The following is a 57,494-nucleotide window of genomic DNA, read 5'->3' as shown; positions in this document are numbered from 1 at the left end:
CTTCGAGCTGCTTGCGGGTGACCTTGCCCACCTTCTCGGTGTTCGGGCGCTTGGAGCCGGAGCTGATGCCCGCGGCCTTCTTCAGCAGCACCGAAGCCGGGGTCGACTTGGTCACGAAGGTGAAGGTACGGTCCGAGTAGGCCGTGATGATGACCGGGGTCGGCAGACCCGGCTCGAGCTTGGAGGTCGCGGCGTTGAACGCCTTGCAGAACTCCATGATGTTCAGGCCGCGCTGACCCAGCGCAGGACCGACCGGCGGCGAGGGGTTGGCCTGACCGGCCTTGACCTGCAGCTTGATGTAGCCGACTACTTTCTTTGCCATGGTGGTTTCTCTCCGGGTGCTAGCGCCTTGACCGCAGGCTCCCCATCGGGCCGGAAATCGCGCGTTCCGGCATCGCGTTTTCTGTTGCGCAGACAGCCGCCCCGGGGTGACGAAGGGGGCGGCTGAACGGGCGCAGCCCGCCGCACAAAGGCAGCGAGCCGCACACTATATCAGGTTTTTCGGACTTTGCAGCCCGCAGGCGCGGGGCCGGCCGGGCCGGGCCCGCAGGCTCAGGTGGCCTTTTCGACCTGCCCGAACTCCAGCTCGACCGGGGTCGAACGGCCGAAGATCAGCACGGCTACGCGCAGACGGCTCTTGTCGTAGTTGATTTCTTCGACCACGCCGTTGAAATCCACGAACGGACCATCGACCACGCGGACCATCTCGCCCGGCTCGAACAACACCTTCGGACGCGGCTTTTCGACGCCTTCCTGAACGCGCTGCAGGATCCGGTCGGCTTCGACGTCCTGGATCGGCAGCGGACGATCGGCGGTGCCGCCGATGAAACCCATGACCTTCGGGGTTTCCTTGATCAGATGCCAGCTCTCGCTGTCGATGCGCGGAATGCCGGCTTCGTCGTGCGTGGATATCTGAACCAGGACGTAGCCCGGGAAGAACTTGCGTTCGGAACGGCGCTTCTGGCCGGACCGCATTTCCACGACCTCTTCGGTCGGGACCAGGACTTCGCCGAAGCGGTCCTGCATTTCGAAACGGACGATGCGGTCGCGCAGCGCCTGGGCCACGGACTTCTCGAAACCGGAGTAGGCGTGGACTACGTACCAACGCTTGTTGTCTTGCGTGTTCAAGTCGGTCGTCTCCTCAGCGCGACAGCAGGAATTTGACCGCGAGCTGGATCACCCAGTCGAAACCGGACAGGATCAGGCTCAGGATGGCCACTGCAATCATGACCACCCATGTGGTCTTGAGTGCTTCTTCACGGGTCGGCCAGACCACCTTGCGCAGTTCGAATCGGGATTCGGACAGGAACTCGCGGGTCTGGACGCCTTTGGCCGAGAACATGAACACGGCCGCGCCGGCCAACAGGCCTGCCACGACCGCGCCCGAACGCGCCGGGCCGCTCCAATTCTCGAACCAGAGGTAGGCGAACACACCGCCAGCCGCGAGCAGCAATGCCAGCGCGTACTTGACGATGTCACCGGCGCCGGATTTGTGTTGTTCGGCCTTGCTGTTCATTCTCGGAGCGATTCCCTCGCGAAAGCCCGCCCATCCCTGCGCGGCCCTTTCAATGCATTCCAGTCGCCGCGTCGTCCGACACGGCTCGGTATCGAGTGGCACGCCAGGAGGGACTCGAACCCCCAACCTGCGGTTTTGGAGACCGCTGCTCTGCCAATTGAGCTACTGGCGTACGTCTTGAAATCTTGTGATCCGGCTCGACGCCCTGTCGGGCTGACGGCCGGCCGATCATTGTGTTCGAAAACACGATGCTTTGAAACAACGAAGGCGGACCGGGTTGCCGGCCCGCCGTTCGCTTGGGCTTGCATTCATCGCCGATGGGCTGGGATAAACTTTCTTGCGTCCGCCTGAGACTTCGGGGGTTAGGCCTCGTCTCTGGATCCCCGCTTTCACGGGGATGATGAACTGACAAAGCCGTGCGCGCCTGGGGGCGCACGGGTCAGTTCATCACTTGATGATCTTCGCCACCACGCCCGCGCCGACGGTACGGCCGCCTTCGCGAATCGCGAAACGCAGGCCTTCGTCCATCGCCACCGGGTTGATCAGCGACACCACCATCTTCACGTTGTCGCCCGGCATCACCATCTCCACGCCCTCCGGCAGCTCGCAAGCGCCGGTGATGTCGGTCGTGCGGAAGTAAAACTGCGGACGGTAGCCCTTGAAGAACGGGGTGTGACGGCCGCCTTCGTCCTTCGACAGCACATACACTTCGGCTTCGAAGTCGGTGTGCGGCTTGATCGAACCGGGCTTGCACAGCACCTGGCCACGCTCCACGTCGTCACGCTTGGTGCCGCGCAGCAGCAGACCGGCGTTGTCGCCCGCCTGGCCCTGATCCAGCAGCTTGCGGAACATCTCCACGCCAGTAACAGTGGTCTTCTGGGTCGGACGGATACCGACGATTTCGATTTCGTCGCCCACCTTCACGATGCCGCGCTCGATACGACCGGTCACCACGGTGCCGCGGCCCGAAATCGAGAACACGTCTTCCACCGGCATCAGGAACGGCTTGTCGATCGCACGTTCCGGCTGCGGAATGAAGGTGTCCAGCGCTTCGACCAGACGCAGGATCGACGGCACGCCGATTTCGCTCTGATCGCCTTCCAGCGCCAGACGCGCCGAACCGTGGATGATCGGGGTGTCGTCGCCCGGGAACTCGTACTTGGTCAGCAGCTCGCGCACTTCCATCTCGACCAGCTCAAGCAGCTCGGCGTCGTCCACCATGTCGGCCTTGTTCAGGAACACGACGATGTACGGCACGCCGACCTGACGCGACAGCAGAATGTGCTCGCGCGTCTGCGGCATCGGGCCGTCAGCGGCCGAGCACACCAGAATCGCGCCGTCCATCTGCGCCGCACCGGTGATCATGTTCTTCACATAGTCCGCGTGGCCCGGGCAATCGACGTGCGCGTAGTGGCGATTCTTCGATTCGTATTCCACGTGCGCGGTCGAGATCGTGATGCCGCGCGCCTTCTCTTCCGGCGCCGCGTCGATCGCGTCGTATGCCTTGAACTCACCACCGAAAAGCTCTGCGCCCACCTTGGTCAGCGCTGCGGTCAACGTGGTCTTGCCATGGTCAACGTGACCGATGGTGCCGACGTTTACGTGCGGCTTGGTGCGCTCGAATTTACCCTTAGCCATGGCTGTCGCTTCTCGTGTGTGGTCTGTGCGTTGCGGTGGCTGTTGGTAAAGCAGCCGATACTGCGGAAAGTGGTGCTCACGAAAGGAATCGAACCTTCGACCTCCTCCTTACCAAGGAGGTGCTCTACCGACTGAGCTACGTGAGCGTGAAACTTGGTTCGTACCAGCAATGGGGCCGTTGCGAGCCGGTTTCAACGCAGACTCAATGGAGCGGGAGACGGGAATCGAACCCGCACCATCAGCTTGGAAGGCTGAGGTTCTACCGTTGAACTACTCCCGCGCCGCGTGTTGCCGTTACAGCGTTGGAACTTGCATCGAAACCCGTTGCCGAAACCCGCGCCAACCGATACCGCCGATCGTCGCGTCTTGCGTGGAGGCGTGAATGATGCCGCCACTTTGAAACCGATGAAACCCTTGAATCTGGTCCACCTTGAAACTGGTGGAGGGAGGTGGATTCGAACCACCGAAGGCGTAAGCCAGCAGATTTACAGTCTGCCCCCGTTGGCCGCTTGGGTATCCCTCCGAAAGAGCCCGTAATTCTGGCGTGCGATCTTCAGGAAGTCAACGAACTTTCATGCACAAATTTCGAAATCCTTTCCTGGGCCGACCGCGGAGACCGCCGACGCCCGGGACGGGCCGCGTAGTCTACTCAGACATTGAACCGGAAGTGCAAGACATCGCCCTCTTGGACGCGATATTCCTTGCCTTCCAGGCGCAGACGGCCGGCATCGCGGGCGCCGGACTCGCCTTTGTACTTGATGAAATCGTCGTAGGCGATGGTTTCGGCGCGGATGAAGCCCTTCTCGAAGTCGGTATGGATCACCGCCGCGGCCTGCGGCGCGGTCGATCCGGCCTTGACTGTCCAGGCGCGCACTTCCTTCACCCCGGCCGTGAAATAGGTCTGCAGGCCCAGCAACTCGTAGCCGGCGCGGATCAGGCGGTTGAGGCCCGGCTCGGCCAGGCCCAGGTCGGCCAGGAAGGTGTCGCGGTCCTCGTCCTCGAGTTGGCTGAGCTCTTCTTCGATCGCGGCCGAGACCGGCACCACCTGCGCGCCCTCGGTCGCGGCGCGGGCGCGCACGACGTCCAGGTGCGGATTGTTCTCGAAACCGTCCTCGAGCACGTTGGCCACGTACATGACCGGCTTGAGCGTCAGCAGGAACAGATCGCGCAGGGCGATCTTGTCGTCCTCGGACAGGTTCAGTGCACGCGCCGCCTTGCCGGCGTCCAGGCCCTCGCGCACGCGGCCGAGGACTTCCTTGCGCACGATCGCTTCCTTGTCGCCGGTCTTGGCCGAACGCTCGGCGCGCTGATAGGCCTTCTCGACGCTTTCCAGGTCGGCCAGGGCCAGCTCGGTATCGATGGTCTCGATATCGGCGATCGGATCGACCTTGTTGTTGACATGGATCACGTCCGGGTTTTCGAAGCAGCGCACCACATGGGTGATCGCATCGACTTCGCGGATATGCGCCAGGAACTTGTTGCCCAGGCCCTGCCCGCTCGCCGCGCCGGCGACCAGGCCGGCGATGTCGACGAACTCGACCGCGGTCGGGATCAGCTTCTGCGGCTTGACGATCTCAGCCAGCGCATTCAGACGCGGATCGGGCACCGGCACCGCGCCGACGTTCGGCTCGATCGTGCAGAACGGAAAGTTGGCCGCGGCGATGCCCGCCTTGGTCAGCGCGTTGAAGAGGGTCGACTTGCCGACATTGGGCAGGCCGACGATGCCGCATTTGATGCCCATGGATTGGATCCGAGATTCGTGATTCGGGATTCGGGATTCGAAGAGCGCTCGCTCTCCAAATCCCGAATCCCCAATCCCTAATCCCGACTGGTGTGCAACTGCGTCATCGCGTCCATGAAGTTGCCTTGCACCGCCAGCGGCATGACGTCGATCGCGTTGTCGATCGCGCGCAGGATCACCGCCTCGTCGTCCTTACCGGGCCGTCCGAGCACCCAGGGCGTGACTTTGTCCTTGTGGCCGGGATGGCCGATGCCCACGCGCAGGCGGTGGAATTTGCCGTGGCCGAGCAATTGAATGGTGTCGCGCAAGCCGTTCTGGCCGCCGTGGCCGCCATCGAACTTGAGCCGGGCCGTGCCGGGCGTCAGATCGAGTTCGTCGTGCGCCAGCAGCGCCTCTTCCGGCTCGATCTTCCAGTAGCGCAGTGCGGCGCCGACCGATTTCCCGGACAGATTCATGAACGTGGCCGGCTTGAGCAGCCATACCGGGCGGCCGCCGATCTCGATCTTCGAGGTCTCGCCGAACAGCTTGGATTCCAGGCCGAAACGCCCGCCGAACTTCTGGTTCAAAGCGTCCACAAACCAGAACCCGGCATTGTGCCGGGTCCGGGTGTATTCGGCGCCGGGGTTGCCCAGGCCGACGATCAGGCGCAGTCCCGCCATGACTCACGACAATCCGCAAACGCAGGCCGGCGCGCCCGTGCGGGCGCGCCGACAGGCGATTACTTCTTGTCTTCGTCCTTCTTGGTGACCTTCGCGGCCGGCACTTCGGCGGCCGGCGCTTCGACGACCGGCTCGGCCTCTTCCTTGCCGTGCTTGGCACTCACGACAGCGACGTCGTGTTCCTTGCCCAGCTTCAGCTCGGGGATCTCGACGCCATTGGGCAGCTTGATCTCAGACAGGTGGACGACGTCGCCGACGGCCAGGGCCGACAGGTCGATCTCGAGGAACTCCGGCAGGTCCTTCGGCAAGCAGCTGATTTCGACTTCGTTGAGCTCGTGGGTGACCACGACGTCGGCAGCCTTGCCGGCCGGCGACTTGTCTTCGTTGAGGAAGTGCAGCGGCACGGCGACGCGGATCGCCTGGTTGGCGTCAACGCGCTGGAAGTCCAGGTGCATGATGATCTGCTTGAACGGATGGCGCTGCATATCGCGCAGCAGGACCTGCTGCACTTGGCCGTCGAGTTCCAGATTCAGGATCGAGGAATAGAACCACTCGTGCTGGCTGGCCAACCAGATCTTCTCGTGCTCGAGCTGGATCGGCTGCGGAGCGGCGGTGCCGCCGTAAACGATGGCCGGGATGGTCGCGGCACGACGCAGGCGGCGGCTCGCACCCTTCCCCTCGACGTTGCGGCCAGTGGCCTTGATGTTGTGTTCGGACATGTTGGTGTACTCGTTAGGTCTTGCGTTGTGACCCCGCCTCGCGGCGGGAAGAACGCTCACCCGCGACCAGGTGAGCGGTGCGCGAAAACCGGCCGGAGCCGGTTGCCGCAGATTCGGTTGTCAGTCGACGTAGAGCGAACTGACCGATTCGCCGAAAGCAATGCGGCGAATCGTTTCGGCCAGCAGCTCGGCGACGCTGAGCTGACGGATACGGCCGGTGGCGCGGGCCACAGCGGTCAGCGGAATGGTGTCGGTCACCACCAGCTCGTCCAACTGCGACTTCATTACATTGTCGATCGCCGCGCCCGACAGCACCGGATGGGTGCAGTAGGCGACGACTTTCTGCGCGCCCTGCGCCTTCAGCGCCGCCGCGGCGGCGCACAGGGTGCCGGCGGTGTCGACGATGTCGTCGACCAGCACGCAGGTCTTGCCCGACACGTCGCCGATGATGTTCATCACCGTGGCGACGTTGGCGCGCGGGCGGCGCTTGTCGATGATCGCCAGCTCCGCGTCGTCCAGCCGCTTGGCGATCGCGCGAGCGCGCACCACACCGCCGACGTCCGGAGACACGACGATCAGATTGTCCGTGCCGTGCGCGCGCCAGATGTCGGCGAGCAGCAGCGGCGAGGCGTAGACGTTGTCGACCGGGATGTCGAAAAAGCCCTGGATCTGATCCGCGTGCAGATCGACCGTGAGCACCCGATCGGCGCCGACCGCACTGAACATCTTGGCCGCGACCTTGGCGGTGATCGGCACGCGCGAGGAGCGCGGGCGACGATCCTGGCGGGCGTAGCCGAAGTAAGGCACCACCGCGGTCACGTTGGCCACCGAGGCGCGCTTGAGCGCATCGATCAGCACCAGCAATTCCATGAAATTCTCGGCCGTCGGCGCGTTCGTCGGCTGAATGACGAACACTTCCTGCCGACGCACGTTCTCTTCGATCTCGACCTGCACTTCGCCGTCGGAGAAGCGCCCGACGAGGGCCTTACCGAGCCGGATGCCGAGTTCCTTGCACACCGCCTCGGCGAGAGGACGGTTGGCGTTGCCGCTGAAAACCAGCAGATTGCGATCGTTTTGCACTTTAGTTTTACTCCGCTTCGCTCTGACCGGGCGGCTCGGGAATGGGGAATCGAGAATCCGGAATCGCCGTGACGTTTCCGGATTCTCCATTCCCTACTCCCGCAACAACTGATGGCAGGGGCGGTAGGATTCGAACCTACGAATGCCAGGATCAAAACCTGGTGCCTTGGGCCTCTTGGCGACGCCCCTGCAGTAAACCAGTTCAGCTTTTCTTTGCTTCAAGCGCGGCGTGCAGCGGGGAACGCTTTGCGCCAGCGGCCGTCCAGGCCCGAAGGCTTGAAGGCAGTTCCGACAACGCTGCTTGCGCGGATTCGCGCGTGGCGAACTCGACGAAACACCCGCTGCCCGAGCCGGTCAGGCGTGGCGAACCGATCCGCGACAACGCGGCGAAAGCAGCCTCGACGGCGGCTTCGCGCTGACGCAGCACCGGCTCGAACGCATTCCCGAGCGGCTTACCCGAAACGAAGTCCGATATTGTCGCGGGCGCAGCATCCCGCGTCAATTCGGAAGATTGAAACAAGGCGGCGGTCGGCGCGTGGACGCCGGGGTCGGCCAGCACGTACCAGGCCGGCGGCAGCTCGATCGGTTGCAGCGCTTCACCGACGCCCTCGGCCCAGGCATTGTCGCCACACACGAAAACCGGCACGTCGGCGCCCAGGCGCAATCCCAGCTCGGCCAGACGCTCGACGTCGAAATCCACGCTCCACAAGGCATTCAAAGCAACCAGAACGGTGGCCGCGTCGGACGAGCCACCGCCGAAGCCGCCACCGGCCGGAATGCGCTTTTCGATGACGATGTCCGCTCCTTGACTACAATTAGCCTCTTTTTGCAGCAAAATCGCAGCCCGCACGGTCAGATCGTCCTGCTCGGCGACGCCTGCCACCGAGCCGCCGTGGCGGACCACCCGGCCATCGGCACGCGGGCGCAGCCGGATCGTGTCTCCCCAGTCGAGGAGACGGAAGACGGTCTGCAGCAGGTGGTAGCCGTCGGCGCGACGGCCGGTGATGCGCAGGAACAGATTCAGCTTGGCCGGGGCGGGCCAGAGCGACCAGACAGGATCGGTGGGGTCTTGCATAAGTAAGTCCAGCGGCGACCGGCTAGCGGGAAATGGCGGCCGAATCGTTTCCGTTCGCCGGCAAATACCGCAGATACCGCAGGTACTCGCGCAAGGCGGCATTGTAGGCGCCCGCATAGGCCTCGGCGCGTTCCCATAACGCCGGCTCATCGATGTAGTCGGTGTCGGTCCCGTCGAGCATCCGCACTTGCTGCCGGTCGGACTGCTCGAAGCGTGTGCTGGTACGAGCGCTGCGCCAACGCACCTCGCCCCAGGCCGGCGCGCGGATCATGCCCCAGCCGGTACCCAGGCCCACCGGACGTCGCTCGCCGCGGGCGAAGTTCGCGCGCATGTCGGCGGCCGGATTGTCCAGATTCAATGCCAGTAACTGCTGGCGCAGCGGATGCGAGATCGGGCCCGGGAGCAACACCGCCGCGCTGGGTTCGGCCTTGCCCGGGGCGGCCTCGGTCGCCTCGCCCTTCCACTCGTCCACGATCAACCGCACCTGCGCCTTGGCGCGGCGCGCGTCCAGCCGCGACGGCAGATCGCCGCTGGCCGGCCATTGGTAAACGATGTTCCAGCCGTCCTGCTCGATCGACAGCGGACGCCCGTCCGGGCCGGGGACGATCCGGGCTTCGGCCAAGCTCTGCGCCGGCAAACCATGCAGCCAATCGCCCAGCGCCGCGACCGGGATGTCCCAGCCGGTGGTTTCCAGCAGCAACTGGCCGGCATCGGCACCTTCGCGCGGCCCGCCTTCCAGCCCTTCCAGGCGGGCGCCGTCGGCGGCGGCGCTCAGACGCCAGCTCTGGCGGGTGACCGGCGCGCTGAGCGCGACGTCGTAACGTTCGCCGCGCTGGCTCCATTCGATCCGACCGCTGCCGCCCTTGCCGGCGTTGGATACGGCGATGCGGCCGGTCAACGACCACTCGCCCCGGGCGCGCACCCGCGTCGTGCGCGCGGCTTCGCGTTCGATCGCATCGGCGGCGGGCACGACACTACCGGCCGGCACCTGCTTGATGCCGGGCCCGGCGCAGGCGCCGAGCAGCGCGATCAGCGACGCGGCGGCGAACAGCTTGGCCGCTCGCGGATATCGCGCCGTTCCCTGCATCGCCGCACTCACAAACCGTACTTCTTCAGCGCGCGCACCAGCGAGCGGTTGTCCGCGTCGATCTTGCGCGCCTGCTCGAAGTATTTGCGCGCCTCGTCCTTGCGGCCGGTTTCCCACAGCAGTTCGGCCAGATGCGCGGCGATCTCGGCGTCCTTCTGCATGGTCAGCGCGCGGCGCAGTTCGGTTTCCGCTTCCTTGGTCCGGCCCAGGCGATAGAGCACCCAGCCGTAGCTGTCGATGATCGCCGAGTTGTCGGGCTCGGCGGCGCGCGCGCGTTCGATCAGCTCCAACGCTTCCTGATAGCGGGTGGTGCGGTCGGCCAGGGTGTAGCCCAGCGCGTTGAGCGCGGCGACGCTGTCGGGTTCGGCGACCAGGATGCGACGGAAATCGGCTTCGGCGCGGGCGACGTCGTCGCGGCGCTCCCAGCTCAGCGCGCGCGCGTAGAGCAGCTCGGGCTCGTCCGGGAACGCAGCCAAGCCGCTGGCGAACGCGTCGTTTTCGCCGGCGACGTTTTTGTCTTCCGAGTGCAGATTGGCTTCCAGAATGTAGGCGTCGCGGCGAGCGTCGTCCTCGGCCGAGGCGTCAGACTGCATCGCGCGCAAGCTGGCGTAAGCCTCGTCGGAACGCTTGAGCTTATGCAGCACGTTGGCCGCGCGCAGACGCGCGACCGAACGCTGCGAACCGCCAGGCACGCCCTGATACCAGCTCAGCGCTTCGTCGAAGCGCTCCAGGAACTCGGCCAACTGGCCCAACAGCAGGCGCCGCGCCGGATCGGGCTTGGCCGCGTCGGCGCGCAGTTCGTCGTAGAGCCGGGTCAGGGTCGGCTTGTCCTCGGCGCGGGCCAGGTAGGACGCGCGCAGCGCATAGGTCTGCTCGTCCTGCGGCCCGTGCGCCAGCACCTGCGCGACCTTGCCGTAATCGTTGAGGCCTTCGTACTGCTCGGCGATCAGCGCGCGCAGGTTGTTGTCGGTATCGGCCAGCGGCACCAGGGTGGCGAGCAACTCGGCCGCCTCCTCGGCCTTGCCGTCCTCGCGCAGCTGACTGACCCGCAGCAGCGCCACGCGCGGCTCGCCGGGGAAGCGGCGAACCACTTCCTCGACGATGCGTTCGGTCAGCTTGGGCTGGTCGAGCCGCTGCGACAGGCCGCCGAAGGCGACCCAGGCCATCAGATTGCGCTGCGGCATCTTGCCGCCGTCGATGATCTTCTCCAGCACCCGCGCCGCCTGCTTCTGGTCCTTGGCGCCGGCGGTCAGCACACCCAGCGCCTGGCGCCAACCGGCGTCGGGGTCGTCGGCCATCAGCAGATTGAGCTGGCGCAGCGCGGCGCGCTCGTCGCCGCGGCGCAGCGACAAGGTGGCATCGGCCGCGGCGAGCGAGTTGCCCTTGCCGCCGAGCTTGCGCCACAGCGCCAGCGCGTCGGCCGCGGCCGCGTCCTGCTTGGCGACCAGGGCGATGGTGGTGGCGCGTTCGGCCAGGACCGCGTCGTTGGCCGCGCGCGCGGCCTTGAGGTAGGCGGCGGAGGCGTCGTTCAACTTGCCCGACTGCAGCGCGAACTCGCCGGTCAGCAGCGACTCCAGCGAAGCGCCGGTGGGGTCCTTGCCGGCCTGGGCGCGGATGGTCGCGGCGGTGGCCGCCAGGTCGGCGGCGGTGGGCGGGTTCAGCGAGGCGGTCGCCGCGGTCGCGCTCGAGCCCCAAACCGCCAGGGCGAGCGCCAAAACCGCCGCTTTCCGGGACAGGCGCGGCGGCCGTGTCGGGACCTGCGCCGGGGCCCGGCGATCGTCTTCAGTTCTGTCTATTGGACCGATCGAGCAAATCGAATCGTAGAGAACCACGTGAGGACCAGTTGGGCCGGTAGAATGGCGGCCTTCAGCAGCCCGCAGCTTATCGCAAGCACCTGAACCGATGTCCCGCGCCGCACGCCGCCCGATGAAACTTTTTCGCTTCACCGCGACGACGGCCGGCCGCGCCTATTGCCCAGGATCGATCCGCCTGCGCCCATGAGCTTGTTCGTCCTCGGCATCAACCATCAAACCGCGCCGGTGAGCCTGCGCGAGCGGGTCGCGTTTTCCGGCGATGCGGTGCCGGCCGCGCTCGACGCGCTGCGCGCGCTGGCGCCGGTGCGCGAGGTGGCGCTGCTGTCGACCTGCAACCGCACCGAGCTGTACGCGGTGGCCGACGACGACGGCCGCGCCCTGGCCGATTGGCTGGCCACCCATCCCGACGATACCGGCGATCTGCACGCGTATCTGTATCGCCATCGCGATGCCGAAGCCGTGCGCCATTTGTTCCGTGTGGCCACCGGTCTGGATTCGCTGGTGCTCGGCGAGCCGCAGATCCTCGGCCAGGTCAAGGACGCCTGGGCCACCGCGCGCGGCGCCGGCACCTTGGGCAGTCAGCTCGACCGGCTGTTCCAGCAAGCCTTCTCCACCGCCAAGCGCGCGCGCACCGACACCCGCATCGGCGCCAATCCGGTGTCGGTGGCCTCGGCCGCGGTGCGATTGGCTCAGGAGTCGTTCGCGCGCCTGGAAGATTCCACCGTGCTCTTGGTCGGCGCGGGCGAAACCGTGGAACTGGCGGCGCGACACCTGGTGCAGGCCAAGGCCAAGCGTCTGCTGATCGCCAACCGCACCCTCGCCCACGCGCAGGATCTGGCCACCCGCCACGGCGGCGTGGCGCTGCCGTTGAGCGAACTCGACCGCCATCTGGGCGAAGCCGACATCGTGTTGTCGGCCACCGCCAGCCGCGAACCGATCCTGCACCGGCCGCAAGTCGCCGCCGCGCTGGCCACGCGCAAGCACCGGCCGATGCTGCTGCTGGATCTGGCCGTGCCGCGCGACATCGCTGCGGACGTGGCCGATCTGAAGGACGTGTTTCTGTACACCGTGGACGATCTGGAACGGGCGATCGAAGACAACCGCCGCAGCCGCCGCGAGGCGGCGACCGAGGCCGAGGCGATCGTCGAACTGCAAGTCGCGCGCTTCGTCGAAACCCTGGCCGCGAGCACCCGCACCGCGCCGATCAAGCGCCTGCGCGATCACGGCGAAGCCGCGCGCGAAGAAGTGCTGGCCAAGGCCCGCGCCCAACTCGGCGCCGGACAGGATCCGTCCGAAGTGCTCAACTTCCTCGCCCACACCCTGACCAACCGCCTGCTGCACGCACCGACCATCGCCCTGCGCGAGGCGGCGCTGACCGGCAATCCGGAATTGGCTCGGGCGGCGGACAAGTTGTTTCCGGCGATGAAGCCGGGATTGGGGAATGGGGAACAGGGAATGGAAAGGGCGGGCTCGGATTCCGACGACGAAGCTTAGCGATCCCGACCGATCGCAAAACGCCGTCGCTCTATCCATTCCCTGCTCCCTCCATTCCCCATTCCCGGCTTCAAATCATGTCCCCTTCCCTGCGCCGCAAACTCGAAGCCCTGGCCGAACGGCGCGAAGAACTCGAACGCCTGCTCGCCGATCCAGGCGTGATCGGCGACAACGACCGCTTCCGCAAACTCTCGCGCGAATTCGCCCAGCTCGAACCGGTCGCGGTGGCCCTGGCCGAGGAGGCGCGGGCCAAGGCCGATCTGCGCGCTGCCGAGGCGATGCGCGGCGATCCGGAACTGCGCGAGCTGGCCGACGAGGAAATCGCCGCCGCGCAGACGCGACTGGAACAGCTCGATATCGAACTGCTCGCGCACCTGATCCCGAAAGACTCGCGCGACGACGGCGATCTGTACCTGGAAGTCCGCGCCGGCACCGGCGGCGACGAAGCCGCGATCTTCGCTGGCGACTTGTTCCGCATGTACGCGCGCTACGCCGAGCGCCAGGGTTGGAAGGTCGAAATCGAATCGTCCAATGCCGGCGAGCACGGCGGCTACAAGGAAATCATCGCCCGGGTCGAAGGCCGCGGCGCCTATTCCAGGCTCAAGTTCGAATCCGGCACCCACCGTGTGCAGCGCGTGCCGGAAACCGAATCGCAAGGCCGCATCCACACCTCGGCGGCGACGGTGGCGATCATCGCGGTGGAGCCGGAAGGCGAGCCGATCGAAATCAATCCGGCCGACCTGAAGGTCGACACCTTCCGTTCCTCCGGCGCGGGCGGACAGCACGTCAACAAGACCGAATCGGCGATCCGCATCACCCACATTCCCAGCGGCGTGGTGGTCGAGAACCAGACCGAACGCAGCCAGCACGCCAATCGCGACAAGGCGCTCAAGCGCCTGCAGGCGATGCTGGCCGACGCCGCCGCGGCCAAGGCGGCGGCCGCGCAGGCCCAGGACCGGCGCCTGCAGGTCGGCAGCGGCGATCGCAGCCAACGTATCCGCACCTACAATTTTCCGCAGGGCCGGATCACCGATCACCGGGTCGAGGGACTGACCCTGTACGACCTGCCGAACATCGTCGCCGGCGATCTGGACGGTTTGATCGGGCGTTTGATTCACGAGCATCAGGCCGATGAACTGGCGCGGTTGTCGGCCGCCTGAGCCCGCCGCGAGCTTGTAGGAGCGGCGCAAGCCGCGACCGCGAATTCTCGACCACGACGCCTGTTGGCGGCGACGCCGCTGCCGCGAGTTCGCGGTCGCGGCTCGCGCCGCTCCTACAACCGGCTTGCGGGTCCGCAGCCGATCCGCAATCGCCAGTCATGACGCTGCCCGGCGCGAGCGGCCATAATCGGTCGTCCCCCGCCGGATCGCCCACGCATGAGCCTCACCGTCCGCCGCGCCAGTCCCGCCGATCTGGACCTGATCGCGCCGCTGTTCGATCGCTACCGGCATTTCTACACCCAACGCGACGACGCCGCGGTCTCGCGCGCCTTCATCGGCGAGCGCCTGCAACGCGGCGACTCGGTGCTGCTGCTGGCGGCGCTGGACGGTGCCGACGGCGCCGGCTTCACTCAGTTGTACCCGACCTTCTCCTCGGTACGCGCGGCGCGGGTATGGGTGCTCAACGATCTGTTCGTGGACCCGGCCGCTCGCCGGCGCGGCGTCGCCCACGCCTTGTTGGCGGCCGCGGTGGAGTTCGCCCGCGTCGACGGCGCAGCGCGGCTGGAGTTGGAAACCGACCACGACAATCTCAGCGCGCAGGCGCTGTACGCCGCCGCCGGCTGGCGGCGCTTCGACGGCACCCAGCGCTACCACTTGCCGCTGACCGCGGTTTGACGCGCATGTCCGGCGCCGTCCCGCTGAAGCCCACGCTGCTGAAATCCACGTCTATGAAGTCCAGATGCCTGACGTCCATGTGCATGAAGTCCAGATGCATGCAGTTCGTACCGATGAAGTCCGCGTCGTGACCGACCCGCGCACGCAATTGCGCCAAGCCCTCGGCCGCAATCCCGGCGACGCGATGGCCTGGGTGATGCTGGCCGAACACGAGCTCGACGCCGGCGACGCGCAGGCCGGCGAAACCGCCTCGCGACGCGCCCTGCAACTGCGGCCGGGCCATCCCGAAGCGCTGGCGCGGCTAGGCCGCGCGCAATGGATGCAGGGCAAGCGCGAAGATGCGGTCGCCAGCCTGGGCGCGGCCGCGCGCGCGGCGCCGCGGCATCCGGGCATCGCGGTGTGGCTGGCGCACGCTTTGGAGGACGTCGGCGACGCCGAGGGCGCGCTGGAGGCCTACACCCACGCCTACACCCTGGCCCCGCGCGAACCGCAACTGGCCGCCTACCTGCTCAACTGGCGCCGTCGCTTGTGCGATTGGCGCGATCTGGACACGCTCTCGCGCCAGGTGCGCGAAGCGGTGGCGCGCGCGCAGGCGTCGGTGGAACCGTTCGCTTTCCTCAGCGAAGACGCCAGCGCCGCCGAGCAACGCCGTTGCGCGAGCCTGCGCGCGGCGGTGATCGCGCAGGCGGTGCGGCCGCTGCCGCCTGCGCCGCCCAAGGACGTCGCCGCGACCGTGCGCGCGGGTTTCCTGTCGAACGGTTTCGGTGCGCATCCCACCGGTCTGTTGACGGTCGCCTTGTTCGAGGCCATGTACCGCCGTGGCGGGATCGAGTTGCATCTGTTCGCGCTCAACCGCGACGACGACAGTCCGATCCGCCGGCGCCTGCAGGCCGCCGCCGATACCGTCCACGACGTGGCGATGCAGCCGCATGCGCAGGTCGCCGCGAGCATCCGTCGCGCCGGCATCGACGTATTGTTCGATCTGCGCGGCTGGGGCGGCGGCGGCACCCCGGAAGTGCTGGCGATGCGGCCGGCGCCGGTGCAGGTCAACTGGCTCGCCTACCCGGGCACTTCGGCCGCGCCGTGGATCGATTACGTGCTCGCCGATCGCTATGTGTTGCCCGAATCAATGCTCGCCGATTTCAGCGAAACGGTGGCCTGGCTGCCGCGCTGCTTCCAACCCTCCGACGTGACCCGGGAACTGCCGCCGGCACCGAGCCGCAGCGAATGCGGCCTGCCCGAGCGGGGCGTGGTGTTCTGCTGTTTCAACAACAGCTACAAACTCAACCCGCGCAGCGTCGCGCGCGCGCTGGAAGTGCTGCGCGCGGTGCCCGGCAGCGTGCTGTGGCTGCTGTCCGGCCCGGGCCGCGCCGATCAGCGTCTGCGCGATTTCGCCGCCCGTCGCGGCCTGGATCCGGCCCGGCTGGTGTTCATGCGCAAGCAACCCCACGCCGACTATCTGGCGCGGCTGCGCCACGCCGATTTGTTCCTCGACACCGATCCCTATAACGCGCATACCACCGCTTCGGACGCGCTGTGGGCCGGCTGCCCGGTGCTGACCCGTCCCGGCGCGACCTTCGCCGCGCGCGTGGCCGGCAGCCTCAATCACCACCTGGGCATGGACTCGATGAACGCCGCCGACGATGCGGCCTTCATCGCACGCGCGACCGCGCTGGGCAACGACCCACAGGCGCTGGCCGCGCTGCGCGCCGAACTGGCCGCGCGCCGCGCCGACAGCGGCCTGTTCGACATGGACGGCTTCGCGGTGGATTTCGCCGCGATGACCATCGCGATGGCGCGGCGGCAGCGCAAGGGCGAGGCGCCGGCCTTGCTGCAGGGGCCGGCGCGTTGAGCCGCGCCGCTCGACGCTGCGCTAACTTCACCCACGCGCATTTGCGCTAGGCTCCGACCATGACCGCAGAACGCGATTTCATCCCCCTGAACCTGTGCGTGCTGACTGTCTCCGACAGCCGCACCCTGGCCAACGACAGTTCCGGCGATTACCTGATTCAGTCGCTGACCGACGCCGGCCACCGGCTGGTCGAGCGCAAGTTGTTGCCCGACGATCGCTACAAGCTGCGCGCAGCGGTGTCGCAATGGATCGCCAATGAGGGTGTCGACGGTATTCTGGTTACCGGCGGCACCGGCTTCACCGGCCGCGATTCCACGCCCGAGGCCCTTCTGCCGCTGCTGGACAAGGAAATGCCGGGCTTCGGCGAGCTGTTCCGCGCGATCAGCTTCGAGGAAATCGGCACCTCGACCTTGCAATCGCGCGCCTTCGCCGGCCTGGCCAACGCGACCTTCCTGTTCTGTCTGCCGGGCTCGACCTCGGCCTGCCGCACCGCTTGGGAAAAGATCGTCGGCGCTCAGCTCGACGCGCGCACCCGGCCGTGCAACCTCGCCACTTTGCGTCCCCGCCTCAAGGAGTGATGCGCATGTCGCTGGACACCACCCTGCGTCTGTTGGCCAAGGCCAGCGGTTTGAGCGTGACCGATCTGGCCACCGCGATTCCGCGCGCCGGCGCGGCCACCGTCAGCGCCTGGCTGCGCGGCGAAAAGCTGCCCGGCAAGGACCAGCTCGACGCGCTCGCTCGCGCCTTCGGCGTACCGGCCGGCGCGCTGCTCGCCGAGCTGGCCAGCACCCTCGATCCGTCGCGCACTCAGGGCGAACACGATCTGCTCGCCGCCTATCGCGAACTCACCACCAAGCAACAGGGCGCGCTGCTCGAAGTGGCCACCGCCATGGCCGGCACCAAGCGCGGCGCGGCCAAATCCCCGGCAAAACCCTCCCGACCGAGAAAGGCGCAACGATGAGCGGACTCAAGCGCAAGGAATACGAGGAACAACTTGCCGCGCTGCAATTGGAACTCGTGGCGATGGCGCGCTGGGTGCAGCACGCCGGCAAGCGCGTGGTGGTCTTGCTGGAAGGCCGCGACACCGCCGGCAAAGGCGGCACCATCGGTGCCTTGTCCGAGCATCTCAATCCGCGCCAATGCCATATCGTTGCGCTGTCCAAGCCCAGCGAACGCGAAAGCGGCCAGTGGTATTTCCAGCGTTACGTTCCGCATCTGCCCGCCGCTGGTGAGATCGCGCTGTTCGACCGCAGTTGGTACAACCGCGCTGGCGTCGAACGGGTCATGGGCTATGCCAAGCCCGAGCAGGTCAAGGCCTTTCTCAAGCAGACGCCGGTGTTCGAAAAGCTGCTCATCGACGACGGCGTACTGTTGTTCAAATACTGGCTGTGCTGCGACCAGGAAGAACAGGAAGAACGTTTCGCCGAGCGTTTGAACGATCCGCTCAAACGCTGGAAACTCTCGCCGATCGATCTGGAAGCGCGCAAGCACTACGACGACTACACCAAGGCACGCGAGGCCATGTTGGAAGCCACCCACACCAAGCACGCGCCGTGGACGCTGGTGGATTTCAACGATCAACGGCTGGGGCGGCTGACTTTGATTCGCGATTTGCTGTCGCGGCTGCCCGATACCCACGTGAAGCAGGCGGCGCTGGAGTTCCCGAAGCTCAAGGGCAAGCCGTCGAAGGAGAAGTACGGGGCGCTTAAGCCGATTGGTTGATTTGGGAGTCGGGAGTCGGGAGTCGGCAACAGCGCACTTACCTATCGTCATTCCCGCGTTCGCGGGAATGACGAGCAAAAGCGGACCGGCCTCGGCACCGACGCTACTGCGACTTCCGAAATGGCTGAAACAACTGCAACAGCCACGGTTTCTGCGCCAACACCAGACTCACGCCGACCCGCTCCTGCGCGGTCAGCGCCGCATCGCGCGCCAGCAAGGCGTCGAACTCGCGCGCCACTTCGTTCAATCGCAGCTTGAGCTCGCGGATGCCGGCGATGCTCAGCGAGCCGCTGAGCAACAGCAGCACGTCCTGTTCGCCGTCGAAAGGATCGGCGAAATAGTCGCCGAGCAGGCGCAGGCGGAAATAGCGCTCCATCGGCCCGTCGGCGCGCCAGCGGAAGTTGCGCGCGGTGCGCGGGCGGCCGCGGTTGCCGGGCATCAACTCGATGATGCCGAGCCGGTCGAGCTTGACCATCAATCCGGTCCAGCGCGCGTTGTCGAAATTGAAGTGCGCCTGCACGTCGGCCTGCTTCCAACGGTTCAAGGTCAGAAACAGCGCGACCAGCAAGGCCGGCTCGTCGACCAGCGCCTGCTCCTGCGCTTCGCTGAGCATGGCCATCGGCGCGCGCCCGCGCGCGGCTTCAGCGCTGAGCTCGGCCAGGCCGATATCGAGCACGTCGCAGACCTCTTCCAGGCGCTGCAGGCTCATCGCCCGGCGCGAGAACATGCGCTTGACCGCGGCCTCGCTGAGCTTCAGGCGCCCCGCCAAGTCGCGATAGGTGAGGTCCTGGGCGCGCAAAAAGCGCTTCAGGGCGTCGACTAGTTCCAGAGACAGGGCCATGGGTATCAAATTACGCTACTGAACAGAGAAATTACAGCCACCCTGTCGATGATTCTTGCCAAGCCTCCCCGGCCCGCCGATGGTGGCTCCGGACCTGAACGAGGTGGCACGAATGACACGGATTTCCGAACGCCTGCTCCTCCTTGTTCTGGTCGCTGCCGCCGTGGCGGGCTCGCTGGCAGGGATGCCGGCGAGGGCGGCGGTGCAATCCGACGGCCTGAGCCGTCAGTCCGCCGCCAGCCTGGACGCCTCGGTCGAGGTGCCGATGGCCGCGGCGAACGCGCTCTCGCAGGGCGCAAAGTTTTCCGTCACCGGCATTCAAGCCAGCGCCAACGGCGTAGCGGTAACGATCTCCGCGGCCGCGGCCGGCACGTCCTTCGTCGTCGCCTTGTCGGCGGCGCAGGCGAAGGAGCTCGGGCTCAAGGTCGGCTGGGCCGTGGTCGTCACCGTGGTCGCTGCCGGCTGGCTGATCAGCGACGGTCACCTCAACCTTATTTGCTTCGTCCCCAATGATCGCGCACGCGCCTTGACCCACAGCGCCCGGATGGCCGGATGAAGCGGTTCCCTCGTCGCCCCAAGGTCGCGGCAGGCAGGACGCTGATCGCCGCGATGGTGGTGGCCGTGGTGGTGGGAGTGATGCCCGCACAGGGACGTGCGGGCACTCGCTGCGAGGCCGAGACGATCTTGCCGCAGAAAGTCGCCGCCGCCGCGCAGACCGCCTTGACCGTGGCCGCGGCGCTCGACGAACGCGACGCCCCGGCGGCGCTGGTGGCACGGGTGGGCACGGATCTGTCCGCGCAGGGCCTGGTCTACAGCCATGTCGGTTTCGTCGTGCGCGATCATCCGGCCGGACGCTGGACCGCGGTGCATCTGCTCAACGAATGCGGCAGCGAGCGGTCCAGCCTCTACACCCAGGGACTGGTCAATTTCTTCTCGGATCATCTGGTCAATCAGGACGCGCGCATCGTCTGGCTGGAACCGGAGCAGGCACGGCGATTGGCCGAACGCTTGCGCGCTCTGCCGCGCGACAGCCTGCATCAGCCGCACTACAACCTGATCGCGCGGCCGGGCAGCACGGAGTATCAGAACTCCACCGCCTGGGTGCTGGAAACGTTGGCCGCGACCTTGCCGCAGAGCGCCGAGAACACCGATCGCCACGCCGCGTATCGGGCCGCGGAGCGCGACGGCTTTCGACCCGACCGCATCCACATTCCTTATTCCAAGCGCGTGCTCGGCGGTTTGTTCAGCGCCAATGTCGCTTTCACCGATCACTCCATCGGCACGCGGCTGGGCGGCGAGTATCCGATGGTGACAGTGCGTTCGATCGTGCAGTACTTGGATCGCAGCGGCCATGTCGTCGAGCAACGCGAATGGCGCAATGGGCGGGCGATGGAGCAGTTGGGGGCGTTGTAGGCTGCGGCGGGGATTTGCGCTGTTCGGGCGTAAAGCGAATCGCCCTGTCCTCTTTTTCAAAGGGGGAACAGCAAAAACCGTCAACCGCAAACGAACCCGTCGCCGGCTTCGTCGTCTTGAGCCGACTCGCGCACCAGATTCTCTACCCGCGCCATCTCCGGGCCCTGGCGCAGCCATTGCGCCAAGCGTTCGATCGCCGCGGCCTCGCCCACCGCCAGCACTTCGACCCGGCCATCGCGCAGGTTGTTGGCGTAGCCGCGCAGTCCCAGCGCGAGGGCGCGATCGCGGGTGGAGGCGCGGAACCACACGCCCTGCACCTTGCCGGCAACGAAGAAACGCGCCGCGCTCACGACTTCGCCGCGGGCGCCGCCGGCTCGGCCTTCGCATCGCCGGCCTTGGCGATGGCGTCTTCGAGCTTCTTCGCGTCCACCGGGCCGAGGAATTTCTCCGCGACCTTGCCGTCGGGACCGATCAGATACGTCATCGGCAGGCCCTTGGGCGTGTCGAACGCCTTGGGCGGATCGGCGACGTCGACGATCGCGATCGGATACGACACCGGATGCTTCTTGAGGAAGGCCTGCATGTCGGCCTTGTCGATTTCCTCGTAGGCCAGGCCCACCACGTCGATGTGCTCGCGCATCGTATCCAGCGCCGACAACTCCGGCATTTCCTTGATGCACGGCGCGCACCAGGTCGCCCAGAAGTTCACCACCACCCAGCGGCCGCGGTGCTCGCTCAGATCGTAGGTCTTGCCGTCGAACGTGGCGATGCGCAGTTCGGGGGTGTCCGCTGCGCCGGCGGGCGCCGGGATGGGCTTGGAGTCGTCGGCCGGGAGTGGTTCCGGGGTTTGAGAGGCTGGAGGTTTGACCGCTTCGGCGGATTTCGGCTCGCCGCCAGATGCGGCCTCTTCGGTTGGCTTCTGGCATGCCGCCAGCAGCAGCGCCGCGATGGCGGCCGCGAGCAGCGGCAGGGTACGGAGGATGCGGGCCTTCGAAATCATGGGGTTTCCTCTTCGGCGTGAATGCTGGACACGCGTCGTTTCATCAACGCGCGCAGCGGCACGCGTAGTTCGTCCATCGCCGCGACCGCGGACTGGCCCAGCGAGTCGTCGCGGCACGGCAGCATGGCTTCGGCGATCGGGATGCGCAGGTTGCAGGCTTCGTACAACTCGCCCAGCGACAGATCGTCCAGGTCGCGCGCCAGCAGCCATTCGCCGCTCTCGGCGCGGCGCACCACGTTGATGTCGCCCAGTTGTTCGAGCATCTGCTGGATCAGCGCGTCGGTCAGCATCGGCTCGAGTTGCTGGATGCTGTCGATGTGCAGGCCGCGGCCGTCCTTGCGCGCCTCGTTGAAGCGCGCCAGCAGACGCAGCAGGCCGTACATCTCGAAGCCCAGCGGCAGGCGCATCGACGCGGGCTGGTAGCGGAACGCGGCGATCGAGGACGCCAGCGAAGCGCCCAGCAACACCGCGATCCAGCTCAGGTAGATCCACAGCAGGAAGATCGGCACGAACGCCAGGGTGCCGTAGATCTTCGAATACGAGCCGAAGTTGCCCAGGTACAGGCCGATGCCACCCTTGATCAGTTCGAACAGCACCATCGCCAGAAACGCGCCGGCGACCGCGTGACGCCATTTGATCGTGCGGTGCGGCACCACCCGGTAGATCGCCGCGAACGCCAGCCATTCCAGACCCATCGGTGCGGTGCGCAGCAGCAGGCCTTCCAGCCAGCGCCCTGGTTGCGTGGCGAACACTTCCATAGCGAAAAAGCGCGCCGAGATCGCCAGGCTGGCCGCGGCCATCAGCGCGCCGAGGGTCAGCACGGTCCAATAGACCAGGAAGCGTCCCAAGCGCGGCCGCGCCGAATGCACGCGCCAGATCCGGTTGAACGCCGCTTCCACGCCGTTGAGGGTGATCAGCAGCGAGACCACCAGGGCGATCACGCCGGCGGTGGTGAGCTGGCCGGCGTTGGCCGAGAACTGCTTGAGGTAGCTCTCCACCGAGCGCGCCGCGGAGGGCACGAAGTTGGAGAAGATGTAGTCGCTGAGGCGGTCGCTCCACTCGCTGAACATCGGGAACGCCGAGAGCACGCCGAACACCACCATCGACAGCGGCACCAAGGCGAATACCGTGGTGTAGGACAAGGCGCCGGCGGCCTGGAACAGGTTGTCGTCGAGGAAGCGGCGGCTGAGGAAGCGAAAGAAAGTCGCCATGCGCGCGCGGTCGCGCACGCGCTCGCTCCAACGGTAGATCGAGTCCAATGGTTCCATCCGGCGCAGGGTAACCGATGGGGTGTGGGGGCGGTATGCATGGCAGGTGCGGATGCGGCCGTGCGCCCTCATCCGGCGCTTCGCGCCACCTTCTCCCGCTTGCGGGGTGAGGGGCCGCGCTTGCGAGCCACCGGCTCGCGCGGCGCCGAACGCCCGAGCGCCATGCGCCCGGGCCGGGGCGCCGGTGAAGCCAACCCGCCGCCGCATTCCTCTATCCTTCCCCGCACAGGAGAATCCAATGACCGAAGTACTGGTGCTCTACTACAGCCGCGGCGGATCGGTGGCGCGGCTGGCGCGGCAGATCGCACGCGGGATCGGCGAAGTCGACGGCATCGCCGCCCGCCTGCGCACGGTGCCGCCGGTCGCGGCGGTCACCCAGACCGCGGCCCCGCCGGTACCCGAGGAGGGCGCGCCTTACGTGGACGCGCGCGATCTGGCCGAATGCGCCGGCCTGCTGCTCGGCAGCCCCACCCGATTCGGCAACATGGCCGCGCCGGTCAAGCACTGGCTCGACGGCCTGGGCGCGGAGTGGGCCAGCGGCGCCCTGGTCGGCAAGCCGGCGGCTGTGTTCACCTCCACCGCCACCCAGCACGGCGGACAGGAATCGACCCTGCTGACGATGATGGTGCCGCTGTTGCACCACGGCTGCGTGATCCTCGGCATTCCCTACACCGAGCCCGCGCTGAGCCACACCCGCGGCGGCGGCACGCCCTACGGCGCCAGCCATGTCGCCGGCAGCCAGGACGATCCGCAGCTCAGCGACGACGAAGCCATACTGGCGCGCGCGCTCGGCCGACGCGTCGCCGAACTGGTCGCCAAGGTGAGCCGTTGAACGCGCCCTCGCCCGCCTCCGCCCGCCCGTCGCGAACGCGCGCGGACTGGGTGCTGTTGGTCTCGCTGTTGGCGCTGACCGCGCTGTTCTGCGTGTGGTACGTGCTGCCGCAGCGGCATCTGCTGGCCGGGCTGAGCGTGTTCATGGCGCCGCCGGCCTTGCTCGCCGTCGGCGTGGCCTTGCGCAGCCGTCTGGCCGCGTACTGGGCTGGCGTGCTCGCGCTGTTCTGGTTCTGCCACGGCGTCATGCTGGCCTGGTCGTCGCCACCCGAGCGCGCTTATGCCTGGATTGAGCTGGTGCTGGCACTGGTGGCGATCTTCGCGGCCAACCTGGCTGGGGTGAAAGCGCGGTTCGGGAAAAAAACCGAGCAACCGAAGCTGCGCCAGTAAGGGCCCTATAAACCATCCGAAGACCGGTGGCGGCCGCCCGGAAAACGCCAGCGAACGTCCAACCCAGCCGCCACAAAAGCGCGGCCCCCGCTGCCTATCTCGACGCAAACTCGAAACATGGCGGTCGCGACTTGTGACCAAAGGTAATCCCCGCATGATGGATTTCACGGGTCTTCTGCTCGGCTACAAGAAAAACCGACCGCTGACCGACGCGGAACGCAAGAACCAACTCAAGCAAAAGGAGCGGCTGGAACTGCCGTTGAACTACGACCTGTGCGTGACCAGGCTCAACAGCACCTTCATGGAGACGGTCGACCGCTACTATGCGTGGCGCGGGGTGCTGACGATGATGATGGGCGTCTTTATCCTGTTGTGTGGCGTCGGGTATATGGATTTGGTCTGGATCACAGTGACTCGTTGGGGACAGCCCGATGAGAATCCGGAAGAAGCGATGCTTTTTCTCCTGGTGACGGGAATGATACTTCTTACCAGCATGGGTGTTTATTCCTGGATTGCCCTTAAAGAAACTCTCACGTTCACCCACTTTCCCATTCGCCTGAACCGCAAGACGCGCAAAGTCTACGTATTCCGCCCTGGTCGCCCGGGCCGGCCGATCCTTACTGCCGACTGGGACAAACTGTTCGTGACCATGACGCCCTGCAAGGGCAGCGGCACCGGCCTCAATCGGAACTGGGACATCCGTGCGCATGTCATGGCCGATGACGGCGAGACGGTGCTCGACACCTTCGCCTTCGATTTCGTCTGGCATGGCGGCGAACTCGACGTGCTGCGCGGACACTGGGAGTTTCTGCGCCGCTACATGGAAGACGGTCCCGAGCAGGCCCACACGCTGGTGGACGTGTGCATGCCCATCGCCGAGCACCGGGAAACCTTGCGCTGCTCGTTCAACCGCTTCTATGTGAATTTCCTGGGCGGCGGCCTCTGGCTGTGGTACATGCTGCTGCCTTACTGGCTGCTGTGCGTCGTGGGCCGCATCGTCTCGATGTGGACCAGCAAGGTGCCTGTGTGGCCCGAACACATCCAGGCCGAATGCCGCATCGAGGCGGACGATCCGTACGTGAAGGACGAGCGCAGCAACCAGAAGAAAGAGCTCTACCCGATCTGACCGGGAGAGTGAACGCCAGCGGCCCGTCACCCGCTACCGCAACGAGTTCACCACCGTGTGCGCGATCAAATCCCCTACCGGACCGGCCGCTGAGCCTGGCCGGCCCCGGCCAGCGCATTCACCCCAGGCCAAGTGTGCACGGCAGCCAGAGCGTCATCGTCATCGGCAAAGAAGGCGCCAGCCCGTAGCGCACTCCCGCCGCGAACTCGAAACATGGCGGTCGCGGCTTGTGACCGAAGGTAATCCCGCGGGCCGCAGCTCCTGGCCAAGCGGCTGCCAGCGGCTTGGAGGCCTATAATCGGCGTCTCTCCGAATACGCGAACCCCTCGAGATGGACCAGCTCTGCATCGTCACCACCGGCGGCACGATCGACAAGATCTATTTTGACGACAAGTCGGACTATCAGATCGGCGAACCGCAGATCGGCCGCATCCTCGACGAACTCGGCGTGGCGTTCCGCTACAGCGTGATTCCGATCATCCGCAAGGACTCGCTGCACATCACCGCCAGCGACCGCGAGCTGATCCGCGCCGCGATCGCCGCGCAGGACGCGCAGCACGTGCTGGTGACCCACGGCACCGACAGCATGGTCGAAACCGCCAGGGTGCTGGCGACGATTCCGGGCAAGACCATCGTGCTGACCGGCGCGCTCAATCCGGCGCGTTTCCGCGGCTCGGACGCGGAGTTCAACATCGGCACCGCGGTCGGCGCGGTGCAATCGTTGCCGGCCGGCGTCTACATCGCCATGAACGGGCGTATCTGGGATCCGGCCAAGGTCCGCAAGAACGTCGAAGCCAATCGGTTCGAAGCGATCTGAGCGGCGCCCGCGACGAGCCGCCGCGATCGGCAAACCCGGCCGCGCGGCCATGCGCGCGGCGCGCGTCGTACCCGGGTTCGCCAAGGCGGTCGCGCATCGGGAAGCGCATCGAGTGTGGATCCGGCGTTTGCTGCGGCGCGTGATCGATTAGCATCGGCGGCTTGTCCCATTGCTGTGGTGATCTTCATGCGTCGATTCGTTCCGGCCCTGACGGTGTCAGCCCTGGCCCTGTGCGTTCTGGCGGCTTGCCAGAAACCGGCCGAACCCGATCCGTCGGCCAGCCCGGCCCAGACCGATACCGGCAAGGCGCCCGCCAGCCAGCCTGTCGCTACCGCGCCCAATCCGCTCGAGCCGCCCGAGCGCATGCTGCGCAACGACGCGATCGGCTACGACGGTTTCAACGGCAGCAACGAGGCCGGCACGGTCAGCGCCAAGTTCGGCGCCGACGCGGCGACCATCCGCGGCGCCTGGGGCGGCGAGATGAAAGACAACAACGCCCAGCGCCCCGACGCCAAGTGCTATCTGCTGTATCCGGTGCGCGGCGCGATCACCCACCAATACGGCTTCCTGATGGGCGGCGACGGCCTGACCGGCATCGACGTCTACGATCCCAAGGCGCTGGCGCCCGGCGGCGGCCGTATCGGCATGAGCATCGATGAGATCAACAAGGCCTACGCCGGCCAGGTCAAGCAGGTGCCCAATCCGAGCTTCGAAGGCGCCGCGTTCCTGCAGGTGGCCCCGCCCGGCGGCAAGGACACTCAGCTGACCTTCGAAACCGACGCGCTCGGCAACGTCACCAACTGGCGCATCGCCAAGCGCAGCGCGCTGGAACCCAACGAGAGCTGCACGCGCTGACGTCGGTCGCGCGCCGCGCCGCCTAAGAAAAACCCCGGCGGGGGCCGGGGTTGCGAACGTCTTCGCCAAACGGAGAGCGCATGGCGGGCCGCAATGCGCGCGGCCCGCCTTTCGCGATCAGAAGGTGATGCTCCAGGTGTCGATACGGCCGGTATCGCCGTTCGCGTTGTCGTTCACCCGCAGCTTCCAGCTGCCGTTGAGCGGTTCGCTCGACAGATTGAAGGTGAAGGTGCCGCTGACGTTGTCTGCGCTGCCGCCGGTGCGGTTGTGGATGTTGTAGAGCGAGCCGTCCGGCGCGACCAGGTCGACTTTGATATCACCCTTGTAGGTGTGGACGATGCTGACCGACACGCTGGCGTTGCTGGGGGCGTTGCCGGTGCGGCCGGACACGCTGATCGTGCTTTCCACGGTCGCGTTGTCGTTGATCGCCACATCGGTGCCGTTGCTGTAGGTCTGCGTGCCGGGACCGGGCCCCGGGCCGCTGCCCGCGGTCTTGCCCAGTTCGCCGAGGAAGGCCAGGCCGAGTTTGGCGAACGGCACGCTGTTGGCGGCCGAGTTGCCCATGTTCGACAGCTTGTCGTTGGGCGTGTGGATCGAGTTGAAATAGCCGCCGCTGCTGCTGCCGCCCTCGAAGTACATCGCCGCCGGGAAACCGGCCGAGGTCCACGACGCATGATCGGAGCAGCCGTAACCGCAGGTGTAGCTGCCAACCGTTCCGCCGAGGTAGGTCGTGTACAGCTCGCGCATGAACTGCTGCAGATCGGAGTTGGAGTTGTCGCTGACCAAGCGCACGTCGGTTGCGCCGCTGACCCGGTAGTTGGTCATGTCCAGTTGCAGCGCGCCTACCACGTTGACGCCGCGGTTCTTGAAGTCTGTGGCGATCGCCTTGGAACCGCGCAGCCCCACTTCCTCGGCCGCATAACCCATGAACTTGATCGTGCGCTTGGGCTTGTAGCCGCTGGCCAGCGCCACGCGCAGCACTTCAGTCAAGGTGGCGATGCCCGATGCATCGTCGTCGGCGCCTGGCGCGTTCATCGCGTCGCCGGTGCCGCTGCTGGAGATCGAGTCCAGATGGCCGCCGAGCACCACCACTTCGTTCGGCAACTCGCTGCCCTGGATGGTCAGGATCACCGAAGGCTGGGTCGAGCAGTTGGTGCAGCCGGTGTAGAGCTCGGCGCTGACGTCGCTACGGCCGTTGGCCAGGGCCAGCCAGGTGTCGCGGATCCAGGTGGCCGAGGTACGCCCATGGGTGGAGGCGTAGTAACGGTTCGGGTATTGCGTAGACAGATGATTGATGGTGCCGCGGATGTTGGCTTCGCCCACCTGGCTCAACCACGGCGTCACCGTGGCCTGGTTGTCGATGGTGTAGGTAGCGAACGTGGCCTCGATGGCCTCGCTGGTGAGGTCATCACGCACGAAGGCTTCGGCCTCGGCGCGGCTGTCGAAGGCGAAGAAACCGCCGCAGCGTTTTTCCTTCTCGTGAACCTGGAGCGTGACGTCGGCAAGTTGATGGGTCTTCAACTCGGCGATCACCAAGGGATCGCCGACCGCGTTGGACAGGCCGGTGGCATTGCGGGCCAGCGTCTTCACCCCGGCATCGAAGGTCTGACGCGAAGTCACGATATAGACGGGCTTGAACGGGTCGTCGGTCGCGTCGGCCGGGCGCGCATGGTCGTGGCCATGGCTTTGTGCGAACGCGGGCATCGCGGCGGCGGCCAGCGCAAGGGCGAGCAAGGTGGGGACGAGTTTCGCGGGCGAGGAGGCGGAATACGGATTCACGGAAGGCGCTCCTGGTTCGGCGTCGACGACGATGCTCCGGCATCGGCGCAATGACGCGGGCTATGGGAACGGCGATCGCGGAATGCGATCGCCGCATGCATTGCTTCGGGTGAAAGCGGCGCCGCAGCGTACGGGGATGAACGATCCGGTGCACCCGGGATTCGACCCTAAGCGCGCGAAGCCGCAACGAACAAGCGACAACCGGTGCGAGCGCACATTCGCGTTCGTGACTTGAGTCATGCAACGGCGCAGTAAACGCTTACGGCCCGTCCGCGAATGGAATCGAACGATGAAACCCGCGAAAAACAGCGGAAATTTTCGGTGTTTCTGCAGTGGAAATCAGGTGCCGCGCGAACCCGTCGAGTATGTACGCGGCGATCGCCGAAGCCCGCGCCGGAGCGACTGCGCGAAGCGGCGTTTCAGCGCGGGCCGGCGATCCGACGTCGGCGATGGCCGCTCGCGTTTATCGATACCAGTCATGCATGCAACGAGGTGGGCGCACAAACGGCAACCCCGGCCGAAGCCGGGGTTGCGGTCCCGCGCACGGCGGGCGATCAGTGCATCAATGTGGCCGATGCGATCAGAAGGTGATGCTCCAGGTATCGATACGGCCGGTGTCGTTGGTCTGATTGTCGTTCACGCGCAGCTTCCAGGTGCCGTTGAGCGGCTCGCTCGACAAGTTCTTGTTGAAGGTGCCGATGACATTGTCGGCGCTGCCGCCGGTGCGGTTGTGGATGTTGTAGAGCGTACCGTCCGGAGCCACCAGGTCCACCTTAATGTCGCTCTTGTAGGTGTGATAGATCGTGACCTGGATCGGCGTGCTGGCCGAACCGTTGCCGGTGCGGCCCGACACCACGATCGAGCTTTCCACCGTGGCGTTGTCGACGATGGTCACGTCGGTGCCGTTGGTGTAAGTCTGCGTGCCACCCGGGCCGCTGACGGTGACCGAAGCGCTCTTGGTTTGGGTGGCGCCGTCGTCGTCGGTGACGGTGAGCGTGACCGTGTAGGTGCCGGCCGCGCTGTAGGTCTTGGACGGATTGGCCGCGGTCGAGGTGGTGCCGTCGCCGAAATTCCAGCTGCGCGAGGCGATGCTGCCGTCGCTGTCGGTCGAGGTGTCGGTGAAGCTCACCGTCAGGCCGCTGGCGCTGGAGGTGAAGTTCGCCACCGGCGGGTTGTTGCCCGGACCGCTGCCGCTGACGGTGAAACGCACCGCGTTCGGCGTGCCCGGCTTGCCCGAGGCGTCGGTGCCCTGCACGTAGACCGTGTGCACGCCCTGGCTGAGTCCCGTGGTGGAGATGCTGCCGGTGACGTTCTCGTTGCTGCTGTTGAAGCTGCCGTCGCTGGCGCTGAGCGCGATCGGCGTCGCCCCGCTCGCCCACGGCGGCGCGTCGAGATAGGCGCGCGCCGAAGCGATGTTCTGCACCGCCTCGGTGCCGTTGCTCTGATTGAACAAGCTGTCGTTGATGTTGGCGGTGATCGTTACCGGTGTTCCCGCCGGCACCGTCGCCGACGATGCATTGACCACCGTGGTGTCCGGGCCGCTGGGCAGCGTGTACGGCGCCCACAGGCTGCGCGCGACATAGCGCAGAGTCTTGAGGTTGTTGGGCAAGGTGGTGCCGGTGAAGCTGCTGCAGCTTTCGAAGAAGCTGCCGCCCAGTTCGATGGTGTAGCCCGGCACGCCGAGCAGACCGTACATGGTGTCGTCGGTGGTGCCGTCGGTGGCGTACAGCTCATCGGACTGCTGCGGACGATAGCCGTTGAAGTACGCCATGCGTCGACCGAAGGTCTGCAGCGCGGTGCTGTTGGGCGCGGCGTTGCTGGTATCGCCCCACGACCACAGGACCAGATCAGCGGCGCTGTGGATATCGATGAACACACCCTGGGTATCTTCAGGCGCGGCGGTGGTGACATCGTCGGGACGTCGGTCCTGGAAGATGCCGCCGGTGTACACACCGTTGCTGCCGCGCGTACCGGCGACCAGGCGCATCAGGTTCTGGGTTTCCGGATCCGACGACGCGGTCGGGCCGCGATAGGTCTCCGCGCACTGATTGCCGCTGGAGCCGCCGGCGGCGGTGTTCCAGTGATACGGGAAATTGCGGTTGAGATCGGTGCCGTAGCTGCTGGCACTGCAGCTGCCGCCGTTGCTGTTGTTGACGTTCTTGCGCCACGAAGCGCCCGCCTCGGCCTTCTTGCGGCCGTCGGGATTGGCCTGCAGCACCAGTTGGAAGGCGAAGTTGTCGAGCAGCCAGGTCGCTTCCGGATCGGTGCCGTAGCCGTTGACCAGGCCTTCGGCGAAACGCGTCACCAATTCGGCAGGCGCGTACTCGCGAGCATGGATCGAACCGAACAACACCAACGTCGGTTTGTTCGGTAATGCGGCGTCGGTGGCGGTGTTGCTCAGCCGTAGCACGCGCATGTCGTAGCCGGTAGCTGCGCTCTGGGTCTTCTGCCAGGTCGGGCCGATGTTGGTGATGCGCGCCAGATTGGGTTTGGTCTGCGCCAACGTATCCATGGTCGAGTAGGTTTCCTCGACCGTGCGGAAGCAGCTGAAACCGGGAATGCTCTTGGTCCCGTTCAAGGAGCCCTGCAAGGCGGTCTGCAGGCGCTGCAGCCTGGCCGTGGACTCCTGGTCGATCTGGTACTTGAATCCGGCGCGGGTCAATGCGGTCAGATCCTCGGGCATGGCTTCCACGCGCACGGTCTTGGCCTGGCGGTCCACGTTCAAATGCTGGAAGCGCGAGGCGATGCGTTGCAGTTGCGCGGGATTGTCGTACTGAGCGGTAACGAACACGGGCAGATCGTCGGCGGCCGCGGCGCTGGCGGACAACGCCAGCAGCAACGGCAACGCGGCAGGTTGGAAGCGCATTGGGAAACTCTCCATGTACGGGTGGTGGACAGCGACGGGGGACGTGCTGCAGCCATGCTGGGGAGCGGATGCGATCTGCGGCAAGCGTCGCCGGTCGCGCCGATGGATCGCTTTCGTGATGCGTGCGGCAGATCGGTGTTTCGGTGTGCCTCGGGGCCGCAGTCGATGGGTATTCGACGCGCCTCGCACAACGTCCACGCTGCGTCTTCGCAAGGTCTTCGCGGCATCGGCCGCGACCGCGGCATCGCGGCTCTCCGCAGGCGGCATCGCCTGCAAGGAAAGACGCCGCGGCTGTGAGGCCGCGGCGTCGGGTGCTTCAAACGCGGTGGATCAGAACGTGATGCTCCACTTGTCGATGCGGCCGGTATCGGCGTTCGCATTGTCGTTGACGCGCAGCTTCCAAGTGCCGTTGAGCGGCTCGCTCGACAGATTCTTGTTGAAGGTGCCGATGACGTTGTCGGCGCTGCCGCCGGTGCGGTTGTGGATGTTGTAGACCGTGCCGTCCGGAGCCACCAGGTCCACCTTCAGATCGCTCTTGTAGGTGTGGTAGATGGTGACCTGGATCGGCGTGGTCGCCGAGCCGTTACCGGTGCGGCCGGACACCACGATCGGGCTTTCCACCGTGGCCATGTCGGTGATCGCCACGTCGGTATCGTTGGTGTAGGTCTGCGCACCCGGGCCGCCGGACACCGTGACCGTGCCGGTCTTGGTGTTGGTGGCGCCGTCGTCGTCGGTGACGGTCAGCGTGACGGTGTAAGTACCGGCGGCGCTGTAGGTCTTGGACGGGTTGGTCGCGGTCGAGGTGCTGCCGTCGCCGAAGTTCCAGCTACGCGAGGCGATGGTGCCGTCGCTGTCGGTGGAACTGTCGGTGAAGTTGGCGGTCAGGCCGCTGGTGGTCGAGGTGAAGTTCGCCGTCGGCGGAGTGTTCGGCGTGCCGCCGCCCGAATCCACGCCATCGATGAACTGCGCGCCGGTGTTGGCCGGATCGAGCCAGTCGCTCAGACGCGAAGCCGCCGCGCCGCCGCCGGTCCACGAAGTGAACACGCGGCCGTACTGGTCGCTGCGGTTGGTGCCGGTGGCGCTGCAGCTCGACGGACCGCCGTGCAGCTGACCGAGCACGCGCTTCTCGGGGCTGTAGATGGGCGAACCCGACGAACCCGGTTCGGTGATGCCGCCGGTCGGCTGCCACTGCACGTTCAAGTGCGTGGTGCCGGCGCCGCCGCCCCACGCCACGAACGAAGTCGGGCTGGTCGAATCGCTGATGCGCTTTTCGGCCACGTTCGGGTGATGGATGCCGATCGCGCCGGGATAGTTCTGATCGCGGCGATCCCAACCGGCCCAGAACAGGTTGAAGGCGGGATTGGCCGCCGTGTTGAGTTCCAGCAGGGTGAAGTCGGAGGTCGCGTAGGTCGCCTTGACCGATGAACCGGTCTGGGTCTGCGACATCGAGCCGTCGCCGTTGGCGCCGCTGGCCGGGGTGTTCGGCGGGCGGCAGGTCGAGTTCTGGTAGTTCCAGTACACCACGATGCTGGCCGCGGTCGAAGCGGTACCCATGCCGCAATGATGCGCGGTCAGGAAGTACATCTTCTTGTCGTTGGCGGTGTTGTTGACCAGCGAGCCGGTGCACGCCAGCGAACCGCTCTTCGAATAAGCGGCCACGGAACGAATGATGTCGCGGCGGCCGTCGCCTTCAGGGCAGACCACGTCGATGTTGCACGAGCCCGACACGCCCTTCTCGCCCGCTTCGGCGGCCAGACGGCGCGACAGCGGGCCGAAACCGACGTAGTCGTGGTTGACCTTGGTCAGGTGCAGCTTGAGCTCGCCCATCTTGGCGCGCGGCAGCACCACTTCGATCACCGCTTCCTGGCCCGGCACGACGGCGGTCCACAGCTGGCCCTGCGCGTTGTTTTCGCGCGAGGTGTATTGGTTGATCAACGCGCGATCGCCGCCGGCGGTCTGAGTGGCCGGATAGACCAGCAGACGGCCGCCTTCGGGCATGTGGTACTGGGTGAAACCGAAGTTCAGCGACAGCGCTTTCTCCGAACGGATGCGCTGACGCCACACTACGTTGTCGGCGTCCAGGTCTTCCCATACGCCGGAATTGAGCGGGGTCATGTCGACCGTCATCGGGAAGGCGAAGCGCGGGATATCGCCGCGCTTGTCGCGTTGGCGATCCTCGGCCTTGAGCTTGGCCACATCGACCGCGGGCATGGCCCGCAACGCGATCTTGTCCAAGCCGGAAAGATTTTGATGATCGAAAGCCGCCGGGCGCGAGGCCGGCGCGGCGAGTGCGGCGCTGATCGAGAGTCCGAGCAACAGCAAGGAACCACAAATGCGTTTCATTGAGTAGTCTCTCCGTCCGTGATTAGAGGCATGACCGCGGCGCCCGGCAGGGCCGGTGCTGGATGGCGATGGCGTCGGGTCAGGCGGTGGGAACTGGATACTCCAGCGATTGATGCAGACGATGCCGCATGCTCCCCCTCAGCGTGCGTTTACAGCTACCACGCGTGGCGCAGGTTGCGTCGATCGATATTTGTGCCACGGCGCGACTGTGCGGCAGCGCCGTCGCGCACAACAAGACGCAAATCCCCTGAATCGACATCGGATTTGTGCATCGTGTCACGCATACGAGCAAGATTTGTTTCTATTGAAATCGGTGTCCGAAACAGGAAATCGAAATTGAGACTTTGCGCGAGTTCAGAATGCGTTGCCGCTCACGATGACGGGGAACTTGCAGGTAGGGTCACGGAGGAATGTCGTCGATCCTCGCGCCGGATCGTCGCCTCGCGCGGCTTCATGCTGCAGTGCACGAGCGCGGCGATGGCGAAAGCGCCGAGACGCTTCACCCCTCAAGCGATCTGGACCACGAGGTCTTTTGTGGGAGGGCTACAGCCTCGACCTGGGCGAATTCGCCGAGCCGCTCACCCTTCAAGCGATCTGGACCACGAGGCCTTTTGTGGGAGGGGCTTCAGCCCCGACGCTGTTCGTTCCGGTCGCGACAGAATCTAGTAGCGCAACTGGAGAACACCGCGAACCGATCGAACAGCGTCGGGGCTGAAGCCCCTCCCACAAAAGACTTCCAGGCTCTGTCGATGCTTGGTATCCCCGGGTTGCATTACTTGGCGCTGTAACGATCGGGACGAATCGAACAGCTTCGCGGCTGAAGTCCCACAACAGACTTCCAAACCTTGTCGATGCTCGCTTGGGCCCGCAGCCGGGAAGCGAAAAAAAGAAACCCCGGCTTCGGCCGGGGTTTCTGGTTCAACTACCGCATTGGCGTCGGCATCGGCGAGCGATGCCTCACGGCTCGATCAGAACGTGATGCTCCACTTGTCGATCTTGCCGACGTCGCCGGCGCCGTTGTCGTTGACGCGCAGCTTCCAGGTACCGTTGAGCGCCTCGCTCGACAGGTTTTTGTTGTAGGTCTGGATGATGTTGTCGGCGCTGCCGCCGGTGCGGTTGTGCAGGTTATAGACCGTACCGTCCGGCGCGACCAGGTCGACCTTCAGATCGCTGCGGTAGGTGTGCTTGACGTCGATCGCGATCGGCGTGCTGCTGCCGGCGTTGCCGCTGCGGCCCGACACCACGATCGCGCTTTCCACCGTGGCCATGTCGCTGATGGTCACATCGGTTTCGTTGCTGTAGGTCTGCACACCGCCCGGGCTGGTCACGGTGACCGACGCGGTCTTGGTGTGGGTGGCGCCGTCGTCGTCGGTGACGGTCAGGGTGACGGTGTAGGTGCCCGCCGCGCTGTAGGTCTTGGACGGATTGGTCGCGGTGGAGGTGGTGCCGTCGCCGAAGTTCCAGTTGCGCGAGGCGATGCTGCCGTCGCTGTCGCTGGAGCTGTCGGTGAAGCTCACCGTCAGGCCGCTGGCGCTGGAGCTGAAATTGGCCGCCGGCGGGTTGTTGCCCGGCGATCCGCCCGAATCCAGACCGTCGATGAACTGCGAGCCGGTGGCGGACGCGTCGAGCCAATCGCTCAAGCGCGTTCCGACGCTGCCACCGCCGGTCCAGGAGGTGAAGATGCGGCCGTACCAGTCCTTGCGATTGGCGCCGGTCGCGCTGCAGCTGGACGGACCGCCGTAGAGCTGGCCGATCACGCGCTTGTCGGCGCTGTACAGCGGCGAGCCCGAGGATCCGCCCTCGGTGACGCCGCCGGTGGCGAACCACTGCACATGCAAGGCCTGGGTGCCGGCCTGGCCTTCGAAACCGCCGAACGTGGTGGAGCCTTCGACCAGGCTGATGCGCTTTTCGGCCACGCGCGGATGGTGGATCGCGACCGCGCCGGAGAACTGCTGATCGCGGCGATCCCAACCGGCCCAGTACAGGTTGTAAGTCGGGTTGGCGGCGGTGCTGAGTTCGAGCAGGGTGAAGTCGGACGCTTCGTTGGTCGCGCGCAGGGTCGCGCCGGTCTGCGACTGGCTCAGCGAACCGTCACCCGGGCTGCTGCTGGCCGACGTGTTCGGCGCGCGGCAGGTGGTGTTCTGGTAGTTCCAGTACACCACCATCGAATTGTTCACCGCGGCGGTGGTCATGCCGCAGTGGTGCGCGGTCAAGAAGTACATCTTCTTGTCGTTGGCGGTGTTGTTCACCAGCGAGCCGGTGCACCACATCGTGCCCTGCTTGGAATACGCGGCGACCGAGCGGATGATGCTGTCGCGGTAATTGTTGCCTTCCGGGCAGGCCACATCGATTTCGCAGGCGCCGGAGCTGCCCTTGGTCTGGTTCAGCGCGGCATCGCGCGCGAGCGCGCCGAAGCCGACGTAATCGTGATTGACCTGCGCCAGGCGCAGCTTGAGTTCGCCGGCGCGCGCGCGCGGCACCACCACTTCGATGATCGCTTCATCGCCCTGCACCACCGGCGTCCACAGCTCGCTCGCGCCGTTGTTGTCGGCCGCGGTGAAGCTGCGCACGCGCGAGGCGTCCGAGCCCGGCTTCTGGTCGGCCGGATAAATCAGCATGCGAGCGCCCTGCGGCAGCTTGAACTGGTCGAAATGGAAGTTCAGCGACAAGGCGTTCTTGGATTCGATGCGCGTGCGCCACACGACGTGGTCGGCGTCGAGATCTTCCCAGGTGCCGCTGTTGAGCGTGTCCAGGTTCACCGGCAAGGCGGTGGCGAAGCGCGGGATCTCGCGGCGCTGTTCGCGCTTGACGTCTTCGGCGCGCAGCTTGGCGACGTCGATCGCAGGCATGCTGCGCACGGCGATGCGGTCGATCCGGGAGATGGCGGCATTGTCGAACGCGGCGGGGCGCAGCGCCGGACCGGCGAGCGCGGTGCCGATCGACAGGGCCAGCAGGCCCAGGGTGAGGGTCAATCGTTTCATGAGTTCGTCCTTAACATTGGGGATTCATGCGATGGATCGCGATGAGTGGCGTTGGATCGAATAGCGGCCGCGGCTGGGCGAAGGCCCGCCGCGGCCGCGACGACGCGGGCGGCGACGGTCCGACCATGGACCGCCGCCGTGTCGCCGCCCCGCCCTTGCGGGACGCGGCGGCGCGCGGGTGACGGCGCGCCCCCTGAGCGCGCCGGAACTTCAGCCGGCAGGCTTAGAAAGTGACACTCCAGGTGTCGATGCGGCCGACGTCCTGCGCGGCGCGATCGGCGGCGCGCAGCTTCCAGGTCCCGTTGAGCGACTCGCTCGACAGGTTCTTGGTGAAGGTGCCGCTGACGTTGTCGGTGCTGGTGCCGGTGCGGTTGTGGATGTTGTAGACCGAACCGTCCGGCGCGATCAGGTCGACGATCAGATCGCCCTTGTATGGGTGAATGATGTTGACCGAGATCTGCGCGTTGCTCGGTGCGTTGCCGCTGCGGCCCGACACGGCGATGTTGCTGGTCACGCCGGTGGCGTTGTTGTCGGGAATGTTGACGTCGGTTCCGTTGGTGTAGGTCTGCACGCCGCTGGCGGTGACCGTGACCGAGGTGGTCTTGGTGTTGGTGATGCCGTCGTCGTCGGTGACGGTCAGGGCGACGGTGTAGGTACCCGCCGCGCTGTAGGTCTTGGACGGATTGGTCGCGGTCGACGTGGTGCCGTCGCCGAAGTTCCAGCTGCGCGAGACGATGCTGCCGTCGCTGTCGGTGGAGGCATCGGTGAAGGCGACGGTCAGGCCGGTGGCGCTGGAGGTGAAGTTCGCCACCGGGATGCCTTCGCTCGGCGAGTTCGAATCCAGGCCTTCGATGAATTGCGCGCCGGTGCCGGACGTGTCGAGCCAATCGCTCAACCGCGACGCCGCGACGCCGCCGCCGGTCCACGAGGTGAAGATGCGGCCGTAGTAGTCGGCCTTCTGTTCCTGCGGCACAGTGCAGCTCGACGGGCCGCCGTGCAGCTGGCCGATCACGCGCTTTTCCGGGCTATACAAGGGCGAACCCGAGGAACCCGGCTCGGTCACGCCGCGGTTGACGCCCCACTGGACGAACACATGGCTGCCATCGCCCGGCGACGGCGGAGTGTAGCTGGCGCCGCCGTAGCCGGTGGTGCGCGAGAGGCTGTCGGAGAAGCTGATGCGCTTGTCGGCGACGTTGGGATGGTGGATCGCGATCGAGCTGTTGTAGTTCTGGTCGCGGCGATCCCAGCCGGCCCAGTACAGGTTGTAGCTCGGGTTGGCCGCGGTGGTGAGCTCCAACAAGGTGAAGTCGGAGGCCGCATTGGTCGCGCGCAAGGTCGCGCCGGTCTGCGATTGCGCCAGCGAGCCGTCGCCGTTGGCACCGCTGGCCGCCGAACCGATCGCGCGGCAGGTCGAATTCTGATAATTCCAGTACACCACCATCGAGTTGTTCACTGCGGCGGTGGTCATGCCGCAGTGATTCGCGGTCAGGAAGTACATCTTCTTGTCGTTGGCGGTGTTGTTCACCAGCGAGCCGGTGCACCACATGGTGCCTTGCTTGGAGTACGCCGCGACCGAGCGGATGATGTCGCGATAGCCGTTGCCTTCCGGGCAGACCACGTCGATGTTGCAGCTGCCAGAAGCCGCTGCGATGCCCACGTCGAGCGCGGCATTGCGCGAGAGCTTGCCGAAGCCGACGTAGTCGTGATTGACCTTGGCCAGGTGCAGTTTGACCTCGCCGGTCTTGGCGCGCGGCACCACCAGTTCGATCACCGCTTCATCGCCCGTCACCACCGGCGTCCACAGCTCGCCGAAGGCGTTGTTGTCGGCGGCAGTGAAGCTGCGCACGCGGTCGGCGCTGGAGTTCGGGCCCTGATCGGCCGGATAGATCAGCATGCGCGCGCCTGCGGGCAGCTTGAAGCGGTCGAAATGGAAGTTCAGCGACAAGGCGTTCTTGGATTCGATGCGCGTGCGCCAGACGACGTGGTCGGCGTCGAGGTCTTCCCAGGTGCCGTCCTTGAGCGTGTCGATGTTCACCGCCAACGCGGTGGCGAAGCGCGGGGCCTCGTCGCGCGCGTTGCGCTTGACGTCTTCGGCGCGCAGCTTGGCCACGTCGATCGCCGGCATGCTGTGCAGGGCGATGCGGTCGACGCGCGAAATGCGCGCGTTTTCGAATGCGGCCGGCCGCAGCGCCGGGCCCGCGAGCGCGGTGCCGATCGACAGGGCGAGCAGGCCTAGGGTCAGGGTCAATCGTTTCATCAGGTGTCTCCGTCCGTTGGGAATTCAGGCGATGGATCGCGATGAGTGGCGCGGAATTGCGAATGACGCCGCGCCCCGCGACCGCCCGCGCGACCGCAGTCCGGCTCGAGGCGAGCCGGCTGTGGTGGCGTGGGCAACGACGGTCCGCGTCCGGACCGCCGCCTGGTCGCCGAACCCGCCGAATAACGGCGGGACGGAACGCGATTGACTAAGCGCTCCCCTGAGCGCGTTCGAACTTCTTCATGGGGCTACGTGATCGGCTGCGTGCGGACACGTGGCTCAGAAGGTGATGCTCCAGGTGTCGATGCGGCCGACGTCCTGCGCGGCGCGATCGGCCGCGCGCAGCTTCCAGGTCCCGTTGAGCGGCTCGCTCGACAGGTTCTTGGTGAAGGTGCCGCTGACGTTGTCGGTGCTGGTGCCGGTGCGGTTGTGGATGTTATAGGCCGAACCGTCCGGCGCGATCAGGTCGACGATCAGGTCGCCCTTGTACGGGTGAATGATGTTGACCGAGATCTGCGCGTTGCTCGGCGCGTTGCCGCTGCGGCCCGACACGGCGATGTTGCTGGTCACACCGGTGGCGTTGTTGTCGGGAATGTTGACGTCGGTGCCGTTGGTGTAGGTCTGCACGCCGCTGGCGGTGACCGTGACCGAGGCGGTCTTGGTGTGGGTGGCGCCGCCGTTGTCGGTGACGGTGAGGGTGACGGTGTAGGTGCCGGCCGCGCCGTAGGTCTTGCTGGGGTTGGTCGCGGTCGACGTGGTGCCGTCGCCGAAGTTCCAGCTGCGCGAGGCGATGCTGCCGTCGCTGTCGGTCGAACTGTCGGTGAAGTTCGCCGTCAGGCCGCTGACGCTGGAGCTGAAGTTCGCCACCGGCGCGGTGTTGCCGCCGGGCGCGCCGCGGTAAGCCGCCATCGCCGCCTTGGTCTGCACCAGCACGCGCTGGTTGTGGTTGCGGTCGGCAGTGCCCATGGCGATGCCGTTGTAGGTCACGTCCGGGTTCGACCAGTAGTTCAGGCGCGGGCAGCCGCCGGTGCAGGCATAGGCCATGATCGTGCGCCACTTGCTGCCGGTGGCCGGCTCGTAGCGATAGCCGTGACCGTAGGCATACGGCGTATTGGTCGGATCGGCGGCCGGATCGTGGCGCGCCGAGAGCAGATGGCCGATCTCGTGGGCGAAGCTGTAGTAGCCGGTGGCGCAGTCGTAATGCACGGTCGCGAACGCGGTGGCCGCGGTCGAACCGATCGAATGGGCAAGGCCGCAGTTGCCGGCATCGTCGATGACCAGCACGCTGACGTCGGCGGCGTTGGCGTCGCGGCTGGCGTGGATGTCGTCCATGTAGCCGTCGGCGGGATCGGCGAAACGTTCCTCGTCGGTGAAGTGGCCGTCGCCGGCCGAGGTGTATTCCACCGTGCGGTAGTTGGCCAGTTCCAGGTTGATGCCGACGTTGGAGTTGGCATAGCCCTGGTTGCTTTCGGCCACGGCCAGTTCGACCAGCGCCTGCATGTCGCCGCCGTACGCGGTGACCGCCTGGTTGGTCGCGACCACTTGCACGCGGATGGTCGCGGTCGCGCCCGGATCGACCGCGCTCGGGCCGATCGCGGCGATCGCGTCGCGAGTGGCCGAGCGCATGTCGAACTGCGGCAGATCCGAATCGCGGTAACCGGCCGGGTGATCGGGCGGCATGCGGTTTTCGTCGACTTCGATCACCGCGTGGCTGCCGTCGGCGAGCGGACGGATGCGATACAGCCGGCCGTCGACGCGCACATTGCCGGTGACACCGTTGCCGCGACGCACCAGCGCGACCGAGTTGCGTTCGTCGTGGCGAACTTCGCGTGCATCGTGGCTGGCGGCCTTCGGGTTTTCGCGCAAATGACCCAGCCACACCGTGCTGCCGCGGCCGGTGTCGCGCGCGCTGTCGAGCACGGCGTTGACCAGATGCGCGCCCAGGCGCAGTTCGATTTCGCGTGTGCCCACGCTGACCACGTTGGCGTCGGCGCGCTTGAGTTGCAGCGAAGCGGTGGCCGGCGCGGCGGCCAGACTCTGCGCTCGTCCGAACGCGGACGCGCCTTGCGCGCTGGCGGTGGCGCGCGCGGGCGCGGCATCGCCGATGAACAACGGCTGCGCGGCGAATGCCGGCAGAACCGCGATGCCCGACACGAGCACGACGGCGCGCGCGGCATTCAGACCGCGCGAGCGGGCGCGGCCGGAAGACTTGCTGATCATGATCTGAAACCCCCGAGGTGGATGGCCGCAACGCGGCAGAAAGTGGCTCGACGCAACTTCGTCAATGCGGGCTATTGGTCTGCCGTCGAAAAATCGCCACCGAACGCCCGGCGATCGGCCGGGCGTGAAGTCGCGAACGCCTCGAATGAGCGTGCCTGCCCTGCTCTTGCGAAGTTCCGTTCGCGGGTCGAGTTCGTCGTCTCGCCCGCATTACGACGCTAGCGGCACAAAGCAAGTGTCGGCAATGCCGCCGGACGCGATTGGCGCGCGTCGTTCGTGATGTTTGTCATGCATCGGAATACTGCCGCCCATGTGCGCCTCCATCCCAACCCATGCACCGATTCGCCGCCGCGCCGATATTGCGCCGCAACGAAAAACCCCGGCTTTCGCCGGGGTTTTGCTTATCGCTTCGCGACCTCGTTCGGCGCGCCATTTCTGTGTGGCGCATCAACCATTCGAGAGCTGACTCATTTGCGCCGGCCCATGCAAAAGCTCGCTCATTCAGGCGCTGGCCGATCTGAAAACCGGCTTGAGCGATCACAGGCTCATTTGTCGATCACCGCCGGACCGCGGATGATCGGATCGAGCATGATGTGATTGTCCGGCTCGATGAACTGCACGTCCGGGTCGTCGGCGAATGTTTCCATCAAGCGCACGGCTTCGGCGCGATCGAGCGCGGGGCTGACGCTGAATACGTCGGCCTGGATGCCCATGCGGTGCTTCCAAGTCAGCTTCAGGCCGCTCTTGTTGGCCAGTCCGGCACGACCGGCGGTCTGATCCAGTCGCGGTTGCACCGCGCCTTGCTGAGTCAGCGGTGCGGTGCCGTCGCGGTACTTGACGATGAACTGCCCGAACGGCCCGTTGCCGACCGGCGCACCGACCTGCGCCCCGTGCGCGCCCTGCTTCGGCGCGGCGGACGGCGCCTGCTCCATCGTCGACGCTTCTGGCGATCGGGCCGGGTTCGCATCCGGACCGGGTTGATCGACGCCGGGCTTGCTGGTGCTTGCGGCCATGGGGAGTGACTCCGACTGGGCGAGTGCATCGTCGGCTGGCGCGTCCGACGGGGCGGGAGCGGCGGAACAGGCGCTGATCGCCAGACATAGCGACAAGGCCAGGACGGACGCGGCGAGGAAGTTAGGAGAGTTCGGCATGCGGGCGACTCCTGGCAAGGAATAATCTGCAACGCGCCAAGGGGCGCGGCGGGGTCGATACACCGTCCAAGGTATCCAAACGGCTGAAGCGCTGCTGCGCGGTGATTCTCTCACGGCGTATCGCCGCGCCGTGAACGGCCAGGCCCGGCGATGGAATCGTCGCCGGGCCGGATTGCGCGAAGCGCGCCGACGATGGCGCGCTTCGGCGGATCGTCAGGGCTGGGGCTGGCGTGCACGCGTTACCGCCGCGGCCGCGTCGACCAGACCCGCGCCGCAGCCGCCGGGACAATTCGCCGGCGCGATCGGACGCGCGGTTTCGGTCAGTATCCCGAGCACCTGCTGGAACGTCCGCGGCGTGACCGAGGCCGCCTGTATCAGCGCGACCACGCCGGCCACATGCGGCGCGGCCATCGAGGTGCCGTCCAGATAGGTGTAGTTGTTGCTGCGATAGGTCGACGCGATGCCGTCCGCCAAATGGTCGCGGGTGCAATCGGCGGGCTTGTTCACGAATCGGTTCAGCGCGAAGAACTCGGTCTTCGGCGAGCAGCTTTCGCCGCCCGGCGCGGCGATGTCGATGCTCGCGCCGTAGTTCGAGTACCAGGCGCGACGCCCGCCGCGATCGCTGGCGGCCACGGTGATCACGTTGTTGCAATTCGCCGGAGCGAAGTGGCTCACATTGCTGTTGTTGTTGCCGGCCGCCGCCACGACGATCGTACCGTTGGCGGTCGCGGTATCGATCGCGTCCTGCCAGGCCGGAACTTGCGCGCAGCTTGCGTACGCCCCCACCGACAAGTTGATGACATCGGCGGGATTGGGATTGGCCGGCACGCCGGATACGCGTCCGCCCGAAGCCCAGACGATACCGTCGGCCAGGTCCGAAGCGAAGTTGTTCTGGCCGGCTCCCACGACCCGGATCGGAACGATCTTGACGCCCGGAGCGACACCGGCGACGCCCATACCGTTGCCGGTCACGGCCGCGACGGTTCCGGCCACATGAGTGCCGTGAAGAATGCCCTGCGTTCTGAAGGTCGCATCGGTCGGATCGGAATCGCGACCGTTGCCGTCGCTGCCGTCGCTGGCCGAAAGCATGTCGTAGCCCGGCAGCACGTTGGCATTGAGGTCGTTGTGCGAAATGATCCCGGTGTCGATCACCGCGACCACCGCCCCGGCGCCGTCATGGGTATCCCAGGCGAGCGGCGCACGGATACCGACGCTGTCGTTGGCCAGATCCCATTGCGCGCTGAAATGGGTGTCGTTGGGCAGCGCGGCCGGGGCCACGGGCAGATCCGGCTGCGCCCATTCGACATTGGGATCGTCGGCGATGCGCCGGATCAGCGCCTGCATTTGCGCGCGGTTCAAGGCCTTGTCGCTGGCCACCACATCGCTGCCGATGGCCATGCGCCGCAATCGCTTCAACGTGGCGACGGGCTTGCCCGTCGGATCGGAACCGGCCGCCAGGCTGGCGCTACGCAGCGAGGCATCCACCGCCGCCGCCGCGAGCGCCGGCGCGCTGCCGCGTTTGTACTTCACGATGAGCCTGTCGTAGGTCTGTCCCGCTTGCAGGCCAGACAGGTACGCCTGCCCTGCGAACGCTGGAATCGCGGCCAAGACGCTCAATGCGAACAACGCCGCCGCGGCCATCGGCCGTACACGCCGACGGGTGCTGAAAAGCGATTTCATGTGTGGATTCCCTGCTGGGTGCCGCATCGCGGCGAGGTAGGACTTTTCCGCGGCCGCGCCATAGCAGGCTCGACGGCGGGACTTTGTCGAAACGCGCCGCACCCGCGCCGTGCGCCCTGGCGAGAAAACCAAACAGGTCGGCGCCGGCTTCGACCCCGCCGTCTGCGATCCCGGAAACCACGGCCCGCCGCTACAGCAAGATCGTTCGTACGACCTGGGATGTAACGAGGGTCGGACGGACACTCCCCACTAGGACAAGTCTGATTCCGATGCGCAGCGACGATCGTCGGATCCGCGACGATCCCGGACGCAGGCGAGCGGCGCCCCGGCTTCGATCGGCCCGGCTTCGACCGACGACGCCTGCGCGCATAAAAAAAACCCCGGCCGAAGCCGGGGTTCGCGTCGCGCATCGGCGGTCCAGGCCGCCGATCGCACAAGGTTCAGAAGGTGACGCTCCAGGTGTCGATGCGGCCGACGTCCTGCGCGGCGCGGTCGGCAGCGCGCAGTTTCCAGGTTCCGTTGAGCGCTTCGCTGGACAGATTCAAGGTGAAGGTGCCGCTGACGTTGTCGCCGCTGCTGCCGCCGCGGTTGTGGATGTTGTAGACCGAACCGTCCGGCGCGATCAGATCGACGATCAGGTCGCCCTTGTACGGGTGGATGATGTTGACCGTCACCGAGGCGTTGCTCGGCGCGTTGCCGGTGCGGCCCGACACGGCGATGCTGCTCGACACGCCGGTCGCGTTGTTGTCCGGGATGTTGTAGTCGGTGCCGTTGCTGTAGGTCTGCGTGCCCGGCGGCGTGGTGCCGCCGACCGCGTCGACCGCGGCCTTGGCGTTGACGATGCCCGCGCCGCAACCGCCCGAACACGCACCCGGCAGCGCGCGCGCGGTGTTCTTGAGCAGGGTCTCGATCTCGGCCGGGGTCTTCGGCGTGGTCGCCTTGGACTGCAGCAGCGCGACCACGCCGGCCACGTGCGGCGAGGCCATCGAGGTGCCGCTCATGTAAACGTACTGTTCGCTGCCCTGGGTGGTGGTGCCGCTGTTGTGGGTCGAAGCGATCTGATCGCCCGGCGCGGACACGTCGATGCCGGTGCCGTAGTTGGAGTAGCTGGCTTTGGCGCCGGCGGAAGTGGTCGCGGCGACCGCGATCACGTTGGCGCAATTGGCCGGCGTCGAACCGGAGACGTTGGCGGCGTCGTTGCCGGCCGCCACCACGATGGTGGTGCCGCGGCCGACCGCGCCGTTGATCGCGGTCTGGTAGCTGCTCGGGCAAGCGCCGCCGCCGCCCAGGCTCATGTTGATCACTTCGGCCGGATTGGCGTTGGCCGGGATGCCCGACACGCTGCCGCCCGAGGCCCACACGATCGCATCGGAAATGTCGGAGTCGTAGCCGCCGCAACGGCCGAGCACGCGCACCGGCACGACCTTGGCGTTGAAGGCAGTGCCGGCCACGCCCTTGGCGTTGTTGGTCACTGCCGCGACAGTGCCGGCGACGTGGGTGCCGTGCCAGCTCGAATCGCCCGCGGGCGCGTCGTAGCCGGGCGAATCGCACTCGGTCGCGTTGTTCCAGTCGCCTTCGTCGTTGGGGTTGGAGTCGCGGCCGTCGCCATCGCGCGAAACGAAGGTGTCGGAGATGAAGTCGTAACCGGGCAGGAGGTTGGCGTTGAGATCGCTGTGCGGGGTGATGCCGGTATCGAGCACGGCGACCACCGCGCCGGTGCCGGTGGCCACGTCCCAGGCCTGGTCGGCGCGCATGCCGCCGTTGGCGCCGTTGAAGCCGTATTGCACGCCGTAGTGGGTGTCGTTCGGGCTCAGGGTCGGATGGCGCAGCACGTCGACTTCGACGTAGTCCACGTTCGGATCGGCGGCGATCTGGCGCATCAGCGATTCGGCCTGGGCGCGATCGAGCGTGCGTTCGGCGCGCACGACGTCGGCGCCGATGGCGGTGCGGCGCAGGTGCTTGACGCCGAACGCAGCCGGGCCGCGCGCCTTGCCGGCGGCCGTGGCCGCGCTCAGCGCGTTCTGCACGTCGGCGCGGCCGTCGCGGTATTTGACGATGAAGCGGTCGAACTTGTTCGCGGTCTGCAGGCCGCCGAGATTGACACGGCCGGCGGCGAACGCGGAACCGGCGACGGTGGTAGCCAGCACCAGCGCGGTCGCGGCGGCCAAGGTATGTACGCGATTGGAACGGACAGACATCGTGTGAAACCCCCAAAACGAAAGGCCGCGATCGCGGCGGATGTCGTCCGGTGCGGCGCGGCGGCCAACGAGGACGCCGCGCGTCCGGACTGATCATGGATGTGCGTCCCCCCGGACTGCGTGGCACATCCTGAGTTTCACGCTAATGACTTCGAGCGCGCCTCGACAAGGTCTATGAGCGGACTTTTTGCGTATGCATAGTGAAACGAATCACGCATTCGCAACGCCGTTATGTGCCTAACGTCACAACGCAAAAGCAGTAAAACACCCCACCCCGGCGCGTCGCGACGGCTCGCAGCGGGTGCCCGCCCGGCACCGGCTGGTCGGCGCGGGTACGGCCCTGCCGGTGTCGGGTTGCAAAGGATCGACAAGCGCGATTCACGGGCGCCGAACCTCTCCGGCAGCCGCGTTCGGTCGTCGCGTTCGTACTGCGCGATCGCCTCGATATCCGCCGGGTCGAAGCGCGCTCATCGCCTGTCCTCTCGCGTGTCCTTCTCGTCGCCCTCCCCCGCGCGCCGGATCGCCGAGTCCAGGCAGGCGAAACCGATGCGCCCTGCAACGGCAGGGCGAACCATCCAGCCCTCCACGCCGCGCGCGATTCGCGGATACCACCCACGACAGCGCCACCGAGCGCGCAAACGAAAACCCCGGCCGAAGCCGGGGTTCTCGTGAAGCACCGCGCGAGCCCGATGGCCGCGTGGATTCAACCTGCGCGCCGACTCAGAACTTGACGCTCCAGTTGGCGATCCTCCCGGTATCGCCGCCGGCACGATCGGCCGCACGCAGCTTCCAGGCGCCGTTGAGCGCCTCGCTCGACAGGTTCACCGTGTAAGTCTTGACGATGTTGTCGGCGCTGCTGCCGGTGCGGTTATGCAAGTTGTAGACCGTGCCGTCGGGCGCGATCAGGTCGACGATGAGATCCCCCTGGTAGGTATGGACGATGTTGACCGCCACTTCCGCGCTGCTGGGCGCATTGCCGGTGCGGCCCGACACGGTGATCGTGCTGGTCGCGCCGGTGGCGTTGTTGTCCGGGATGTTGGCGGCGGTGGCGTTGCTGTAGGTCTGGGTGCTGCCGGTCGGCGGCGCACCGCCCGCCGCAGCGACCGCGGCGGCGGCGTCGACGATGCCTACGCCGATCGGCTTGGCCCCCGGCGACACCGGGAACGCACGCGCCGTGTTCTTCAGCAAGGTGCGCATCTGCTCCTGAGTCAGCGGCGTCGGCGCGATCGACTGCACCAGCGCGGCGACGCCGGCGACGTGCGGCGCGGCCATCGAGGTGCCGCTGTAGGACTTGTAGGCCTCCGTCGTCGGTCCTTGGGTGCCGTTGTTGACGGTCGACAGGATCGCCGAGCCCGGGCCGGCGATATCGACCGCGGTACCGAAGCTGGAGAAACTCGAACGCGCCCCCGAAGAGGTGACCGCACCGACGGAAATGACCGTGCCGCAGTTGGTCATCGTGTAGCCGACCACATTGCCGTCCTTATCCTTGGAGGTCGTCACATCGGCGTCGCTGTTGCCGGCCGCGACTACCACGATACTGCCGCGCGCGGCCGCGCTTGCGACCGCGCTCTTATAGGACGGCGGACATGCGTCCGGCGCGTTGCCGCCCAGGCTCAGATTGATCACATCGGCCGGATTCGGATTGGCCGGCACGCCAGGCACCGAACCACCCGAGGCCCAGATGATCGCGTCGGAGATATCCGAACCGAAGCCGCCGCAGGGGCCGAGCACGCGGACCGGCAACACCTTGGCCGCGTGCGCCGTACCCGCCACGCCCTTGCCGTTGTTGGTCACTGCGGCGACCGTTCCGGCCACGTGCGAGCCGTGCCAGCTGGACGCGCTCGAACGCGTGGGGGCATTGGGACACTGGCCGACCGTGAACCAGTCGCCCGGATCGGCCGGGTTGGCGTCGCGGCCATCGCCGTCGTTGGCAACGATGAAACCACCCTCCTTAAAACCCGACGTCACGCTATCGCCACTGATCATGTCGTAGCCGGCGATCACGTTGGCATTGAGGTCGCTGTGACTGACGATGCCGGTGTCGATCACCGCAACCACCGTGCCCTCACCCTTGGTCACGTCCCAGGCGCTGGTGGCGCGGATGCCGCCATTACCGCTACCGAAACCGAACTGCTGACTGAAGTTGGTGTCGTTGGGCGTGAAATACGGAACCATCATGATGTCGTTGGATACCGACTCCACATTCGGATCGGCCGCCAGTTGCTTCATCAGCGCCGCGGCCTCGTCGCGATTCAATGCGCGGCTGCTGACCACCACGTCGGTACCGGTCGCGGTACGGCGCAGGCGCTTGAGCTGCACGGCGCGCTTGCCGCCGCCGAAACGGCTGCTGACCGCGGTGGCGGCGGCAGTGGTGGATCGGTTGAAACTGGCAACGTCGCTGCGCGGCGCGCTGCCGCTCTTATAGGTGACCAGGAAACGGCCGAAGGCCTGGCTGCCGTCGGCGCTGAGGCTGGCGACGTCGACGCGATCGGCGGCGAACGCGGAACCTGAAACGCAGGCGATCGCCAGCGCCGTGGCGACGGAGAGAACGTTGAACGAAGTGGAACCTGTGGACATCGGGTATAGCTCCCCTGTGGATGGAACCTGGCCGCATCGGCGGCGAGAAGCCGGATTCGCAAGCGCTGCGCGCGACGCGGTCCGGATGCAATTGACCAGCGCATGCAAGGCCGGCCAATGCCTTCACGCTAGAGCGTCGGTGCCGGCCACAGCACGAGCCCGGCGTAGCTCGCCGGATGAAATTTCGTGACTCGCATCAACTATTCAAACCATTAGGACAAGTCCTAATCCGCAACCAAGGGTTGCGCTCGCAACAAAGGCCGGGATCGCCGGAGGCGCTCGTTCGCGCAGACAGCCGCTCTGGAATGAAAAGCCTCAGGTGCACTGCGTGTGCCGCGGCCGCATCGCTGCGGCCGCGACGCGGATGGATCAGAACTTGACGCTCCAGCTGTCGATCTTGCCGGTGTCGCTGCCGGCGCGATCGGCCGCGCGCAGCTTCCAGGCGCCGTTGAGCGCCTCGCTCGACAGATTCACCGTGTAGGTCTTGACGATGTTGTCGGCGCTGCTGCCGGTGCGGTTGTGCAGGTTGTAGACCGAACCGTCCGGCGCGATCAGGTCGACGATCAGGTCGCCCTGGTAGGTGTGGACGATGTTGACCGACACCTGCGCATTGCTCGGCGCGTTGCCGCTGCGGCCCGACACGGTGATGCTGCTGCTCACGCCGGTGGCGTTGTTGTCGGGAATGTTGAAATCGGCGGCGTTGCTGTAGGTCTGCACGCCGCCGCTGCCGCCGCTCACCGTGACCGAGGAGGTCTTGCTGTGGGTCGCGCCGCCGTTATCGGTGACCGTCAACGTGACCGTGTACGTGCCGGCCGCCGTATAGGTCTTGCTCGGGCTGGTCGCGGTCGAGGTGGTGCCGTCGCCGAAGCTCCAACTGCGCGACGCGATGCTGCCGTCGCTGTCGCTGGAGCTGTCGGTGAAGTTCACCGTCAGTCCGCTGATCGCCGAGCTGAAGTTCGCCACCGGCGCTTGGTTGCCCGGGGTGCCGCCGGATACCGCGGCGACCGCCGCGGCCGCATCGATGATGCCCGCGCCGCAACCGCCGGAGCACTTGTTGGCCGCAATCGGCCGCGCCGTGCTTTCCAGGATCTGCTCGATCTGCGCCGGCGTTTTCGCCGTCGGCGAGGCGGCGATGATCAGCGCCGCCACGCCGGCCGCATGCGGGCTGGCCATCGAGGTGCCCTGATTGAAGGCATAGCGGCCGCCGCTCACCGTCGACAGCACACCGTTGGCATCGTTGGTGAAAATCATCTCGCCGCCGGGCGCGGTGATGTCGATGGTGGCGCCCCAGCTGGAATAGGACGAACGCGAACCGGATTTGTTGCTGGCAGCCACCGAGATCACGTTATCGCAGCCGGCCGGCGTGACACCGCTGACGTCGATATTGCTGTTGCCCGCGGCCGCGATCACGGTCGAACCGTTGGCGACGGCGGTGTTGACGGCGAGTTGCCAGGCCGGCGTCGTGCTGCACGGACTATTGCCGCCGAGCGACAGGTTGATCACCTCGGCCGGGTTGGGGTTGGCCGGCACGCCGGCGATGCTGCCGCCCGATGCCCATACCACCGCGTCGGCGATATCCGAATCGGAGCCGAAGCCCTGATTGCCCAGGACCCGGATCGGTACGATCTTGGCACCGAAAGCCACACCGGCGACGCCGATGCTGTTGTTGGTCACCGCGCCGATGGTGCCGGCCACATGGGTGCCGTGGTCGACATCGGACGAATCGAAAGGATCGGCGTCGCGGCCGTCGCCGTCGTCGGACTTGCCGCACCCAGGCAACGCGCCCGCCTCGCGGCACTCCGCATCGGAAAAGCCGGTGGTCGAGTGGATGAAATCGTAGCCTGGGAGAATATTGGCGTTGAGGTCGGCGTGCGGCACGATGCCGCTGTCGACCACCGCCACCACCACGCCGCTGCCGTTGCTGGTGTTCCAGGCGGTCGGCGCACGGATACCGACCGCGGAGTCGGCGTAATGCCACTGCTTGCCGAACTCGGGATCGTTCGGCGTCATCAGCGCCTTCTTGAGGCCGTCGAGTTGAACGAATTCGACATCGCGATCGGCGGCGATCTGCTTCATCAGCGCGGTCGCTTCGGCGCGATTGAGCGGCGTGTCCGAGGCGATCACGCGGCCGCCGGCCATCAACATCTGGCGGACCGCACGCAGGCCCGGCGCCTTGCCCTGGACGACGACGCGCGACGCTGCGTCGTTGAGTGAAGAGCGCATCGACGCCACCTGCGTGGCCGGCGCGCTGCCGCTGCGGTATTTGACGATGAATTGGGTGTTGCCCTCGGCGTTGAGATTGCCGAGGTATACCTGCCCGGCCAGCGCCGGGGCGGTCAATCCGGACAGAGCCAGGGCAGTGCCGGCGGCGAGAAGGTGGACGCGATGATTGCGATTCGAGCGAGACATCATGAGTGAAAATCCCAGATAGGCGCCGAGGTGCGGCGAGTGAAACGTTCAGGCCTACACGACGGCGGCGATCGTCGGCGTATGCGATGTAACGTTGCGACGGAATGCGGTTGGGGGAAGCGCGATCCGGCGTACACGCTAACGATCGCGCGAAAATTCCGGCAGGCGAATTCGTCTGATTTTTCGCTGAGTAAAGCGACCCACGTCGCATATCGTTCTTTAATTGTTTCGCGATGACGCACAACGAAAAATGCGTCGCCGACCCTACCTCGCATTTACGAAAATTCGTCCAATGCACATCAAAAAAGCAGTGTTATCACCATAAATATGTGACTTTTACTGAGATAAGGTGGCAGTTCGCGATACGTTCCCGATGCGGCCATCAAAGCGGCTGCGCGTTGCCGCCCGCACGACCCGCACAGTCTTCGGCGCCGCCCGTGCTGTCGGCAAACTCCGCCAGACTTTCGACGCAAACGAAAAACCCCGGCCGAAGCCGGGGTCTGTTTGCCTGCGTGTCGCCGCCTGAGCGGAACGGCGGCGACCGGATCGCTCCGGCCGCCGCCTGTCGATCAGAAGGTAACGCTCCAAGTGTCGATGCGGCCCACGTCCTGCGCGGCGCGATCGGCCGCGCGCAGCTTCCAGCTGCCGTTGAGCGTTTCGCTCGACAGATTCACCGTGAAGGTGCCGCTGACATTGTCGCCGCTGCTGCCGGTGCGGTTGTGCAGGTTGTAGACCGAGCCGTCCGGCGCGATCAGGTCGACGATCAAGTCGCCCTTGTACGGATGGATCACGTTGATCGACACCGAGGCGTTGCTCGGCGCGTTGCCGGTGCGGCCCGACACCGCGATGCTGCTCGACACGCCGGTCGTGTTGTTGTCCGGAATGTTGTAGTCGGTGCCGTTGCTGTAGGTCTGCGTGCCCGGGTTCGGGTTGCCGCCGCCGAGCGCGTCCAGCGCCGCCTTGGCATCGACGATGCCCGCGCCGATCAGCTGATCGGGCGTGCTCGGGAACGGCTTGACCGTGTTCTTGAGCAGGGTCTCGATCTCGGCCGGCGTCTTCGGCGTCGTCGCCTTGGCCTGCAGCAGCGCGACCACGCCGGCCACGTGCGGCGTCGCCATCGAGGTGCCGCCGTAGGAGGCGTAGCTCTCGGCGCCCGGCGTGGTGGTGCCGGCGTTGAGCGTGGACAGGATGTTCGAGCCCGGCGCGGCGACGTCGACCACGGTGCCGTAGTTCGACTTCTGCGTGCTGCTCCACACCGAACGCGCGCCGGCGCTGTCGACCGCGCCGACGGTGATCACGCCGGTGCAGTTGGCCGGACGCGCGTTGGAGGCGTTGCCGTTGTTGTTGCCGGCGGCCACGACCACGGTCACGCCGCGCGAGACGGCGCCGTCAATGGCGGCCTGGTAGGTCGAACCGCAGGCGCCGCTGCCGCCCAGGCTCATGTTGATGACTTCGGCCGGGTTCGGATTGGCCGGAATGCCCGAGACGGTGCCGCCCGAGGCCCAGGTGATCGCATCGGCGATGTCGGCCAGGGTGCCGCCGCAACGGCCGAGCACGCGCACCGGAACCACCTTGGCGTTGTAGGCCGTGCCGGAAACGCCCTTGGCGTTGTTGGTCACCGCGGCGATGGTGCCGGCCACGTGGGTGCCGTGCCAGCTGGAGTTGCTGTTGTAGGTCACGCCGCAATCGGAGCCGACGAACCAGTCGCCCTGGTCGGCCGGGTTGGAGTCGCGGCCGTTGCTGTCGCGCGCGGCGGTCGCGTCGGTGATGAAGTCGTAGCCGCCGATGATGTTGGCGTTGAGATCGCTATGGCTGACGATGCCGGTATCGATCACCGCCACCACCACGCCGGTGCCGGTGCTCACGTCCCAGGCCTGGCTCGCGTTGATGCCGGCGTCGGCGTCGGTGTAACCCCACTGCTCGCCGAAACGGGTGTCGTCGGGGGTGAAGAACGCGGTCATGCGCGCGTTGGGCTCGACGTACTCCACGCTCGGGTCGGCGGCGATCTGGCGCATCAGCGATTCGGCCTCGACCCGATCGAGCTTGCGGCTGGCGCGCACCACATCGGCGCCGATCGAAGTGCGGCGCACGTGCTTGAGGCCGAGCGCATGGCCCTTGCCGGAGAAGCTGCTCGACACCGTGTTCAACGCATTCTGCAGGGTCGCTGCGTTGCTGCGCGCGGCGGTGCCGTCGCGGTGCTTGACGATGAACTCGTCGTTCTGTTGGGCATTGGCCAAAGCGGCCAGATTGACGCGATCGGCGGCGTACGCCGATGCGGCTACGCAGGACACAGCGGCCACGGTGGCAGCGGCAAGCGCGTGCTTACGCACGCGCAAGGTACGGTCGGACATGGATGAAACCCCCAAAAAACGAAGTGCCGTCTTGCGGCGTTCAACGCGCGGTGGTCTGCGTGGCCACGTCCCTGTCTGCACACGACAGCGTCCACGCTGTTTGTGTACGGGCTCAGTGGTGTTCCAGCCCGCCTTAGCACGCTAAAGCCATGCTTACAGTGCCGGCAAGCCGTTAGCCGTATTGTTGCGGGGGCATATGCGTGAACGATGTCGCATATTTGGATTAATTTCGACACATCTATTTGCACTGCGTGTGCGCGAAGTTTCCTTCCGCAAGGCAGCGAATATGCGATGGCGTCGTGGACGTCGTGCCGGGTACTGCTCTGCGAGTCGGTCGCGGATTGATTTCCTAGTGCATCGATGGGAATTCATCCCTCGCCCACCCCTCTCCCGCATGCGGGAGAGGGGCTCGGGACGCCCCGATGCGCATGCCGCCGAAGCGGAGCATGCGCACGGGCCACCGGTGTTGCGTGGATCAGAACGTGATGCTCCAGGTGTCGATGCGGCCGGTGTCGACGCTGGCGTTATCGTTCACGCGCAGCTTCCAGGTGCCGTTGAGCGGCTCGCTCGACAGGTTGAAGGTGAACGTGCCGCTGACGTTGTCGGCGCTGCCGCCGGTGCGGTTGTGGATGTTGTAGAGCGAACCGTCCGGTGCGACCAGATCGACCTTCAGATCGCCCTTGTAGGTGTGGACGATGTTGACCGACACGCTGGCGTTGCTCGGCGCGTTGCCAGTGCGGCCGGACACGGCGATCGAGCTTTCCACCGTGGCGTTGTCGTTGATCGCCACGTCGGTGCCGTTGGTGTAGGTCTGGGTGCCGGTGCTGCCGACGGTGACGGTGCCGCTCTTGGTGTGGGTGGCGCCGTCGTCGTCGGTGACCGTGAGGCTGACGTTGTAGGTGCCGGCCGCGCTGTAGGTCTTGGACGGATTGGCCGCGGTCGAGGTGGTGCCGTCGCCGAAGTTCCAGCTGCGCGAGGCGATGGTGCCGTCGCTGTCGGTCGAGGTATCGGTGAAGCTGACCGTCAGCCCGCTGACGCTGGAAGTGAAGTTCGCCACCGGCGGGTTGTTCGGGCCGGGGCCGCCTGAGAACAGCGAGTACAGCAGACGGTTCGGCGAGCCGCGCAGATCGGTGATCTTGCCCGCAGTGGCGTTGTTGACGATGGCGGCATGCACCTGATCCGGCGTCGCCGCCGGGTTCACCGCCAGATACAGCGCCGCGACGCCGGCCACGTGCGGCGAGGCCATCGAGGTGCCGCTGTTGGAGACCGACGCGGTGGCGCTGCTGATGCCGGCCGAAACGATCGAGGTGCCGGGCGCGAACAAGTCAAGGCAAGTGCCCCAACTGGAGGCCTGGCCGCCGGTCCAGATCGAACGCGCATCGTTGCGGTCGCTGGCGCCGACGGTCAGCGCGCGCGGAACGCGTGAGGGCGATTCGGTGCAGGCGTCGATGTTGCCGTTACCCGCCGCCACCACCGCCACCACGCCGGCGTTGATCAGATTGTTCACCGCGGTATCGGTCGCGGCCGAAGCCGGGCCGCCCAGGCTCATATTGGCCACCGCGGGCTTGACGTGATTGGCGGTGACCCAGTCGATGCCGGCGATGATCTGCGAGTTGGGCGCGCTGGAACCGCAACCGAACACGCGCACCGGATGGATCGTCGCCTTCTTGGCTACGCCCCAGGTGGTGCCGGCGACGGTGCCGGCGACATGGCTGCCGTGACCGTGGCAGTCGGTGGTGGTGGGATCGCCGGACACCGACGAGAAACCGTTGCCGATGCGGCCGGTGAACTCGGTGTGGTCGGCGCGCAGGCCGGTGTCGACGATGTAGGCGTGCACGCCGGTGGCGTCGGTGTCGTAGGTGTAGCTGGTGCTCAGCGGCAGGTCGCGCTGATCGATGCGGTCGATGCCCCAGGTCGCGTTGTTCTGGGTCGCGTCGACCGACATGTAGCCGTCTTCTTCGACGAAGGCCACACGCGGATCCTTGAGCAGTTGCGCCAAGGACGCGTCGTCGGCGTCGATCACGAATCCGCGCAGCGCATGCTGGTAGCTGCGCAGCAGCTTGGTGCGGTATTGGCTGGCGATGCCCTGCGCAACCGCGGGCACATTGGCCACGCCGTTGCGGCTGTCGGCCGACAGCGAGGCGGCTTGTTCCTTCAGCACGACGATGTAGCGGCCCTCGATCGGCCTGTCGACGGTCAGCAGTTCCGCCGCCAGTCCCGGCAGCGCGACGGACATCAGTGAAGCACCAATGGCCAACGACAAAATACGACGATTCATGCACTTCTCTCCCTGAGTGAGCGGGATCCCGGCCGACACGGCGGACTGCGGATTCGACGCATCCACGGCGAGCGGCGTCCCGCTCCACGCAGTCCGGCGCCGCATCGTCGCTGGCACCGGCATCGCACCGAACAAAGCAGCGCGCAGCGGCTCCGCCGCCAGCGCTTTCCACGGCACTGACCGTACTTTGCAATCCCGAAGTTGAAACCCGAGTGGTGCCGCGGTGCGCGGCGAATAACCGTCCTGGCTTGCGCGATGCGCAACATCGAAGATGCGAAAGCCCGGCGGCATGTACGGCCATGCGTCTGCGTGGCCGCGAACAACAACCTAGGCACACACGCAACCCGCGTCTATGCACTGAAAACGATTCTCGCGGACACAAACCGTGAACACGATTTGCAGTTCTTACAATCGGGTACGCAGGCCGAACACTCTTGGGCACGCCATACGTCGCCGTCCGGCGACGTCGCGCGCGCGACGCGTCAAAGCATTCCGGTTTCCAGGCGCGCGGCCTCGGACATCATGTGCCGTCCCCACGGCGGATCGAACACCAGCTCGACGTCGGCCTCGGCCACGGTCGGAATCATTTCGAGCTTGCTGCGCACATCGTCGACCAGAATGTCGCCCATGCCGCAGGCCGGCGCGGTCAGGGTCATGCGCACCTCGACCATGCGCTGGCCGTCGTCGCGCGGCTTGACGATCGCCTCGTAGACCAGGCCCAGGTCGACCACGTTGATCGGGATCTCCGGATCGAAGCAGGTCCGCAACTGCTTCCAGACCAATTGCTCCACCGCTTCGTCGTCTGCGCCTTCGGGCAGTTCCAGCGGCTCGGGCGGTTCTTTGCCGATCGCGTCGGCATCGCCGCCGGAGATCCGGAACAGATTGCCCTCCACGAACACGGTATAGCTGCCGCCCAGCGCCTGGGTGATATAGCCCACGCTGCCGGCAGGCAGGTTGACCTGCTCGCCTTGCGGCACGAGGACGGCGGCGCAATCGCGCTCGAAACGGACGGGTTCGCTGCTGCGGGAATACATGGCCAAAAGATGGGGATGCCGTGCCGCAGCACAAGTCGCGCCATTCTACCGGTCCCGGCCGGCTATGCTGTAGGGCTTGTCCCGCCCACAGTGTTCCGCCCATGACCGTCGCTCCCCCCGACCGTTCCGCCGCCACACAGACGGCACCAGCCAGTTCCGGCCGTCTGAGCCTGTTTTCGTGGCTGTTGCTGGCGCTGGGCACGTTCGGTTTCGCCGCTTTCTGGGTGCTGCTGTCGCTGACGTTCGACCGCCAATACAACTGGGTGGCGGTGCTGGGAGCGCTGGACATCGCCTGGATGCTGCGCCTGGGCGGCTGGCGCCCGGGCTGGCGCCGCGCCGCGCTGGGCCTGGCGGTGACCGCGCTGATCGTGGCGCTGGCCAACTGGGGCATCGTCGCCGGCCAGATCGGCACCGTGCTGGGGCTGGACCCGATGGAGTCCGCGGCCAAGCTGGGACCGAATTTCTTCTGGAACCTGGCGGTGCTGGCCAATAGCGGTCTGGAGTTGGTGTGGCTGGGGATCGCGCTGATCGTGGCGGCGGTGGCGTCGCGCTGAGGCGGCCGGGGCTGGTGGTTCGCCGGAATTTGAGGCGGCGCGG

Annotated in this window: 45 protein-coding genes and 5 tRNA genes (1 of these 50 running past the window's edge); 16 read left to right on the top strand and 34 right to left on the bottom strand. The window is 66.4% G+C overall.

Going from position 1 to position 57,494, the window contains the following annotated elements:
* The 16 genes from rplK to ACTOWJ_RS16520 all read right to left on the bottom strand — a co-directional run.
* Positions 1 to 322, bottom strand: partial view of a 50S ribosomal protein L11 gene (rplK, locus tag ACTOWJ_RS16595; RefSeq protein ID WP_115857090.1) — the 5' portion only. Its footprint begins 107 nt before the window's first position; the window shows 322 of its 429 coding nt (coding positions 1-322); it begins with the start codon at positions 320 to 322; the stop codon falls past the left edge of the window.
* A 230-nt stretch (positions 323 to 552) separates the two neighbouring features.
* Entirely contained in the window at positions 553 to 1,128 is a 576-nt protein-coding gene (nusG, locus tag ACTOWJ_RS16590; RefSeq protein ID WP_441335726.1) for a transcription termination/antitermination protein NusG, read from the bottom strand.
* Between the two features lie 13 nt (positions 1,129 to 1,141).
* A complete protein-coding gene (gene secE, locus ACTOWJ_RS16585) occupies positions 1,142 to 1,516 on the bottom strand; it encodes a preprotein translocase subunit SecE (RefSeq protein WP_441335725.1) in 375 nt (124 codons plus the stop codon).
* 96 nt (positions 1,517 to 1,612) lie between these two features.
* A tRNA-Trp gene (locus ACTOWJ_RS16580) sits at positions 1,613 to 1,688 on the bottom strand.
* 275 nt (positions 1,689 to 1,963) lie between these two features.
* Positions 1,964 to 3,154 (bottom strand): elongation factor Tu, encoded by a 1,191-nt coding sequence (tuf, locus tag ACTOWJ_RS16575; RefSeq protein WP_441335724.1) that lies wholly within the window; start codon positions 3,152 to 3,154, stop codon positions 1,964 to 1,966.
* A gap of 70 nt (positions 3,155 to 3,224) precedes the next feature.
* Positions 3,225 to 3,300: transfer RNA gene (locus ACTOWJ_RS16570), tRNA-Thr, on the bottom strand.
* A gap of 60 nt (positions 3,301 to 3,360) precedes the next feature.
* Positions 3,361 to 3,434 (bottom strand) — tRNA-Gly (locus ACTOWJ_RS16565).
* 157 nt (positions 3,435 to 3,591) lie between these two features.
* Positions 3,592 to 3,677 (bottom strand) — tRNA-Tyr (locus tag ACTOWJ_RS16560).
* Between the two features lie 126 nt (positions 3,678 to 3,803).
* Entirely contained in the window at positions 3,804 to 4,895 is a 1,092-nt protein-coding gene (ychF, locus tag ACTOWJ_RS16555; protein ID WP_441335723.1) for a redox-regulated ATPase YchF, read from the bottom strand.
* Positions 4,896 to 4,972: 77 nt separating this feature from the next.
* A complete protein-coding gene (gene pth / locus ACTOWJ_RS16550; RefSeq protein WP_441335722.1) occupies positions 4,973 to 5,554 on the bottom strand; it encodes an aminoacyl-tRNA hydrolase in 582 nt (193 codons plus the stop codon).
* 59 nt (positions 5,555 to 5,613) lie between these two features.
* Positions 5,614 to 6,273, bottom strand: a complete 660-nt coding sequence (locus ACTOWJ_RS16545; RefSeq protein ID WP_441335721.1) for a 50S ribosomal protein L25/general stress protein Ctc — start codon at positions 6,271 to 6,273, stop codon at positions 5,614 to 5,616.
* Between the two features lie 120 nt (positions 6,274 to 6,393).
* Positions 6,394 to 7,353, bottom strand: a complete 960-nt coding sequence (locus tag ACTOWJ_RS16540) for a ribose-phosphate diphosphokinase (RefSeq protein WP_441335720.1) — start codon at positions 7,351 to 7,353, stop codon at positions 6,394 to 6,396.
* Between the two features lie 112 nt (positions 7,354 to 7,465).
* A tRNA-Gln gene (locus ACTOWJ_RS16535) sits at positions 7,466 to 7,542 on the bottom strand.
* 13 nt (positions 7,543 to 7,555) lie between these two features.
* Positions 7,556 to 8,428, bottom strand: coding sequence for a 4-(cytidine 5'-diphospho)-2-C-methyl-D-erythritol kinase (ispE, locus tag ACTOWJ_RS16530; RefSeq protein ID WP_441335719.1), 873 nt, complete (start codon positions 8,426 to 8,428; stop codon positions 7,556 to 7,558).
* Positions 8,429 to 8,450: 22 nt separating this feature from the next.
* Positions 8,451 to 9,527, bottom strand: coding sequence for a lipoprotein insertase outer membrane protein LolB (gene lolB / locus ACTOWJ_RS16525; RefSeq protein WP_441335718.1), 1,077 nt, complete (start codon positions 9,525 to 9,527; stop codon positions 8,451 to 8,453).
* The gene (locus tag ACTOWJ_RS16520; protein ID WP_441335794.1) at positions 9,524 to 11,218 is read right to left on the bottom strand and encodes a tetratricopeptide repeat protein; all 1,695 of its coding nucleotides are present in this window, start codon (positions 11,216 to 11,218) and stop codon (positions 9,524 to 9,526) included. Before ACTOWJ_RS16520 ends, lolB begins: the two co-directional genes overlap by 4 nt.
* Before the next feature lie 294 nt (positions 11,219 to 11,512).
* On the opposite strand from ACTOWJ_RS16520, the gene hemA reads away from it, so the two are divergent.
* From hemA to ppk2, 7 genes are all read left to right on the top strand, one after another.
* Positions 11,513 to 12,823 (top strand): glutamyl-tRNA reductase, encoded by a 1,311-nt coding sequence (gene hemA, locus ACTOWJ_RS16515; RefSeq protein WP_441335717.1) that lies wholly within the window; start codon positions 11,513 to 11,515, stop codon positions 12,821 to 12,823.
* Positions 12,824 to 12,900: 77 nt separating this feature from the next.
* A complete protein-coding gene (prfA, locus tag ACTOWJ_RS16510) occupies positions 12,901 to 13,983 on the top strand; it encodes a peptide chain release factor 1 (RefSeq protein ID WP_441335716.1) in 1,083 nt (360 codons plus the stop codon).
* A 216-nt stretch (positions 13,984 to 14,199) separates the two neighbouring features.
* Positions 14,200 to 14,658 (top strand): GNAT family N-acetyltransferase, encoded by a 459-nt coding sequence (locus ACTOWJ_RS16505; RefSeq protein WP_441335715.1) that lies wholly within the window; start codon positions 14,200 to 14,202, stop codon positions 14,656 to 14,658.
* A 94-nt stretch (positions 14,659 to 14,752) separates the two neighbouring features.
* Positions 14,753 to 16,510: an O-linked N-acetylglucosamine transferase, SPINDLY family protein gene (locus tag ACTOWJ_RS16500; protein ID WP_441335793.1), complete on the top strand. Its 1,758-nt coding sequence runs from the start codon at positions 14,753 to 14,755 to the stop codon at positions 16,508 to 16,510.
* Positions 16,511 to 16,569: 59 nt separating this feature from the next.
* Positions 16,570 to 17,088 carry a molybdenum cofactor biosynthesis protein B gene (moaB, locus tag ACTOWJ_RS16495; RefSeq protein ID WP_441335714.1) on the top strand — a complete coding sequence of 173 codons (519 nt, stop codon included), beginning with the start codon at positions 16,570 to 16,572 and terminating at the stop codon, positions 17,086 to 17,088.
* Positions 17,089 to 17,093: 5 nt separating this feature from the next.
* Positions 17,094 to 17,471 (top strand): helix-turn-helix domain-containing protein, encoded by a 378-nt coding sequence (locus tag ACTOWJ_RS16490; protein WP_441335713.1) that lies wholly within the window; start codon positions 17,094 to 17,096, stop codon positions 17,469 to 17,471.
* Positions 17,468 to 18,232 (top strand): polyphosphate kinase 2, encoded by a 765-nt coding sequence (gene ppk2 / locus ACTOWJ_RS16485; protein WP_441335712.1) that lies wholly within the window; start codon positions 17,468 to 17,470, stop codon positions 18,230 to 18,232. The genes ACTOWJ_RS16490 and ppk2 overlap by 4 nt, the downstream gene beginning before the upstream one ends.
* A 103-nt stretch (positions 18,233 to 18,335) precedes the next feature.
* Here ppk2 and ACTOWJ_RS16480 read toward each other — a convergent pair whose 3' ends face one another.
* Entirely contained in the window at positions 18,336 to 19,073 is a 738-nt protein-coding gene (locus tag ACTOWJ_RS16480; RefSeq protein WP_441335711.1) for a helix-turn-helix domain-containing protein, read from the bottom strand.
* A 112-nt stretch (positions 19,074 to 19,185) separates the two neighbouring features.
* Between ACTOWJ_RS16480 and ACTOWJ_RS16475 the strand changes: the two genes are divergently transcribed.
* Positions 19,186 to 19,629 (top strand): hypothetical protein, encoded by a 444-nt coding sequence (locus ACTOWJ_RS16475; RefSeq protein ID WP_441335710.1) that lies wholly within the window; start codon positions 19,186 to 19,188, stop codon positions 19,627 to 19,629.
* A complete protein-coding gene (locus ACTOWJ_RS16470; protein ID WP_441335709.1) occupies positions 19,626 to 20,486 on the top strand; it encodes a DUF2145 domain-containing protein in 861 nt (286 codons plus the stop codon). Before ACTOWJ_RS16475 ends, ACTOWJ_RS16470 begins: the two co-directional genes overlap by 4 nt.
* Before the next feature lie 80 nt (positions 20,487 to 20,566).
* On the opposite strand, the gene yccX is transcribed toward ACTOWJ_RS16470, so the two are convergent.
* Genes yccX through ACTOWJ_RS16455 form a run of 3 tightly spaced genes read right to left on the bottom strand, consistent with a single transcriptional unit; the run spans position 20,567 to position 22,754 of the window.
* Positions 20,567 to 20,836: an acylphosphatase gene (yccX, locus tag ACTOWJ_RS16465; RefSeq protein WP_441335708.1), complete on the bottom strand. Its 270-nt coding sequence runs from the start codon at positions 20,834 to 20,836 to the stop codon at positions 20,567 to 20,569.
* Positions 20,833 to 21,486 carry a TlpA family protein disulfide reductase gene (locus ACTOWJ_RS16460; RefSeq protein WP_441335707.1) on the bottom strand — a complete coding sequence of 218 codons (654 nt, stop codon included), beginning with the start codon at positions 21,484 to 21,486 and terminating at the stop codon, positions 20,833 to 20,835. Before ACTOWJ_RS16460 ends, yccX begins: the two co-directional genes overlap by 4 nt.
* Positions 21,483 to 22,754, bottom strand: coding sequence for a YihY family inner membrane protein (locus tag ACTOWJ_RS16455; RefSeq protein ID WP_441335706.1), 1,272 nt, complete (start codon positions 22,752 to 22,754; stop codon positions 21,483 to 21,485). The genes ACTOWJ_RS16460 and ACTOWJ_RS16455 overlap by 4 nt, the downstream gene beginning before the upstream one ends.
* A gap of 238 nt (positions 22,755 to 22,992) precedes the next feature.
* On the opposite strand from ACTOWJ_RS16455, the gene wrbA reads away from it, so the two are divergent.
* The 5 genes from wrbA (at position 22,993) to ACTOWJ_RS16430 (ending at position 26,773) form a co-directional block, all read left to right on the top strand.
* Entirely contained in the window at positions 22,993 to 23,586 is a 594-nt protein-coding gene (gene wrbA, locus ACTOWJ_RS16450; RefSeq protein WP_441335705.1) for an NAD(P)H:quinone oxidoreductase, read from the top strand.
* Positions 23,583 to 23,975, top strand: a complete 393-nt coding sequence (locus ACTOWJ_RS16445) for a DUF2069 domain-containing protein (protein ID WP_441335704.1) — start codon at positions 23,583 to 23,585, stop codon at positions 23,973 to 23,975. Before wrbA ends, ACTOWJ_RS16445 begins: the two co-directional genes overlap by 4 nt.
* Before the next feature lie 154 nt (positions 23,976 to 24,129).
* Positions 24,130 to 25,101, top strand: coding sequence for a DUF6708 domain-containing protein (locus tag ACTOWJ_RS16440; RefSeq protein ID WP_441335703.1), 972 nt, complete (start codon positions 24,130 to 24,132; stop codon positions 25,099 to 25,101).
* Between the two features lie 331 nt (positions 25,102 to 25,432).
* Positions 25,433 to 25,918 (top strand): asparaginase domain-containing protein, encoded by a 486-nt coding sequence (locus ACTOWJ_RS16435; protein ID WP_441335702.1) that lies wholly within the window; start codon positions 25,433 to 25,435, stop codon positions 25,916 to 25,918.
* A 186-nt stretch (positions 25,919 to 26,104) separates the two neighbouring features.
* On the top strand, positions 26,105 to 26,773 hold the full coding sequence (locus ACTOWJ_RS16430) for a hypothetical protein (protein ID WP_441335701.1): 669 nt from the start codon (positions 26,105 to 26,107) through the stop codon (positions 26,771 to 26,773).
* A 117-nt stretch (positions 26,774 to 26,890) separates the two neighbouring features.
* Here ACTOWJ_RS16430 and ACTOWJ_RS16425 read toward each other — a convergent pair whose 3' ends face one another.
* Entirely contained in the window at positions 26,891 to 28,552 is a 1,662-nt protein-coding gene (locus tag ACTOWJ_RS16425) for a M20/M25/M40 family metallo-hydrolase (RefSeq protein ID WP_441335700.1), read from the bottom strand.
* 276 nt (positions 28,553 to 28,828) lie between these two features.
* Here ACTOWJ_RS16425 and ACTOWJ_RS16420 point away from each other — a divergent pair, with 276 nt between their 5' ends.
* Positions 28,829 to 29,143, top strand: coding sequence for a hypothetical protein (locus ACTOWJ_RS16420; protein WP_441335699.1), 315 nt, complete (start codon positions 28,829 to 28,831; stop codon positions 29,141 to 29,143).
* Here the strand turns inward: ACTOWJ_RS16420 and ACTOWJ_RS16415 are convergent.
* From ACTOWJ_RS16415 to sufT, 13 genes are all read right to left on the bottom strand, one after another.
* On the bottom strand, positions 29,133 to 31,418 hold the full coding sequence (locus ACTOWJ_RS16415; RefSeq protein ID WP_441335698.1) for a M14 family zinc carboxypeptidase: 2,286 nt from the start codon (positions 31,416 to 31,418) through the stop codon (positions 29,133 to 29,135). The genes ACTOWJ_RS16420 and ACTOWJ_RS16415 overlap by 11 nt on opposite strands.
* Before the next feature lie 330 nt (positions 31,419 to 31,748).
* Entirely contained in the window at positions 31,749 to 33,761 is a 2,013-nt protein-coding gene (locus ACTOWJ_RS16410) for a proprotein convertase P-domain-containing protein (protein ID WP_441335697.1), read from the bottom strand.
* A 968-nt stretch (positions 33,762 to 34,729) separates the two neighbouring features.
* On the bottom strand, positions 34,730 to 36,742 hold the full coding sequence (locus ACTOWJ_RS16405) for a PKD domain-containing protein (protein ID WP_441335696.1): 2,013 nt from the start codon (positions 36,740 to 36,742) through the stop codon (positions 34,730 to 34,732).
* A gap of 223 nt (positions 36,743 to 36,965) precedes the next feature.
* Positions 36,966 to 38,999 (bottom strand): PKD domain-containing protein, encoded by a 2,034-nt coding sequence (locus ACTOWJ_RS16400; protein ID WP_441335695.1) that lies wholly within the window; start codon positions 38,997 to 38,999, stop codon positions 36,966 to 36,968.
* 279 nt (positions 39,000 to 39,278) lie between these two features.
* Complete coding sequence (locus tag ACTOWJ_RS16395; protein WP_441335694.1) at positions 39,279 to 41,219, bottom strand: M12 family metallo-peptidase; 1,941 nt, start codon at positions 41,217 to 41,219, stop codon at positions 39,279 to 39,281.
* A 545-nt stretch (positions 41,220 to 41,764) separates the two neighbouring features.
* Positions 41,765 to 42,232: a hypothetical protein gene (locus tag ACTOWJ_RS16390; RefSeq protein ID WP_441335693.1), complete on the bottom strand. Its 468-nt coding sequence runs from the start codon at positions 42,230 to 42,232 to the stop codon at positions 41,765 to 41,767.
* Positions 42,233 to 42,583: 351 nt separating this feature from the next.
* Positions 42,584 to 44,050 carry a S8 family serine peptidase gene (locus ACTOWJ_RS16385; RefSeq protein WP_441335692.1) on the bottom strand — a complete coding sequence of 489 codons (1,467 nt, stop codon included), beginning with the start codon at positions 44,048 to 44,050 and terminating at the stop codon, positions 42,584 to 42,586.
* A gap of 440 nt (positions 44,051 to 44,490) precedes the next feature.
* A complete protein-coding gene (locus tag ACTOWJ_RS16380; RefSeq protein WP_441335691.1) occupies positions 44,491 to 46,248 on the bottom strand; it encodes a S8 family serine peptidase in 1,758 nt (585 codons plus the stop codon).
* Positions 46,249 to 46,968: 720 nt separating this feature from the next.
* Positions 46,969 to 48,825 carry a S8 family serine peptidase gene (locus ACTOWJ_RS16375; protein WP_441335690.1) on the bottom strand — a complete coding sequence of 619 codons (1,857 nt, stop codon included), beginning with the start codon at positions 48,823 to 48,825 and terminating at the stop codon, positions 46,969 to 46,971.
* Positions 48,826 to 49,194: 369 nt separating this feature from the next.
* Entirely contained in the window at positions 49,195 to 51,237 is a 2,043-nt protein-coding gene (locus ACTOWJ_RS16370; protein ID WP_441335689.1) for a S8 family serine peptidase, read from the bottom strand.
* A 566-nt stretch (positions 51,238 to 51,803) separates the two neighbouring features.
* Positions 51,804 to 53,585: a S8 family serine peptidase gene (locus ACTOWJ_RS16365; protein WP_441335688.1), complete on the bottom strand. Its 1,782-nt coding sequence runs from the start codon at positions 53,583 to 53,585 to the stop codon at positions 51,804 to 51,806.
* A 475-nt stretch (positions 53,586 to 54,060) separates the two neighbouring features.
* Complete coding sequence (locus tag ACTOWJ_RS16360; RefSeq protein WP_441335687.1) at positions 54,061 to 55,863, bottom strand: S8 family serine peptidase; 1,803 nt, start codon at positions 55,861 to 55,863, stop codon at positions 54,061 to 54,063.
* A 482-nt stretch (positions 55,864 to 56,345) separates the two neighbouring features.
* Positions 56,346 to 56,897, bottom strand: coding sequence for a putative Fe-S cluster assembly protein SufT (gene sufT, locus ACTOWJ_RS16355; protein ID WP_441335686.1), 552 nt, complete (start codon positions 56,895 to 56,897; stop codon positions 56,346 to 56,348).
* Between the two features lie 101 nt (positions 56,898 to 56,998).
* Here sufT and ACTOWJ_RS16350 point away from each other — a divergent pair, with 101 nt between their 5' ends.
* The gene (locus tag ACTOWJ_RS16350) at positions 56,999 to 57,451 is read left to right on the top strand and encodes a hypothetical protein (protein ID WP_441335685.1); all 453 of its coding nucleotides are present in this window, start codon (positions 56,999 to 57,001) and stop codon (positions 57,449 to 57,451) included.
* Positions 57,452 to 57,494 lie beyond the last annotated feature (43 nt).

This window comes from Lysobacter sp. CA199 (genome assembly GCF_052078715.1).
Classification (GTDB): domain Bacteria; phylum Pseudomonadota; class Gammaproteobacteria; order Xanthomonadales; family Xanthomonadaceae; genus Lysobacter.
The sequence above is the reverse complement of the archived record's forward strand: the minus strand, read 5'-3'. Positions and strand labels throughout refer to the sequence as shown.

What these genes read in the sequence shown, in the direction of transcription:
- ACTOWJ_RS16500 (WP_441335793.1), top strand. Translation starts at nt 14,753, where the DNA reads ATGCATGCAGTTCGTACCGATGAAGTCCGCGTCGTGACCGACCCGCGC.
- ACTOWJ_RS16395 (WP_441335694.1), bottom strand. Translation starts at nt 41,219, where the DNA reads ATGATCAGCAAGTCTTCCGGCCGCGCCCGCTCGCGCGGTCTGAATGCC.
- ACTOWJ_RS16415 (WP_441335698.1), bottom strand. Translation starts at nt 31,418, where the DNA reads ATGCGCTTCCAACCTGCCGCGTTGCCGTTGCTGCTGGCGTTGTCCGCC.
- ACTOWJ_RS16470 (WP_441335709.1), top strand. Translation starts at nt 19,626, where the DNA reads ATGAAGCGGTTCCCTCGTCGCCCCAAGGTCGCGGCAGGCAGGACGCTG.
- prfA (WP_441335716.1), top strand. Translation starts at nt 12,901, where the DNA reads ATGTCCCCTTCCCTGCGCCGCAAACTCGAAGCCCTGGCCGAACGGCGC.
- ACTOWJ_RS16400 (WP_441335695.1), bottom strand. Translation starts at nt 38,999, where the DNA reads ATGAAACGATTGACCCTGACCCTAGGCCTGCTCGCCCTGTCGATCGGC.
- ACTOWJ_RS16360 (WP_441335687.1), bottom strand. Translation starts at nt 55,863, where the DNA reads ATGAATCGTCGTATTTTGTCGTTGGCCATTGGTGCTTCACTGATGTCC.
- hemA (WP_441335717.1), top strand. Translation starts at nt 11,513, where the DNA reads ATGAGCTTGTTCGTCCTCGGCATCAACCATCAAACCGCGCCGGTGAGC.
- ACTOWJ_RS16350 (WP_441335685.1), top strand. Translation starts at nt 56,999, where the DNA reads ATGACCGTCGCTCCCCCCGACCGTTCCGCCGCCACACAGACGGCACCA.
- ispE (WP_441335719.1), bottom strand. Translation starts at nt 8,428, where the DNA reads ATGCAAGACCCCACCGATCCTGTCTGGTCGCTCTGGCCCGCCCCGGCC.
- ACTOWJ_RS16370 (WP_441335689.1), bottom strand. Translation starts at nt 51,237, where the DNA reads ATGATGTCTCGCTCGAATCGCAATCATCGCGTCCACCTTCTCGCCGCC.
- ACTOWJ_RS16380 (WP_441335691.1), bottom strand. Translation starts at nt 46,248, where the DNA reads ATGTCTGTCCGTTCCAATCGCGTACATACCTTGGCCGCCGCGACCGCG.
- ACTOWJ_RS16455 (WP_441335706.1), bottom strand. Translation starts at nt 22,754, where the DNA reads ATGGAACCATTGGACTCGATCTACCGTTGGAGCGAGCGCGTGCGCGAC.
- ACTOWJ_RS16545 (WP_441335721.1), bottom strand. Translation starts at nt 6,273, where the DNA reads ATGTCCGAACACAACATCAAGGCCACTGGCCGCAACGTCGAGGGGAAG.
- ACTOWJ_RS16375 (WP_441335690.1), bottom strand. Translation starts at nt 48,825, where the DNA reads ATGTCCACAGGTTCCACTTCGTTCAACGTTCTCTCCGTCGCCACGGCG.
- ACTOWJ_RS16480 (WP_441335711.1), bottom strand. Translation starts at nt 19,073, where the DNA reads ATGGCCCTGTCTCTGGAACTAGTCGACGCCCTGAAGCGCTTTTTGCGC.
- ACTOWJ_RS16430 (WP_441335701.1), top strand. Translation starts at nt 26,105, where the DNA reads ATGCGTCGATTCGTTCCGGCCCTGACGGTGTCAGCCCTGGCCCTGTGC.
- pth (WP_441335722.1), bottom strand. Translation starts at nt 5,554, where the DNA reads ATGGCGGGACTGCGCCTGATCGTCGGCCTGGGCAACCCCGGCGCCGAA.
- ACTOWJ_RS16435 (WP_441335702.1), top strand. Translation starts at nt 25,433, where the DNA reads ATGGACCAGCTCTGCATCGTCACCACCGGCGGCACGATCGACAAGATC.
- ACTOWJ_RS16440 (WP_441335703.1), top strand. Translation starts at nt 24,130, where the DNA reads ATGATGGATTTCACGGGTCTTCTGCTCGGCTACAAGAAAAACCGACCG.
- ychF (WP_441335723.1), bottom strand. Translation starts at nt 4,895, where the DNA reads ATGGGCATCAAATGCGGCATCGTCGGCCTGCCCAATGTCGGCAAGTCG.
- ACTOWJ_RS16390 (WP_441335693.1), bottom strand. Translation starts at nt 42,232, where the DNA reads ATGGCCGCAAGCACCAGCAAGCCCGGCGTCGATCAACCCGGTCCGGAT.
- ppk2 (WP_441335712.1), top strand. Translation starts at nt 17,468, where the DNA reads ATGAGCGGACTCAAGCGCAAGGAATACGAGGAACAACTTGCCGCGCTG.
- ACTOWJ_RS16490 (WP_441335713.1), top strand. Translation starts at nt 17,094, where the DNA reads ATGTCGCTGGACACCACCCTGCGTCTGTTGGCCAAGGCCAGCGGTTTG.
- ACTOWJ_RS16460 (WP_441335707.1), bottom strand. Translation starts at nt 21,486, where the DNA reads ATGATTTCGAAGGCCCGCATCCTCCGTACCCTGCCGCTGCTCGCGGCC.
- wrbA (WP_441335705.1), top strand. Translation starts at nt 22,993, where the DNA reads ATGACCGAAGTACTGGTGCTCTACTACAGCCGCGGCGGATCGGTGGCG.
- sufT (WP_441335686.1), bottom strand. Translation starts at nt 56,897, where the DNA reads ATGTATTCCCGCAGCAGCGAACCCGTCCGTTTCGAGCGCGATTGCGCC.
- ACTOWJ_RS16420 (WP_441335699.1), top strand. Translation starts at nt 28,829, where the DNA reads ATGGAATCGAACGATGAAACCCGCGAAAAACAGCGGAAATTTTCGGTG.
- ACTOWJ_RS16385 (WP_441335692.1), bottom strand. Translation starts at nt 44,050, where the DNA reads ATGAAATCGCTTTTCAGCACCCGTCGGCGTGTACGGCCGATGGCCGCG.
- ACTOWJ_RS16405 (WP_441335696.1), bottom strand. Translation starts at nt 36,742, where the DNA reads ATGAAACGATTGACCCTCACCCTGGGCCTGCTGGCCCTGTCGATCGGC.
- ACTOWJ_RS16505 (WP_441335715.1), top strand. Translation starts at nt 14,200, where the DNA reads ATGAGCCTCACCGTCCGCCGCGCCAGTCCCGCCGATCTGGACCTGATC.
- tuf (WP_441335724.1), bottom strand. Translation starts at nt 3,154, where the DNA reads ATGGCTAAGGGTAAATTCGAGCGCACCAAGCCGCACGTAAACGTCGGC.
- ACTOWJ_RS16475 (WP_441335710.1), top strand. Translation starts at nt 19,186, where the DNA reads ATGACACGGATTTCCGAACGCCTGCTCCTCCTTGTTCTGGTCGCTGCC.
- moaB (WP_441335714.1), top strand. Translation starts at nt 16,570, where the DNA reads ATGACCGCAGAACGCGATTTCATCCCCCTGAACCTGTGCGTGCTGACT.
- ACTOWJ_RS16365 (WP_441335688.1), bottom strand. Translation starts at nt 53,585, where the DNA reads ATGTCCGACCGTACCTTGCGCGTGCGTAAGCACGCGCTTGCCGCTGCC.
- ACTOWJ_RS16410 (WP_441335697.1), bottom strand. Translation starts at nt 33,761, where the DNA reads ATGAAACGCATTTGTGGTTCCTTGCTGTTGCTCGGACTCTCGATCAGC.
- secE (WP_441335725.1), bottom strand. Translation starts at nt 1,516, where the DNA reads ATGAACAGCAAGGCCGAACAACACAAATCCGGCGCCGGTGACATCGTC.